Here is a 57,671-nt window from a genome sequence, read left to right as displayed (position 1 = left end):
GCAGCGTCATGCGCGGCGCACGGGCGGCCATATGCGCGGGCGGCATGGCGCCTACACGCTGGCGCTCGGCGTCTATTGTTCAAGCTGGACGATCTATGGCGCGGTGGGCAGCGCGGTGCGTACCGGCTGGGATTATCTGCCGGTCTATCTCGCGCCGATCCTGCTGCTGCTGGCCGCGCCCCGCTTTCTGCGCCGCATCGCCCGCGCCGTGGCCGAGGAGCAGGCGGTTACCCTCTCCGACTTTATCGCCGCGCGCTTCGGCCATGATCCGGTGGTGGCGCGGCTGGTCACGCTGATCGCTCTGGCGGGCACGGTGCCCTATATGGCGCTGCAATTCATTTCGATCGGCACGGCCTTCACCATCGTGACCGGCGAGGCGGTGATGGTGCCGACCATGATGGCGGGGGCGATTCTGCTTGCGGTCTTCGCCATGCTGTTCGGCGCGCGGCGCTTTGAACTGACCGGGCGGTCCGAGGGGCTGATCTATGCCATGGGGCTGGAATCGCTGGCCAAGCTAATCGCCATGCTGCTGATGGCCGGGCTGGCGGTGACGCTGCTCCTCAATGCCACCTCGCTTCAGGTGAGCGCTGGCTGGGCGCAATTGCACCGTCATTTCGCCCTGCACGATCTTTCGGTGGACACCGGGGTGATTGCCTTGCTGGCGGGGCTGACGATCTTCAGCCTGCCGCGCCAGTTCTACATGGGTCTGGCAGAGGCGCGTGAGGTGGAGGATCTGCCGCGCGCCCGCTTCGGCTTTGCGGCCTATCTCACGCTGATGGCGGCCTCGGTCTTTCCCATTGCGCTGGCGGGGCTCAGCGTGCTGCCCGCGGGCGCCATGCCCGACTATTTCGCGCTGACCCTGCCGCAACAGGCCGGGCACACCGGCATCATGGCGGCGGAGCTGCTGGGCGGCATCGGCGCGGCGGCGGCGATGGTCATCACCGATGCCACGGCGCTGGCCACGATGGTTTCGAACGATCTGGTTTTTCCCAGCGTGGCGCGCGCGGCGGGTGGCGCTCAGGGCACACCACTGGCCGCCGGGGCGCTCGGGCGGCGGATGCTGCTGGTGCGGCGTTTGTCGATCTTTGGCGTGGTGATGCTGGCGCTGGCCTGGGCGCTGTTGGTGAGGCCTCAGGATTCGCTGGCCTCGATCGGTCTGGTGGCCTTTGCCGCCATGGCGCAGTTCACCCCGCATCTGGCCATGGCCGCCACCGGGCGGCGGCGCGATCCGCTGGCAGCGCGCGCCAGCCTGAGCGTCGGGCTGGTGCTGTGGCTCTATACGCTGGCCCTGCCGCCGATCCTGCCCGAGGACTGGCGACAGGCGCTGGCCGCCGGGCCTTTCGATCCGCTGCGTCTGCTGGGGCTGGGCCATGCCAGTCCGCTGGTGCATGGCGTGGCCTGGAGCCTGGGGCTCAACCTGCTGACCTATGCGGTGATCGCGGCGCGCAAGGTGCGCAGCGCGCCTTTGCCCGCGCTGATGCGCTGGCATGACAGCATTGCCGATCTGGGCCAGCTCAAGGATCTGGTCGCCAGTTTTGTCGGTCAGGAAAAGGCCCTGCGCGAATTCCCCGAGGCTTTCCATGACGATCCCATCGATCGCCGTTCCGCGCAGCGGGCGCGGCAGTTGATCGGGGCGGTGGTGGGCACCTCGGCGGCGCGCTCGCTGGTGGCCTCGGCGCTGGCGGGGGGGGCGGATGACTCTGGGCGAGGTGACCCATCTGCTCGACGAGCGCGGCCATGCTCTGGGCTTCACGCGGCCTTTGCTGACCGCCACCTTCGAGAACATCGATGCGGGCATCCGTGTGGTCGATGAGGATCTCAATCTCATCGCGTGGAATTCGCGGTACGAGAGCTTCTTCAACTATCCGCCGGGCATGCTGCAGGTCGGCACACCGGTGGAAAAGCTGATCCGCTACAACGTCAATCGCGGCGAGCTGGGGCCGGGCGATCCGGAAGAGCAGGTCAAGCGCCGCATCACCCAGATGAAGAACAGCGGTTTCTATGAGGGCGAGCGCTATCGCCGCGACGGCCGCGTGCTCAAGATCGCGGGTGGGCCGATGCCGGGGGGGCGGCTATGTCACCAGCTTCACCGACATCACCGGCGAGGCCAATGCCCGCGCCGAATTGCGTCAGGCGCTGGCGCAGCTCGAAAGCCGGGTGAGCGCGCGCACCGCCGAGCTGTCGCAGGCCAACCGCCAACTGGCGCGCGCCACGGCGGACAAGACGCGCTTTCTGGCCGCCGCGAGCCACGACCTGTTGCAGCCTTTGCATGCCGCGCGGCTGTTCACCGCTGCCTTGGCCCGCGATGTGGACGATCATGCCAAACTGCTGGTGGGGCGGGTCGATTCCGCGATCACGGCGGCAGAGGATCTGCTGCGCGCCCTGCTCGACATCAGCAAGCTGGATGCGGGCGGGGTGACGCCCAGCCCGGAACCTCTGGCGTTACAGCCTTTTCTGGCGGGTCTGGTCGATGGTTTCCGTCCCATGGCCGAGGGCAAGCGGCTGACCCTGCGCCTTGCCCCGCTGGCCCGCGAAGGGCTCGATGTGGTGAGCGATGGCGGGCTGCTGCGCTCGCTGCTCCAGAATTTCCTCGCCAATGCGCTGCGTTATACCGAGCGGGGCGGGGTGGTGGTCGGCGTGCGGCGGCGGCGGGCCGAGGACGGCACGGGCTGGCTGCGCATCGATGTGGTGGACACCGGCGTCGGCATCCCGGCCGACAAGGTGGATTCGATCTTCGGCGAGTTCACGCGGCTCGGCGATGTGGAGGCCGAGGGGCTGGGGCTGGGGCTTTCGCTCTCGGAACGCATTGCGCGCCTGCTCGATGCGCGGATCGAGGTGTCGTCACGGCCGGGGCGCGGCAGCCGGTTCAGCCTGTGGCTGGCGGCCGGCGATGGGACCGCCGTGGCGCCGCCGCCGGTGCCGGTTGAGGATGACATCGTCGCTCCCGATCTGCGTCAGCGGCGTTTGCGGGTGCTGGTGGTGGACGATGATGCGCGCACGGTGGAGGCCAGTGTGGCCCTGCTGCTCAGCATGGGGCATCGCCCGATCGGCGCGGCCAATGGCGCCGAGGCGCTGCCCCATGCCGCTCAGGTCGATGCGGTGCTGGTCGACTACCGGCTCGACCATGGCGAGGATGGGCTGAGCGTGGTCAAGCGTCTGCGTGCCATTCAGCCCGATCTGCCCGCCATGCTGATCACCGCCGAAAGCGGCGCGTGGATCAGCGATCTGGCCGCCAGCATGGGGGTGGAGATGCATGCCAAGCCCATCGCGCCCGAGATGATCGAGCGCTTTCTCTCGCAGGTGGGGGCGGCGTGGAGCTTGCCGGCACTGGCCCCTGCGGCAGGGGCATCGGCCTCTTCCTCAATGGGCGAGGTCTAGCCCCAGCGAGCGTGCCACCAGCGCCGCCTGGGTGCGGTTGCGCACATCCAGCTTGCGCATGATCGCGGTCATATGCGCCTTCACCGTGCTTTCGGTGATGCCGAGCTGGAAGGCGATCTGCTTGTTGAGCTGGCCATCGAGCACCGCCAGCAGCACCTTGAGCTGGGTGGGGGTGAGGCCCGCCACCTCGCGCCGGATGTTCTCGATATCGCCTGCCGGGGCGGCGTCGCTCGAACGGGTAGCGCTGGGGGGAAGCTGGCCGCCCAGAATGCGGGTGATGGTGCTTTCGATCTGGTCGAGATCGGCATGTTTGGAAAGGAACGCCATGGCCCCGAAGGCGCGCGCCTCATCGGCGGCGGCCTGACCTTCCGCGCTGGAGATCACCAGAATCGGCACCTCGGGCCTTTCCGCGTGGAGCAGAGCTATCCCCGAATAGCCCACCGCGCCGGGCATCTTCAGATCCAGCATGATGAGTTTGAGATCCTGCGCTTCCTGCGCGGCGCGGGCGGCGGCGGCCAGCGTCCCGGCCTCGACGATGCGCGCGCCGGGCACCACGCGGCTGGCCGCAAGCGTCAGCGCCTGGCGGAACAGCGGATGGTCGTCGGCAATCAGGATCGTCATACTCACGGGGATGCTCCGGCTTTCGGGCAGGCGGTTTCGCCAGAGTGCCAAGATGGACTTTCCCTCGGCGCCGGGCAAGCACCGTGTGGTCCTGATGACGTCGCACAGACTTTGGTCGAAGCCTGCGCCAATTTGCCCCGGGTCAAGGAAAGCGGCGGGGACTCGGCGTAGCAGCGCCTTATCGCCAAGGAGTTCGCATCATGACCGACCCCGCCATCCTCGCCCCTGCCATTCTTACCAGCGCTGACGAGACGCCTCGCATTCTCACCACGCGCTGCGGGTTGCGGCTGGAGGTGGTGCCCGCCACCGAGCATGACGGCCCGGCGCTGGCGCAATTCTTCGCGCAGGTCAGCGAGGAGGATCGCCGCTTCCGCTTTCTGGCCGCCTGCGCGCAGGTCAGCCGCGACCAGCTCGACCTGCTGCTGCATCCCGACCATTTCCGCACCGAGAGCTTTCTGGTCTTCGAGCCTGCCTATGGCGATCTGGTCGCCTCGGCACTGCTGGCCTGCGACGGCAAGCTGGACACCGCCGAGATTGCGGTCTCGGTGCGCGAGGATTACCGGGCGCATGGCATTGGCTGGGCGCTGGTCGATCTGCTGGCGCAGGAGGCGCAGCGGCGGGGCGTGCGCCGGGTGATCTCGATCGAGAGCCGTGAAAACCGCGCCGCCATCGAGCTGGAGCGCGAGAAGGGTTTCACCCCCTATCCCTTCGAGGGCGATCCGACGCTGGTGATCCTGGCGAAGACCTATCGCTGAGGAGCGCGCCGGTGCCGCCCTGAAAATGTGCCTTCGCACATTTTTCAAAGAAGCCCCGTCTTCGTCATTTCACCAATTTACGTTTCTTATTGCATGGTCACAACTCGGGCCGGGGCAGCGCTGGGGGTACGGCGCGCCTTGCCGTGGCTCCAGCCTGAGAGGTCTCCATGTTCGATCGCCGTTCGATGCTTGCCAACAGCCTGTTTGCCGGGGCCGCCTCTGCGCTGCCCGCCGCCGCGCTTGCCGAGGTGCCGCTGCCGGGGGCAGACCTCTATGCGCGCAATGAGGAGGCCTATTGGGCCGCGCTGCGCAAGCAGTTCCTGATTCCGGCGGGGGTGGTCAATCTCAACAATGGCACGGTGGGGGCCTCGCCGCGTCCGGTGTTGAAGGCGATCTACGATTCCTACGAACTGACCGAGCAGATGACCCAGCCCGAGCCCGAGGGCTACCCCATCTGGGGTTACGGCCCCTGGACCGAGTTCCGCGAGCCCTTCGCGCAACTGATGGGCGCGCGGGTCGACCAGATGGCGGTTTTGCGCAACGCCACCGAGGCCAACAATGTGGTGGCGGACGGCTTCGACATGAAGCCGGGCGACGAGGTGCTGATCTCCGACGAGGAGCATGGCAGCGGCGAGCAGCCCTGGATGTTGAAGGCCAAGCGTTACGGCATCGTGGTCAAGAAGTTCAACCTGCCCAAGCCCGCGCTGACGCCCGCGGATATCCTCAACCGGATTAATGACGCCATCACGCCCAACACGAAGATCATCTTCGTCAGCCATATCTCCACCAACAGCGGGCTGATCCTGCCCGCCAAGGAGATTGCCGCGCTGGCCCGTTCCAAGGGGATCATCTCGGCCTTCGATGGGGCGCATGCGGCGGGGATGCTCAAGGTCGATCTCAACGATATCGGCTGCGATATCTATACCGGTTCGATGCATAAATGGCTGTTCGCCACCAAGGGCACCGGCTTCCTCTTCGTGCGCGACAAGAGCGTGATGGAGCGGCTGTGGCCCACCACCGTGACGGGCGGCTGGGATGCGCCGGTGCGCGATGTGGACCGCTATTCGCAGATCGGCTCCTCGAACATTCCCGCGATGATGGGGCTGCTGGCCGCGATCAAGCTGGCCAACAGCATCGGCATCGAACGCATCGAGAAGCGCCACCGTTTCCTCGCCGATTATCTGCATGGCGAGATGATGAAGCGCGGATCGAAGGATCTCACCTCGCCCGATCCCACCATGCGCTGCGCCATCGCCACTCTGGATATGGGGCCGGTGCAGATGCATGAGCTGATGGACTGGATGTGGGCCAACCATCGCATCCGCGTGCGCGGCGGAGCGCCCAGCCGCATTCGCCTCTCCACGCCCTATTATCTGGAAAAGGCCGATATCGACCGCTTCCTCGACCGCTTCGATGCCTTCCGCAAGATGAAGGGCATCGCATAAGAGTCCGTTTGGAAAATGCGCGAAAGCGCATTTTCCTGAGCGGCACCGGCCCTCTCCCCCGCCCGGCCACCCATCGGTCGTATCCTGTGGGTGGTCGGGCGGGGGAGAGGGCCGGTGCCGCAAATTCGGCTTCGCCGAATTTCCAGACAGCTTCTAAGCCTTAGGTGGATCTTCCGGTCTGCAGGGCGGCGGCGTAAAGGGCAGTTGGGGGCAAACGGAGACATCCCTTGTTTGCGATCGGCTGCCTGTTCTTTATCGTCCTCCCCCTGATCGGTATGTTTGTTGGCGGCTCGATCAGTGGGCTGACCGGCGCGGCTTGGGGCGCGGTGATCGGCTTTGGTCTGGCCTCGGTGCTGGGCGGGGGCAGCGTCTATGCGCTGGTGAAGGCGGCCCGGCAGAGGGACCGCCGCCCTTAAAATCAGATGATTGAGTGGCTTAACCCGTCTCTCTCCGCTAGGCTGACCCCTGCATCAACCGATCGGCAGGAGGAAGACAGTGCGGCGTTTCGGATCATGGGCTGCCCTGATGCTGGCCCTCGGCGCCCCGGCCGCCCATGCAACGGAGCCGGCACTCAGTCCCGAGGGGCTGGGCCGGCTGATCGAATGCCGGGGCTCCACCGAGGAGCTGGGCGCTTACGGTGAAGTGCTGCTGTCCGACAAAACGTCATGGCTCAAGCGCTTGGATGAGAACGGCCACGCAGGCATGCTGGGCCTGTGGAGCTTTCGCCTTGGCCATCCCGTCACGATCTTTGGCCGAAGCGTCGAAACCGTGTCTTTCCTCAACCAGTGGGTGGTGATCGAACTGCCGCGCGCCGAGGCGCTGGCGGTGATCAGGGAGCAGGGCCTGCTGCGCGCGCCGATCAGAATCACCGAGCAATATTACCACTTCGCCGACCCGGACAAGAGCCCGATGCTGGGGGCCTTCGCCCCGACGGATGACGCCATCGGCCTGTTGTTCGGCGCCAAACCGCCCGCGGACGAGGAGAACAAGACGCTGTTCATCGGCTGCAATTATGCGCCCGTGACGCTGAAGGATTTTCTCGCTTCCGCCGCCATCGCCAACAGCATGCTCGATCACGCCCAATAGAGCGTTTTCAAGCTGGGTGGAATCACCCAGCGCCTTGCGAAAACGCGGCAAAACAAGAATCTAGAGTGGTTGATCAGCGCCAGCCCCTGGCCTGCGCCGCGCGTTCCTGAGCGGCATCGAGCGGATCGCCCACGGCCATGCCCTGGGCGATGCCCATCAGCTCGGCGTCGGAGGATCCGGCCTGACGATAGGCACTGGCGGCCTGCCGGCTGCCGGGCAGCACATGCTGCATCTGCCACAGACCGCCTTCCCGGCAAGCGATCCCCGAGGCCTGCGCCCCGGCAAAGGCACGGCACAGATCGCCGCCCTGCCGATGGAACGTGCCCAGCATTCGCACCGTGGCACCATCCCGCGCCGAAGCCAGTTGCGTATCGAGCGCCTTGCGCAGATCGCCCGAGGCCACCAGAGCCCCGTTGCGGCTGACAAAGGGGCTGCTGTCGTCGCCCTCGCGCCACTGCGCCCCGACAAAGACGCCGATGGCCAGACAGGCCGCCATCGCCGCCCCCGCTGGGGCCCATGCGGGCCAGCGCCTGCGCGGCGGCGCCTTCTCGGCCCGGACCGCAGCCAGGCTGACGATCTGGGCGCCGCCTTTGGTGCCGCCGGTCGCCTGACGGATGCTCTCCACCCATGCGGCGGGCACGGGCTCCTCGGTCACGGGGGCGAAATGGGCCTGCAAGCGTTCACGCAGGGCGCGCTGCGCCGCAATCCGGTCGGCCAGATCGAGATCGGCCAGCGCCGCCAGAGTCACCCGGCCGCGCGCCGCCTCATCCAGCTCGCCGTCGACATAGGCCATGATCTCTTCTTCGGTGACGCTCGTCATGGCCTCTCTCCTGTTTCGCCCAGCGCCTTCATCAGCGCCTCGCGCCCGCGCACCAGCCGCGAGGTCAGCGTGCCCATCGGGCAACCGATGATCTCGGCGGCCTCCTTATAGGCAAAGCCCTCGACCAGCACGAGCATCACCGCCTCGCGCTGGTCGGGCGGCAGATGGCCCATGGCGCGCTCGACATGGCCCAGCTCGGCGCTCGCCTCGATGGCGGCATCGCCCGCCACGCCGACATTCTCGCCCTCTTCCTCGGGGGCGAAGGTCTGGGCGCGGCGGCTGCGCGCCCGTGTCTCGTCGATCCAGATGTTGCGCATGATCCGGTACACCCATGCATCCAGCCGCGTCCCCTCCTGCCAGAGATGGCTGGATTTGAGCGCGCGTTCGATCGTCGCCTGGCACAGATCGTCGCCATCGACGCCGTCGCGGGCCAACCCCCTGGCAAAGCGCCGCATCTGGGGCAGCAGCTTTACGAGGGTTTCGCCGAAATGGGCTGATGTCACGCCTTTTGCCTTGCTTGTGGATGAAACGGATGCAGGGATGCGTTTCATCCACAAGCCTGCATTTTTTTGAGGCAAGGAACAAGCCCATGTTGAACCCGCGACACGCGCCGCGCCTGCTGACCGCCCTGATGCTGCTGGCGCTGACCGGCAGCGCCCAGGCGCAGGTCGGGCTGCCCGGCGGTCTGCGCCCCAATGTGGGGGCAGGCGTCGGCGGCAGTGTGAGCGGCGCGCTGGACCGGCTGGACAACACGCTGGGCGAGGTGACCCGCCCCGCCACCCAGCTTGTGAGCGATGCGCGCCAACTGGCCGATGCGCGGCTGGAGCGGCTGGGCGATTTCCTGCGCAGCCACCGCGCCACGGTCGAGGCCGATGACACCGGCCAGCCCGCCCGCGTGCATGAGGTGCTGCTGCTCTCCCCCGATGCCGCCGCGCTGGCCAGTGCTCAGGCAGCGGGATACGCGCTGGTCGAGCAGGGGGATCTCGACGGGCTGGGCATTGCCTATGCCCGCCTTGCCACGCCGACGGGAACCAGCCTGACCGCGGCGCTGCGGCAGTTGCGCCATCTGCTGCCGGGAAAGGAGATCAGCGCGGATCAGCTCCATTTCCCCGGCGGCAGCACCCATGCGGGCGGGAGCGATCCTCAACCCTCCGCCGCGATGCCGCACGGTGGCACGGTGGGCATCATCGATGGCGGCACGCTGCCGGGGCCGCGCATCGTGGCTCAGACCGGTTTTGCTCAGGGCGGGCCGCGTCCCAATGCCCATGCTCAGGCGATTGCCTCGCTGCTGGCAGGCGCGGGCACGGCGCGGATCTATGTCGCCGATGTCTATGGCGGCGATCCGGCGGGCGGCAATGCGCTGGCCATCGCGCGGGCGCTGGCATGGATGGCGGGCAAGACGGTGCCGGTGGTCTCGATCAGCCTGGTCGGCCCCAGCAATCCGCTGCTGTCCAGAGCGGTCGCCGCCGTGCAGGCCAAGGGCATGATCGTCACCGCCGCCGTGGGCAATGATGGCGCCGCCGCGCCGCCCGCCTTTCCGGCCTCCTACGAGGGCGTGGTGGCGGTGACCGGGGTCGACGGGCAGGGCCGCGTGCTGTTCGAGGCCGGACGGGCCAGCCATCTCGACTATGCCGCGCCCGGCGCCGACATGACCGCCACCGGGCTGAGCGGCAAGGCGGAGAAGCTGCGCGGCACCTCCTTTGCGGCCCCTCTGGTGGCGGCGCGCATCGCGGCGCTGGGGCAGGGGGGCGGGGCGCCCCGCGCGATCCTGCAGCGCGCCGATGCCGAGGCCGTCAAAGCCAGAAACACCGGCCATGGCGTGCTGTGCGGCACCTGCCGCAAGGGGCTGTGACTTAAAGTTTGAGAAAAAATCGCGCATCGATGGATTAAACGCCAAACCCCTCTCGTTCATCTCCCAGAGCCGGACATCGGACCTGCTCCAGACATTTATCAGGAGATGAACCATGAACCGCTTTTCTTCTCTTTCGCTCGCCGCTGCTGTTCTGGCGCTGAGCTGCACCGCCATGCCTGCCCATGCCCAGTTGCTGGGGCGTGGAGGTCTGGGGGGCGGCCTCGGCGGTGGTCTGGGTGGCGTGGGGGGTGGCCTTGGCGGCGGCTTTGGCGGCACGATGAACGGCACGCTCGGCTCGGCCGGCACGCTGGGTTCGGCCACCGATACGGTGCGCTCGCACAAGGGCAACATCACCGACACCGCCACGGGCGCCGCCAACACCTCGGGCAGCCAGTCGGTCAACCGCAAGACCGGCAAGGTCCACGCCGACCGCAGCGGCAGCGCGAGCGGCAGCAACAATCTGGCCGGCAGCGCCACCTCGCCGCTGAGCAATGCCACCGGTTCGCTGAGCGGTTCGGGCTCGGCCTCGGGCAGCGGCAGCGCGGATGCCCAGTTGGTCGGCACCAATGCGGTGCGCGGCGCGGCGCAATCGGCCCGCTCCACCGCGAGCGGCACCGTCGACCAGACCCGCTCGGCCGCCAGCAGCACCGGTCAGGCCCTGACCAGCCGCACGAAGCAGGCCGTGAGCGGCACTTCGGCCACGGCGATGGGCGCGGCGCAGGGCTCTGCGGCGATCGCCGGGACGGCGGCCTCATCCAGCCTGGCGCTGGCGGGCAGCAGCGCGGCGGGGCTGGCCGGGGCGACCGGGGTGAAGCCCGGCATGGTGGTCCGCTCGCTCGACGGAGCCAAGCTGGGCAAGGTCAAGCAGGTGGTCGCCGACCAGAGCGGCAAGGTCTCCAGCCTGATCGTCAGCACCGGCGCTGGCAATGTGACCATGCCCGCCGCGCAGCTTTCGGGTCAGGCCGACGGCAAGGGGCTGGTTGCCACCGGCCAATAACCCTTGCACGCAATCCTTGCCAGACAGCGTGACGGAGGGCCGGTGAGCGAGAGCTTGCCGGCCCTTTTGCTGTGCGGGGGAGGACGTCAGGCCGGATCTGATGTTCAGGCGTGGTTTGCCGCTTGGTTGCGGGCGAAGCGACTCGGCCGACGAACGTCATCCATCCTGCCGCGCGACCGATGGGCCAGGCGGTTGCTGGCCAGAGATGAACCGAAGATCGGTATGGTAAATGGATAAAAGGCGGCGATGATACCGGGCTTTATGCATGTTCCCTGAATGGAACGGAATTTTTCCTGCTTCAGGAGCAATTCCTGCTTGATGGACGGCCCAAGTAAGCGCACCATGAAAAAATAACACAAAATGGAGTAAGGATCGCAGTCATGGCATTCATCGCTACTGAAACAAGCGTACGGGGGGAGCTTGAGGCTCTCGCGAAATCGATCAACTCCGCCTACCCGGAAGCGCACCTCTCCTTCGGGAAGATCGTTAAGTGGTCGGGTGACAGGTCGCACTGGAAAGTTGACTTCCAGATGATGGAAGGGAACTGGAGCAGCGAAGTAAAACATGCGGTTGAGGTGCTGCAATACAGCATTCCTTTGTTGCACTAGCGTTATCTGCATTGTTGCGGGGCGGCATCGGCAAAAGTTGTCCGCCTCCAGCGTTGCGGAGCCTGTGATATGCTGCTGGTGATGATGAAAAGCGGGGCTCGATGGCTCCGCTTTGCGCATCTAGACGGAAGAATTATCTCCATCATGCAGCAGGCCGGATGGATGACATCCGCTCGATGCCTGTCTGGCTGTCCGGAATATTGGCTGGTGTCCGATGCTGCTTCGCATCGTCTCCAAAGCTCTGGAAATGGTGCCGGCTAGAGGGTTCGAACCCCTGGCCCCCTGATTACAAATCAGGTGCTCTACCAGCTGAGCTAAGCCGGCACGCCTCTGTCAGAGCAAGGCCCCCATGCCCTAAGCCACGCCAAAGGTCCAGCCCTCCGTCCGCGCGATATGTGGAGTGAGCGCAGGCGGATGCCAAAATTCCTCGCGGCCAGCGTCCAGCCGCAGCCATGCCGCCGTCATCAGCGCATCGGCCGCATGGTCGGCCACCGGCGCATCGGCGCGCCCGCCTGCCTCCGCCTCACAGCCCAGCGCCGCCAAGGCCGCCGCCAGATCGCCCCGGTTGCGCACCTTCGAACGCCCCGCGCTGCGCCCCGCCGCCATCGCAGCCAGCGTGGTGTAGATCTCCACCACCACGCGGCCTCCCGCTTCGGGCAGGGCATCCATCGGCCACACCGCCACATCGCCGGGCAGGCGGTGAAACAGCCGCATGCCGCTCAGCGAGCCCTTGCCGACCTGCCCCGCGCCCACCAGGTTGAAATTGCTCGTTGGGCGGCACCCGGCCAGCGCCTGCGCATGCTCGGTCACCCGCATGCGCCCGCGCCCGCCGGGCTTGCCCTCCGCGCCGAACAGATCGCCCTCGCGCAGGCCATGGCGGCGGAAATAGCGGCTCGCCTGCGGGTGGTCGACGAAGGTGGAGACGCCCAGATGCGGTTCCTGCGCGCAGATGCTGTCCACCAGCGCCCAGAGTTCGCGCGCGGTGTCTGGACTGTCCGTCCAGCCGGGGAAGAAGGCATCCCGGTCCGCATAGGCCAGCGATTGACCCAGATCGAAGCCGATCAGCGTGTCGGGCGGGGTTTCGTCGAGCAGCCAGTGAAGAACCTCGATCCGCGACCAGATATGGCCGGGGCGGACCAGCTTTGGGGCCGGGTCTGCCGCGCCGATGATCGCGACGGCGATGCCCTTGTGCCGCTCACCGCTGGCGCCGGACCAGTCCACGGCGGCGTAGTGGGTGAAGTTTGGCATAGGGGCTTTTAGAAGTCCGAAGAGAAGTAGGAAAGGAGAAGTGCGAGGGGGTTACCCCCTCGCGCTCCCATAACGTCTTCCGGCGATAGGGCGGGGGCGCCGAATTGGTGCGCTTCGGCTCTCCACCTGCGCCACCTTACCGCGCCGCAGGCTGGAAATCCCTGCCTGCGGCGCGGCAAATTTTGCGCAAGGCCGAACCCGAAGCGCTGAGGCAGACATTAAAGGGAGCGCGAGGGTGTAACACCCTCGCATCTTACCCTTCCTGCCTTTCCCGCCTTTTCTTTTCCCACCACTCCAGCCGCTTCAGGATTTCGCGTTCAAACCCGCGCTCGACAGGGCGATAGAATGTCTGGGGCGTCATCTCTTCGGGCCAGTAATTTGCGCCGGAAAAGCCGTCAGCCTGATCGTGATCATAGGCATAGCCTTTCCCGTAACCGATCTCCTTCATCAGCTTGGTCGGCGCGTTCAGGATGTTCGAGGGCGGCATCAGCGAGCCGGTCGATTTCGCCGTCGCGGCGGCGGCTTTCCACGCGACATAGCCCGCGTTCGACTTGGGCGCGGTGGCGCAATAGAGGCAGGCCTGCGCGATGGCCAGTTCCCCCTCGGGCGAGCCGAGGAAGTCGTAGGAATCCTTGGCGGCGAGGCACTGCACCAGCGCCTGCGGATCGGCGAGACCAATGTCTTCCGAGGCGAAGCGCACCAGGCGGCGCAGCACATAGAGCGGGTCTTCCCCCGCCGTCAGCATGCGGGCCAGATAGTAGAGCGCGGCCTGCGGGTCCGATCCGCGCAGCGATTTGTGCAGGGCGGAGATGAGGTTGTAGTGCCCCTCGCGGTCCTTGTCGTAGACGGCGACGCGGCGGTTGAGGAACTGGCCAAGCTCTGCCGGGCCGAGGGGCTCCATCAGCGAGGCGGTGTAGAGCGTCTCGACCTGACCCAGCAGAAAGCGCCCGTCGCCATCGGCGCTGGCGATCAGCGCCTCACGCGCGGGTTTGGTGAGGGGGAGGGGGACGCCCTCGGCCTCCTCGGCGCGTTCCAGCAGCGTGGTCAGCGCCTCGGGCGAGAGGCGGTGGAGGATCAGCACCTGTGCGCGGCTGAGCAGAGCCGCGTTCAGTTCGAAGGAGGGGTTCTCGGTGGTGGCGCCCACCAGCGTCACCGTGCCCTTTTCCACATAGGGCAGGAAGCCGTCCTGCTGGGCGCGGTTGAAGCGGTGGATCTCGTCCACGAAGAGCAGCGTCGGGCGGCCATGGAGGGACAGCGCGCCCTCGGCCTCGGCGAAGATGCGTTTGAGGTCGGCCACGCCGGAAAACACCGCGCTGACGGCGGCATAGCGCATGCCCACCGCATCGGCGAGCAGGCGGGCAATGCTGGTCTTCCCGGTGCCGGGCGGGCCCCACAGGATCATGCTGGACAGGCGCCCCGCGCCCACCATGCGGCCGATGGCGCCATCCGGGCCGGTCAGATGCTCCTGCCCGATGATCTGCGCCAGGGATGTGGGGCGCAGGCGCTCGGCCAGGGGCATGGCGCCGGGCGGGGCGCTGACCTCGGGACGCGGTGGGGGATCGGCTTGGAAAAGATCGGCCATGGGGGGTATTTAGGGATGATAAGGGGCGTAGGGAAGGTTTTGTAGAACAGAAAGAGAAGATGCGAGGGGGTTACCCCCTCGCGCTCCCATTACGTCTCCCGACGCAAGGGCAGTGGTGCCCGACCCAAAGCGCCTGACCTCTCTGCCCCGCAGGGAATAACTGCCTCCGGCGGCAGGACGTTAGCGCAGGCCTTGCCCGTTGCGCTTCCTCCGTGTCGGAAGACGTAACGGGGGTGCAGGGGGCGTAACGCCCCCTGCTTCTAACTTTCACCCCTTCCGCCGGGCATTCTGCCTGATCAACCGCAGATAGGTATCGGCAACCGATTGATTGATCCGATCCCAACTGAAGTCCCGCGCCCGCGCCTCGCCCGCTGCGCCGTGGGCAGCGCGCAGATCGGCGTCCGTCAGATAGACCTTCAGCGCCTCGGCGAAGGCATGCACCGCGCCGGGGCGGATCAGGCGGCCATTGACGCGGTCGTCAACGAGACTCTCGCTCCCCGTGGCCTCGGCGGCGACCACCGGGCGGGCGCAGGCCATGGCTTCCAGCGTGACGTTGCCGAAGGTCTCGGTGATCGAGGGGTTGAACAGCACGTCCATGCCCGCGACCGCTCGGCCAAGGTCGGTGCCGGCCTGATACCCCGCGAAGACGGCCTTGGGCAGGCGGGCTTCCATCCAGCTCTGGGCGGGCCCCTGGCCGATCACGAGGACGCGGTGGGGGATGCCGCGCTGTTCGAGTTCTTCCACCGTGTCGGCGAAAACGTCGAGGCCCTTTTCCATCACCAGGCGGCCCAGGAAGCCGATGGCGACCTCATCGTCGGCGATGCCCAGCGCGCGGCGCCAGGCCATGTCGCGGCGCTCGGGGTTGAAGATCTCGCGGTCCACGCCGCGCGACCACAGCGAGATGTCGTAATTCATCCGCTGGTCGCGCAGCACCTGCGCGAAGCTCTCCGAGGGCGCGACGAGGCCGTCGCAGCGGCGGTAGAAGCGGCGCAGCACGGCGGTGAGCAGCGGCTCGACCCAGGCGAGGTTGTAGTAACGCGGATAGGTGTCGAAGCGGGTGTGCACGCTGCCCAGCACCGGCAGGCCGCGCGCGCGGGCCCAGCTGACGGCGCGATGCGCGGTCACATCCGGCGAGGACACATGGACGATGTTGGGCTGGAAGGCATCCAGATCGCGCCGCACCGAGCGGGGCAGGCCGCTGGCGATGCGATACTCCGCGCGGCCGGGAATGGCGAAGCTGGGCACGCTGACCAGATCGCCGGTCGGCTTGAAGGCGGGCTCGGCGATGGTGGGGGAATAGATGCGCACCTGCGCGCCCTTGGACAGCAGATAGCCGACCAGCCGGTTCAGCGCCTTGTTCGCGCCGTCGGTGACCATGTTGTAGTTGCCGCTGAAGAGGGCAACGCGCAGATCCTCGATGCGGGCGGGGATGGCGTTCAGGGCAATGGGGGGGGCTGCGTGCGAAGTCATCGCGGGGCCCATAGACCTCCATACGTCATTTGGCGAGAGGGCAGCGCGGGAAGGGGTCCGTCAGCATGCGCCGCACAGGAAAAAGGCGCATGGTCCTCCCTTAAGGGAAAAGAGGACCATACGCCGAGTTTGGGGCGCCCTGCCGGGAGGGGAAGAGAAGGGCAGGGCGACCGAAGAGAGAAATCAGGCCGGCTTACCAGCCGCGGTGGTAGTAACGGTGACCCCAGTGGTCCCAGTAGTAACCGTCATGCCAGGCCCAGGGGCGGTAGTAGCCACCATAGTAATAGGGCGGGGGCGGAGGGGGAGGCGGCGCATAACCGTAACCATATTCAGCCGGGTAGTAGTAACGCGGGCGGCTGCTGTCGACGATCGCTGCACCCAGCGCCGCGCCGACGATGCCGCCGGCGATCACGGCGCCAGCGCCGCCACCGCCACGGTGCCAACCGCCGCGATAACCGCCACCCCAACCGGGGCGGGCTTCAGCGGTGGTGGCCATCAGGCCCGTCGCCGCCGTGGCGACCAGTGCTGCGGCCATCGTGGCCTTGCGCAGAGCTGTGCTGAACTTGACGTTCATCGTGTGTCTCCTTCGGCGGCCGGGCTGGAACCCCTGTTCGGCCCTTGGCGAGTCGCCGTGCTATGAAGCCGATATGGGCCTGCGCAACTGAACGAAAACGGGACGATGCTTGCAGCCGAGGTTCAGCTTCGACGAGCGGTGCATCGGTTGCGATATCCTACATCCGGCGCCGCGAGTCTGTCGCTGGGCCGCGCCTGGCTATCGATGGATGGCGCCGTACCCTGCGGGCATCGGGCAGGCAAAGAGGCCGATGCGGCACGCGCCCATGGCCGGACGGGTGCGAGGGCGCGCCTGCAGTCGCGAATGGCCGGATGAGGGCGCCCCCTCTCAAACTCCGGCTCGACCCTTTTCGCGTTTTACGGCGAGCCTCGGGGAAGGGCGGGCACGGGCTCGCAGATGAGCCGCCGCTTCGTGAGTCCCGAGGGCTGGGGAGGCGTTGCGGAAGTCCTCCGGCTGGTCGCCGTCCGGTCCCGCGCCGCATCGGCCCTGTGGTGTGACAGGCCCAGCTTCGGTCTGTCGGTTTGGGTGGATATAACCATATGGGTTATTTGTCAAGGTGGAGGGAAGGGAAGGAAGGTGCGAGGGGGTTACCCCCTCGCGCTCCCAGAACGTCTTCCGACGAAAGGGTGGTGGCGCCGGATCGTTGCGTTCAAACTCTCCACATGCGCTACCTAAGGCGCCGCAGGCATTCAATTTTCTGCCTGCGGCGCGGCAAGCTGGGCGCAAGGCCGAACCCGAAGCGCTGAGGCAGACATTAAAGGGAGCGCGAGGGTGTAACACCCTCGCATTTTCTCTTTTCTTCTTAAAACCGATACCCGGCTGTCAGTTGCAGGATCGGATAAACCTCATAATGGTCCATAACCCGCTGCAACCCCGCGCGCTGCGCTTCCAGCCGGCTTTCCGAGACGTTCATTCCCGTGGCGGTGAAGGGATAGACCCGCCCGGCGCCCATGAACATCGCGCCGGCCTCGATCCCCACCTTGATCCCGCGCCTGAGCGTGCCTGCGTAGCCGAAAGTCAGCGTGGGGGCGACGGAGGGGAAGTTGGCATAGCCCATCAGCGTGCCGGTGCGCGATGAGGTGTAGGTCACGCCGTCGACCACGACCACGCCGTTGAAGTTGGAGTTGGCGCGCAGCTTGTTGCGGTTCAGGCGCGCGCCGCCCGAGATGAAGAAGCCGCCGCCGAAGGGGCGAAAGTCCAGCATCAGTCCGCCCGAGCCGAGATGGGCCTGGCCTTGGTAGGGCAGGCCGCCGGAATCGAAGCTGTGCGAGATGTCGAGAAAGGTGATGTTGCCGCGCAGGCCGACATAGCGGTTGATGGCGTAGGACAGCTCCGGCCCGACGCCCAGCGTGCCGCCGGTGATGCCCATGTAGATCGGCGAGATATGCGGGGGTCTGGGCGTTTCGGCGGGGCGGGCTGGCTCGGTCGGGGGAGGGGCATCCTGGGCGAAAACGGGGAGGGGGAGAACAGTGGCAGCGGCATTGGTGGCGATCAGAAAGGTTTTCACAGTCACGCTCTTCACCCCCGTATTTTCACCAATATCCTTGATTTAGAAGGGGTTGGTGAAGGCTGGCAGATGAAGTTCCAATCATTCGGCGCCGGTGGGGTTCCCCATGTCGAGGGTATGAAGGCGCGCGTGACGGGGCAGACGCGATGGGCCGCCCCGGAGTGTCCATGAGCTGTGATGAGGGGGTTAGGGCTTGCGGCGGCCCCATTGCCATGTCGGCGGCTCGCCCTTGAACAGGCAGAGCGCCACCAGACCACCCGTCGCAACCGCGATGCCGAGGAAGGACAGGATGGGGCTGGCATTCCTGACGGCGTGGAAACCCAGAACGACCAGCAGATAGACGCCCAAACTGAGCCAGCCTTCCACTGAAACCGGGGTCCAGCCCCAGCCGAACAGTTTGCGCCGGAACCACAGTTTGCCTTGGGTCGACATGGCGGGGCCTTTGGTTCGGTTTTTGGTTTGGGGGTTTTATCATGTTTAGGGAGGGGGAAAAAGGAAGATGCGAGGGGGTTACCCCCTCGCGCTCCCATAACGTCTCCCGGCGCAAGGGCAGTGATTCCCCGTCCTTGCGTTTAAGCTCTCTGTCGTGATGAGTTATGTTGCCTTCGGCGGGTTTACTCCACTGTCACGCCCACCACGCGCCAGCGGCCATCTTCCTGATTGAGCGAGATCTTTTCCAGGGCGTCGGGTTTGTTGGCATAGTTCGTGCGGAATTTCACCACCTGATAGCCGTAGGGCGGGGCGGGCAGATTCTCTTCGCTGACGAAGGTGCGTGAGATCATCTTGCCCAGCGACTGGCGCATCTGTTGCGATGTCTTCGCCCAGACCTGCGGGGTGTTCAGCTTGCGGAAGGACTTGCCGGTGGCCTGATAGCTGGCGTCCCATTTGTCCTGATCGACCAGCGCCAGCCATTGGCGTGCGGTTTCGGCAGTCTCTGAATGGGCGGCTTCGGCGGTGGGTGCGGGCGCCGTGGTATCGAGCTGAGCCATGGGGGTGAGGGCCAGAAAGGCGAGAAGAAGTGTCATGAGCAGAACTCCGGGGATGATCCAGAAGGGGCGATTTGCCCGCCCCGCGCCGCTGATCGGCGCCTGCTGTTCATCCGCCTCGGGGTGCTGCGCGTCCTCCCCGATTTGTGTGTCCCCAAGAGAATTGGGGGCTGTTTCGCCTTCCTTTTCCAGCAGCAGGCGCGCGGCTTCGCGGCTGCTGGAGACGGTCATCTTGCGGCGTGCGTCGCGCAGCCTTTCATTGACGGTATGGACCGAGAGATCGAGGCTGCGGGCGATCGACTTGGCATCATGGCCCCGCACCATCAGGCGCAGGGTCTGCCGTTCCTTTTCGGTGAGGCCCCAGACATCATCTTGCGTCAACATGGCCAAGGCTTTCGGGTGAGGGCGGGGGCACGACAACCCCCAAAAATTTGTACCAGCCCCAAAGCGCCGCAGGCAATCCCCAAACAATCCCATCAAACGAGGCGAACGCTGCGGAACGGGCACAACGCAGACAGTTATGGGAGCGCGAGGGGGTAACCCCCTCGCACCTTCTCTCTTCAATCCCCTTCAAAACAAAAAGGCCGGAGGTTTCCCCCCGGCCTTCCTGCGATCGTTCAACCGCTGCGAACTCTTACGAGTCCTTGCGGCGGCTGGCCTTCTTGCGCTCGTTGGGGTCGAGCTCGGCCTTGCGGATACGGATGTTCTTGGGGGTCACTTCGACCATCTCATCGTCGTCGATGTAGGCGATAGCCTGCTCCAGCGTCATCACCTTGGGGGGCGTGAGGCGGACGGCGTCGTCCTTGCCGCTGGCGCGGAAGTTGGTGAGCGCCTTCGACTTCATCGGGTTGACTTCGAGGTCTTCGGGCTTGGCGTTCTCGCCGATGATCATGCCTTCGTACAGGGCCTCGCCCACGCCGACGAACAGGATGCCGCGCTCTTCGAGCGGGCCCAGCGCGTAGGCATTGGCTTCACCGGCGCCGTTCGAGATCAGCACGCCGTTCTTGCGGCCTTCGATCTTGCCCTTGTGGGGGCCGTACTTGTCGAACAGGCGGTTCATGATGCCCGTGCCGCGCGTGTCGGACAGGAATTCACCGTGGTAGCCGATCAGGCCGCGCGAGGGGGCGATGAAGCTGATGCGGGTCTTGCCGCCGCCCGAGGGGCGCATGTCGGTCATTTCGCCCTTACGCAGCGCCATCTTTTCCACGACGGTGCCCGAGAACTCATCGTCCACGTCGATCAGGACGCTTTCGTAGGGCTCGGTCTTGCCGCCGTTCTCGTCGGTGCCGAACAGCACGCGGGGACGGCTGATGCCCAGCTCGAAGCCTTCGCGACGCATGGTCTCGATCAGCACGCCGAGCTGGAGTTCGCCGCGACCGGCGACCTCGAAGCTGTCCTTGTCGGCCGATTCGGTGATCTTGATGGCCACGTTCGATTCGGCTTCACGCTCCAGGCGGTCGCGGATCATGCGGCTCGTCACCTTGGTGCCCTCGCGGCCCGCCATCGGCGAGTCGTTCACGGCAAAGCGCATCGACAGGGTCGGCGGATCGATCGGCTGGGCCTTGATCGGCGTGTTGACCGAGGTGTCGGCGATGGTGTTGGCCACGGTGGCGATGGTCAGACCAGCCAGCGAGATGATGTCACCGGCCTTGGCCTCGTCCACGGGCACGCGGTCCAGACCACGGAAGGACATGATCTTGGAAGCGCGGCCGGTTTCGATGACCTTGCCGTCGGCGTCCAGCGCATGGATCGCCTGGTTGGTCTTGACGACGCCCGAGGTGACGCGGCCGGTCAGCACGCGGCCCAGGAAGTTGTCGCGGTCCAGCAGGGTCACCAGGAAGGTGAAGGGCGCATCGACTTCCAGCGCCGGCGGCGGCACGTGATCGACGATCTTCTGGAACAGCGGGGTCAGCGTGCCCTCGCGGCGGTTCATGTCATCGCTGGCGTAGCCGTTGCGGCCCGAAGCGTAGAGCACGGGGAAGTCGAGCTGCTCATCCGAAGCGTCGAGCGAGACGAACAGGTCGAAGACCTCGTCCAGCACTTCCTGGATGCGCTCGTCGGGGCGGTCGACCTTGTTGACGACGACGATGGGCTTGAGGCCCAGCGCCAGCGCCTTGCCGGTCACGAACTTGGTCTGCGGCATGGCGCCTTCCGACGAGTCGACCAGCAGCACAACGCCATCGACCATCGAGAGGATGCGCTCCACCTCGCCGCCGAAGTCGGCGTGGCCGGGGGTGTCGACGATGTTGATGCGCGTGCCTTCCCACTCGATCGAGGTGGGCTTGGCCAGAATGGTGATCCCGCGCTCCTTTTCGAGATCGTTGCTGTCCATCGCGCGCTCTTCCACGCGCTGGTTGTCGCGGAAGGTGCCGGACTGGCGGAAGAGCTGGTCGACCAGCGTGGTCTTGCCGTGGTCAACGTGAGCGATGATCGCAATGTTGCGAAGCGGAAGCGGGGCGGACATCAACAGGTCTTTCCGTAAAGAGGGGGCGGGCCCGTTCCGGCACGCCTTTCTGGCATCGGTCATGATGCGGCTTTTGCACCGCACAATTCTGGCGCGCCCCTAGTCCAAAAGCGCGTGGAGGGCAAGGCATGTGCGGGCGGTCGCGGCGGCGATGGCGCGCGCGAGTGTCCCAAAACTGCCACAGCGTGCCCGCATTGCGGGAAAAAGCACGGTGGCCCGAGGGTTTGGGCCGCATTGGCCATTGAGATTAAACCATACGCTAATTAACACGGGCCAGGATGAACAGGACAAAAACAAGCGCCCTGTGGGGCCGGGACGCAAAGATGATGAACAGTAACACGGTTGAGGGCGAGGCTGGAGCAAGGAAGACGGGCGGTATCGCCGCGTCGCTGATGCGCCTGCGCGGCGTTTTGCTGGCGGGCGGGGCGCTGGGGCTGATCGCGCCGGGGCTGGCGCATGCCGCCGCGCTGCAGCCGCCAGCCGAAGCCCAGCCCGCACCGGCCGAGGCCGCGCCGCCGCCCGCGAGCGCCGAGGCTCCCCCTGCAGAGGCCGAGGAAGCGCCCCCCGCGCCGCCGCCCGCCGCCGGGGAGGGCAGCGGCAATGAAATCCTCGTCACCGCCACCAAGCGCGAGCAGACGCTGCAGAATGTGCCCGTGGCCGTCACCGTCACCTCCGCCGAGACATTGAACCGCGCCAAGATCCGCGACATCGCCGATCTGGCCAGCGTGGTGCCCTCGCTGCGGGTGAACGAGCATCAAAGCTCGGCCAACACGGCCTTTTTGATCCGCGGCTTCGGCAATGGCGACAACAATGCGGGGGTCGAGCCCAGCGTCGGCGTCTTCATCGATGGCGTCTACCGCTCGCGCAGCGCGGCGCAGATCGCCGACTTCCCCGATGTCACCCAGGTCGAGGTGTTGCGCGGGCCGCAATCGACGCTGTTCGGCAAGAATGCCAGCGCGGGCGTGGTCTCGATCTCTACGCAGGAGCCGCAGTTCAAGACCCAGGGCTCGGCCGAGCTGTCCTATGGCAATTACAATGCCTTCGTGGCCAAGGCGAACCTGACGGGCAAAGTGGCGGAGAATCTGGCCGCCTCGATCGCGGGCGGCTACAACCGGCGCGACGGTTACGTCTATGACGCGGGGACGAACAGCAAGACCAACAACCGCAACCGCTGGTATGTGAAGGGCCAGTTGCTTTATGCCCCCGCCACCGGCCCGCGCGTGCGGATCATTGGCGATTACGGCAAGATCGACGAATTGTGCTGCGCCACGATGAATCTGCAGCCCAGCGCCACCACGGCGGCGATCCAGGCCATCGGCGGCAAGGTGAACCCGGCCAGCGATCCCTATTCGACGCTCTACAACAATCTGAAATCGACCAACAACATCACCAATTTCGGCATTTCGGGCCAGATCGACGACAATCTCGGCCCGGTGAAGCTGACCAGCATCACCGCCTGGCGCAAGAGCATCAACCACAACAATCAGGACAGCGATTTCACCAGCGCCGACCTGCTCAGCCGCAATGCCGCCGATGTCTATATCCGCACTTTCACGCAGGAATTTCGTGCCAATCTGGCGCTGGGCGATTTCGTGAACCTGCTGGGCGGCGCCTCCTATTTCAACGAGAAGATCGACCAGACCGGGCAGCTTTTCTACGGCAATGATTTCCGCAATTATGCCAATGTGTTGACGCAGCAGCAGTCGGGCGGGGCCTTCAGCCTGCCGGCGGTGGAAAATCTGCTCGGCGCGCTGTCGGGCAATCCGGGGCTGTACAGCGGGCGCTTCTTCCAGTCGGGCACCGGGCTGAACGAGGCCTATGCGCTCAAGGATGAGGCTTTCTCGATCTTTGGCCAGGCCGATGTGAAGTTCGGCAAGATCACCGTCACCGGCGGCATCAGCTACACCCATGATGCCAAGCGTTTTTCCACCAATGTGGTGAGCAATGACGTCTTCTCGGGCCTCAATCTGGCTGCTTTCGTGCCCGGCGCGACGCAGGTGCTGGCCGCGCAGGGCGTGCCCAATGCCGGGGCGGTGGCGCAGCAACTGATGGCGCTGCACGGGCTGCAGGTGATGCCGCCCTTCCTCAACGTGCCCAATGCGGTCGAGCCGGGCCATGTCGCCGATGGCAATGTCAGCTACACCGGGCGGCTGGCCTATCAGCTTAACTCACATATCAACCTCTATGGTTCCTATGTGACGGGCTGGAAGGCGGCTTCGGTCAATCTGTCGCGCGACAGCCGCCCGGCGCTGGCCGATGCTCCGGCGATTGCGGCGGCGGGTCTGGCGCTCAACAATCTGACCTATGGCAGCCGCTATGCCCTGCCGGAGAACTCGCGCTCGCTGGAATTCGGGCTCAAGGCCAATTGGGGCATCGCCACCGCCAACATCGCGGTGTTCCACCAGACGATCAAGAACTTCCAGACCAACCAGTTCGACGGCACCGGCTTCGCGCTGCTCAATGCCGAGAAGGAATCGGTCTTCGGTTTCGAGTTCGAGGGCAGCGTCCATGTCAGCCCCGAGCTGACGATCAGCGAGAGCCTGACCTATCTGCGGCCCAAGTACGACAGCTTCGTCAACTCCAGCTTCGGCGATATTTCGGGCAGCACGCCGGCGGGCATTCCGCCGATCTCCTCGACCGCCGTGCTGGCCTGGGATCACCCCTTCGCCAATGGCCATCACCTGATCTTCCGGGGCGACTGGCATTATGAGGCCCCGACCCAGATCGAGGACGGCCTGCCCGGCTTCATCACCACCAATCCGCTGACCGGGGCGGTGGTGAACTATCAGACCGGCATCGCCGCCGCCCGCGCCTTCAAGCGCGAGGTGAGCGAGATCGACGCCTCGCTGAGCTGGAAACTGCCGCGCGGGCTGGAGCTGAGCGTGTGGGGCCGCAACCTGACCGACCAGCGCTACATCAACATCGTGTTCGACAGCCCTGCGCAGGCCGGTTCGGTCTCGGGCTATCCCAATCAGCCGCGGACTTACGGCGTGTCGGCTCTGTACAAGTTCTGAGCGGCCTTCCAGCACACGCAATCGTTATTCTGTCGAAAAGCAGGGTGTTTTCCTTAAACATCCTGCTTTTTGTTTGCGCATTCTTTGATCCTTGGGCAGCATCCGCGCCACCAAGCTTTCGAAGAGAATGCCCCCCATGGAATGGATGCTGTTACCGTATAAGCGTTATGCCGATTTCAGTGGCCGGTCGAGCCGCAAGGAATTCTGGATGTTCGTGCTGTTTCTGGTGATCGTGACGCTGGCGCTGGTCAGTGCCGCGGTGATCGTCAGTCCGCACGGCGCGAAAAATCATGGTGCCGGGCTGGTGTTTTTTGCCGCGCTGGGCCTGTTCTGGCTGGGCTCGCTGGTTCCCTATATCGCGGTGCATGTGCGGCGCTTCCACGATCAGGACCGGTCCGGCTGGTTCTATCTGCTGGGCGCCATCCCCTATATCGGCGGCGCGGTGATCCTGTTCTTCATGGTCCGCCCCGGCACGCCGGGCCCGAACCGTTTTGGTGACGATCCGCTCGATCGCGGGTTGATCACCGTTTTTAGCTGATCCGAAGGTCTTTTTCTGCTGCCCCCTGCTGCGTTACCCGGAAGCGGCGGTCCTCGCATGACACTCAAATTCGCCAAACAAGGAGAGTTCGCATGGAATGGATGATCTTGCCCTACAAGCGCTACTTCGATTTCGCCGGGCGATCGCAGCGCAAGGAATACTGGATGTTCGTGCTGCTGGGCGTGATCGTTCAGCTCGTGCTGGATGGCGGGCTGGGCGGCAGCTATTCGGTGCTGCTGGGCTTTCGCTCCACGCCCAATTTCGCGGCCACGGCGCTCAGCGGGCTGTTCGGTCTGGTCTCGATCATTCCCTCGCTGGCGGTCGGCATCCGCCGCCTGCATGACACCGACCGTTCGGGCTGGTGGCTGCTGATCGGCCTGATCCCGCTGGTGGGCACGCTGATCCTGCTCTATTTCGTGGTGAGCGACGGCACGCCCGGCCCCAACCGCTTCGGTGAAGACCCCAAGGGTCGCGGTCTGGCGACGGTGTTCAGCTAAGCCAAGGTAAGGGGGCCGCAATGGCCCCCTTTTTGCAAGGATAGGCCATGAACCTGCTGCACTGGGCGCTGCTGCCCTATCGCCGCTATGCGCAGTTCGGCGGGCGCTCGATGCGGATGGAATTCTGGCTGTTCCATCTCTTCACCAGCCTCACCAATCTGGCGCTCGATCTGCTGCTGGGCGGGGATTTTGCCGTGGGGCTGGGCCTGCGGGCCGAGCCGACCATGCTGGGCAATGCGGTGACGGCGATCTTCAGCATCGGCTCGATCGTGCCGACCTTCGCGGTGACGGCCCGGCGGCTGCATGACACCAACCGCTCGCAATGGTGGATGGCGCTGTTTTTCGTGCCGATTCTGGGCTGGCTGGTCCTGCTGATCTTCGAATGTCAGGAGGGTACCCAAGGCCCCAACCGCTTTGGCGAAGACCCGAGGGACGGCGGGTTGAGCGCCGTCTTCAGCTAGGCGCGGGAGAGTACAGGATGCGCGGCATAAGGTTTGAGAGGCTGCTGTTCTGGCTTCATGCCGTGGCCGCCGCCGCGATGACCGGCTTTTCCATGTGGCAGGAAGCGCATCACCGGCCCTGGGGGAGGGCCTTTGGGGTGGCGATCCTTGGTCTGATGGTCTTGGCTCTGTGGCGCGACCGCTTGCGCAAGGACCGCCAGCGCAGCGAGCAGGTGCAGGAGCCTTTCCTCTAAAGCTCCCGCAGCACCCGCGCGGGTCTGGCCCGCAGCAGCGGCAGCGATCCGGCAAAGGCAAAGCCCAGCACCACCGCCAGACCGGCTCCCAGCACCAGCAGCACATGCGGCCAGTCGGGCAGGAAGTCGAAGCTGAACAGCTTTACCACCACCAGCCAGCCCAGAGCGCTGCCCAGCGCCAGCGCGACCAGCGCCAGAAGTCCGGCCAGCAGGCCGTATTCGGCCATCTGCAGCGCCAGCAACTGCCCCCGGCTGGCGCCCAGCACGCGCAGGATGGTGTTGTCATAGAGCCGCGAGGCCCGCGCCGCCGCGATGGCGCCGATCAGCACCGCGATCCCCGCCAGCACAGCGATGCTCGCGGCGGCAAGAATGGCGGTCGAGACCTGACCCAGCAGATCGCGCGCCGCGCTCAGCAGCGGGCCGACCTCCACCACCGATGTGCCGGGCAGCACCTTGGTCAGCCGCGCCAGCAGCGCGCCCTTCACAGCGCCGGATTTGTGCGAAGGGTCCAGCCCGATGGTGGCCGCCAGCTTGTAGGGAGCCCCGGCCAGCGCGCCGGGCGAGAAGACCAGCACATAGTTGAAGCCGAAACTGTCCCAGTCGATGCGGCGGAAGGAGGTGACCGTCGCGCTGCGCTCCACCCCCAGCAGGCCGATGGTGATGCTGTCGCCGATGTGCAGGCCGATGGCTTTGGCCAGCTTCTCATCCACCGAGACCTGCGGCTGGTCCTGATTGGCGGGCGTCCACCAGCGGCCTTCGGTCACCGTGTTGCCCTCGGGCACGTCGGCGCTGAAGGTCAGGCCGCGCTCGCCCTTGAGCGCCCAGGCATCGTCGGGGATCGCTTTCAGATCGGCGACGCGGGTGGGGGCATTCTGCGGTCCATAGCTCAGGATCGCGCCGCGCAGCGCGGGCACGGTGCGGATATGCGCGCCCGGAGCGGTGGCGCTCACGGCCTGCGTGAAGGTGCCGAGTTGGTCGGGCGGCAGGTCGACTGCGAAATAGTCGGGCGCCTTGGCGGGGACGCGGCGGGCGATGTTGGCGTCGAGGCTCGACTGCACCACCGCCAGCAGCACGAAGGCCGAAAGGCCAAAGCCCAGCGCCGTCACCAGACGGCCCGTCTGCGCGCCGGGGCGGTGCAGATTGGCCAGCGCCATGCGGGCAATGGGGTCGCGCGGACGCGGCAGCCGCGCCGCCAGAGCGCGCAAACCCCAACCCAAAGCGCCCAGCAGCGCGAAGCTGCCCACGGCGCCCGCGATAAACAACGCGGTGGTGCGGATGTTGGCCGATCCCGCAAAGGCCAGCGCGACAATCGCCACCAGCCCCAGCGCCACCGGCACCACGGCGGCGCGGTTCCAGCGCCGTCCGGCGCCTGCCACCCTTGCGCGCATCAGCGCCATGGCGGGGAAATCCCGCGCGGCGGCCAGCGGCGGGGCGGCGAAGACCAGCGCCACCAGCAGGCCCCAGCCTCCGGCGCGGCTCAGCGCGAGGGGGGGAGAGGATCAGCCCCTCATCGACCGGCAGCACGCCCGACAGCGCATGGGTAAGCAGCGGCACGACAGCGGTGCCCACCACCAGCCCGGCGAGGCTTCCGGCCAAAGCGGCAGCGGCAATCTGCGCCACATAGATCCGCGCGATATCGGCGGAGGTGGCGCCCAGCACTTTCAGCGTCGCGATCGCCTGACGCCGGGCCTCAAGGTAGCTCGCCGTGCCGCCGCCGATGCCAAGCCCGGCGATCATCAGCGCGGCCAGCCCGACCAGATCGAGGAAATCGCCCATGCGGCCGATGAAATTCTCGGCGCCTGGCGCGGCATTGTCACGGGTGCGGATGTCGATGCCCGAGCTGGGGAGCTGTGCTTTCAGCCTGTCGGCAATGGCCTGAGCATCGCAGCTTTGCGGGCAGGCCATGCGGGTGCGGGTGCGCATCATCGCTCCGGGTGCGTCCAGCCCGGCGCGATGAGGGAAGCCCGCGTCGGTGATGATCGTGGGGCCCAGCGCAAAGCCTTCCGACAGGCGGTCGGGCTCATCCTCGATGATGCCCAGCGCGATCAGGCTCTGCCCGGCGATGGTGAAATGCTGGCCCGGCGCGATGCCGAGGCGCTGCGCCGCGCCATCCGAGAGCCATGCGCCCCCCGGCGGCGGCGCGCCGACCAGCCGCCCGCCGACCAGCTTGAGCCGACCGACCAGCGGCCAGTTCTGGTCCACGGCCTTCAGCTCGATGGGGGCGGTGGTGTCGCCGAAGCTGGCCATGGCCTGCATCCGGCTGCCCTGCGACAGCCTGCCGTAACGCCCCAGCGCCGCGCTTTCCTGAGGTGAGAGCGGGCGCTGCCACAGGGTGAACTGCACGTCTCCGCCCAGAGTCTGGCGGCCCTTGGTGGCAAGGTTATGGTTGATGGTGGCGGTCAGCGTGCCGGTGGCGGCCAGCGCCCCCACGCCCAGAAACAGGCAGGCCAGCAGCAACCGCAAGCCCCGGAAACGCGCCGAAAGATCGCGCCGCGCCAGCCGCCATGCCATCGACCATGACATTGTGGCATCGCTCATAGCGTGCGGTCGTGGCTGGCGTGGAGGTTTTCGCTGGCGTGGTGCGGATCGTTCAGGCTGTCGCTGGCGATATGGCCGTCGGAGAGGCGAATGATGCGCTGGGCGCGGGCGGCCAGCGCCTCGTCATGGGTGATGATGACCAGCGTGGCCCCGCTCTCGGCGCGGCGGGCGAAGAGCAGCTCGATGATCGCCTCGCCGGTGGCATGGTCGAGGTTGCCGGTGGGCTCGTCCGCGAAGATCAGCGTGGGGCGGGGGGCCAGGGCGCGGGCGATGGCCACGCGTTGCTGCTCGCCGCCCGACAGTTGCGTCGGGTAATGGGTGAGGCGATGCGTCAGACCGACGGCGGCCAGTTCCTCGCGGGCGCGGGCCTCGGCGTCGGGCAGGCCGGCCAGTTCCAGCGGGGTCATGACGTTTTCCAGCGCCGTCATGGTGGGCAGCAGGTGGAAGGCTTGCAGCACCACGCCGATGCGGCCCCGGCGCGCGCGGGCGAGGGCATCTTCATCGAGTTGCGAGAAATCCTGCCCGGCCACGATCAACTGCCCGCCGCTGGCGCGTTCCAGCCCGGAGAGCAGCGCCATCAGCGACGATTTGCCCGAGCCCGATGGCCCCAGCAGCGCCACGACCTGCCCCTGCGGGACGCTCAGCGACACGCCGTGGAGGATCGCCGTCGCCTCCGCGCCTTGCCCCAGGGTGAGGGTGAGATGGTTCGCCGTGATGGCGGGCTTGCTTTCCGGGGCGTTCGTCACAAGATGGATATGGCGCGCGGGTGGCCGGGCGACAAGGTGCTGCGGCGCACAATTATGGTCAGGCTTTTGGAAAGGTGCAGGTTTTGCGGCAGGTTCAGGTGATGGGCGCAGCGGCGCTGGCGATGACGGCGCTGCTGGGCGGCTGCGGGCAGAAGGATGCGGGCGCCACGGTCAGTGCGCAGGACAGTGCTGTTTCGGCGCCTGCCGCGGTGCCTCAGGCGAAGGGGCCGCATATCGTCGCGCTGGGCGACAGCCTGTTGGCCGGTTACGGCATCACCCCGCCCGAGGCCTATCCCGCAAGGCTGGAGGCGGCGCTGCGGGCTCAGGGCATCAACGCCACCGTCACCAATGCAGGGGTTTCGGGCGACACCACCGCCGATGGTCTGGCGCGCATCGACTTCACCCTGGGCGGGCAAAAGCCCGATCTGGTGCTGATTTCGCTGGGCGGCAACGATATGCTGCGCGGGCTCTCGCCCCAGCAGGCGCGGGCCAATCTGGATGGTATTCTCACCAAGCTGGATGAGAAGAAGATCCCGGTCGTGCTGCTGGGCATGATGGCCGCGCCCAATATGGGGGCCGCCTATGCCAAAGCCTTCGATCCGATCTATCCCGATCTGGCGAAAAAGCACCATGCCGCTTTGGTGCCGCTGTTCGTGGCGTCGATCAACGGCAAGGAGGGCATGCAGCTTCCCGACCATATCCATCCGACCCCTGCGGGCGTGGAAGCGATGGTGAAAGCGACGATCGGGACGGTGAAGGACGCCCTGCCCAAAGGGTGAGGGGCGGCGCCGAAAATCCGGTTGAGCCCGATGTTCAAACAGACTCTTAAACGTTTTAGACAGGCCGTCGAATGCCGCCGAAACGGTGTTAAATAAGATCAACAATTTACATCGCGGCTACTAGCATTATCAGGGCAATACGATAAGTTACGGCTCTGGACTGTAACGCTCCCATGTTGATGTCCGCATGTTGTGTATCCGGATCGAGTGCGATCCGATCCGGATACACAATTCGTAACACACACATAAAAGACATAATGTTACTGGAGAGGTGACCGTGCCGCATCCCGCTTTATTGGCGGCGGGCTGGGTAGCTCTATGCATTATGGCCAAAATCCGCAGTGATACGATCCGCAGTGAAAGGAAGCCCGCTTATGGCATCCAATCCTTCAGACGGCATGGAACCGGCAAAGCGCAAGGAGGGGGGCGTAAGGATGACGCATGCCGATCTCCATGAGGTGAGCTGGAAGGCGCAATTGCTGGCTCAGGCCGCACGCTCGGCGCTGGGGGCGATGGATATCCCCGGCGCGGCGGTTGCCGAGGCCGAGGCGATGATGGATCTGCTGTGGCGGCTGGGGGTCCGGCCCTGCGAGGAGGAGTGATGGAAGGGGAAAAGGGAAATCTTGAGGGCCTCAGGCCCTCAAACTCCCGTTACGTCTTCCGACGAAAGGGCAGTTGCACCCGATCCTTGCGCCTTACCTCTCCGCCCCCGCAGGGAACTGCTGCCTGCGGCGCCGCGTCGTTGCTCTTTGGCCGAACCCTTGGCGCTACGTAGACATTAATGGGAGCGCGAGGGCCCGGAGCATGTCTCTTGAGACATGCGACCAACAAAGACTCCCCCCTCGCATTGTCTCTTCTTCTTCAACCCTTCACAGCCGCAACGTATACCGCTCGCTCTGCCGATCCAGATAACGGTGATGCAGGGGATCGCGGAACGTATCGGTCCCCCACCGACTGCGCAGCATGGCCAGTTCGCCCTCATGGCTGACACGGCGGCGGGTGAAGGGCTTGTCGTGGTGCAGCAGCACGGCTTCGGGCACATAGATGTTGCGCAGCCCGGCGCCTTGCAGCCGCAGGCACAGGTCGACATCGTGCCAGGCGTTGGCGAAGGCCTCCTCATCCAGCCCGCCGACGCTTTCGAAGGCCTGCCGGTCGACCAGCAGGCAGGCGCCGCTGACGGCGGTGGCCTGACGGGTGACATGGGCCTGCGCGAAATAGCCCGGCTGGCCGTCGGGCTGCAGGTGATGCGCGTGGCCCGCGCCCTCGCCAAGCCCCAGCACCAGCCCGGCGTGGCGGATGGTGCCGTCATAATGGAGCAGCTTGGCGCCCACGGCACCCACGCCCTCGCGCCGGGCGTGGCGCACCATGGAGGTCAGCCAGAGGTCGTCGAGCGCCTCGACATCGGGGCTCATCAGGCAGAGGAAGCGCCCTTGCGCCGCCCGCGCCGCGCGGTTGAGCAGCGCGGCGGTGGAGGGCGCATCGGCCAGACGCAGCACGGTGACGCGCGGATTCTGGGCGATGCGGGTGAGATAGCGCTCCATATCGGGGCCGGGCATGCCGTGGCTGGCGATCACCACATGGCGCTGCGCATAGCGGGTGGAGCCCAGCAGGCTGAGCACGCAGCGGCGCAGCGGCTCGGCCTGCTGCCCGGCGGGGATGAGGATGCTGACGGGCTCGGGCTGGTCGGGCAGCGGCCAGGCGATGCGATGCGTGCCCCATGGGCCCGGCGCGATGGCGGCGCCTTCACCCTCCAGATGGCGGGCCAGCGCGGCGAGGCGCGCGGCGTGGCGGGCGCTGGTGACGGGCAGGCCGCCCATCGGCAGCGGGCTGGGCTGGGGGGCTTCGGGCTGCGGGGCCTCGACGGCGGGGGTTTCGGGCGGCACCGGGAAGGCGGGTGTCGGGAAGGTCGTGGTCGGCTCGACGGGCAGCGGGATGATGGCGTCCTCAGCCGGAGCGGGCGCCGGTTCGTCGGGCGTTTCGGCGGGGGTTTCAGCGGGGTCTAGGGCGCTTTCGGGGCGGATGGTCTCGCGCTCGTCCTCGCGGCTGATCTGGGCGAGGATATGCGGCACATGCACCACGCTGGCGCCCGCCTGCATCATGGCGCGCAGCAGCACGGTGTAGGTCGCGGCCTCGGCCAGAGCGGGGGGCAGCGGCAGGGCCTCGGTCAGGTGATGGGCGCGGATCAGGCAGATCTGGCTGATATAGTCCTGCGAGAGGAACATCGCCGGGTTCCACGCCGGTTTGAACCAAGGGCCGCGCCTTATGCCCAGCAGGCCGGTGTGATCATGGTCGCCATAGAGCACGTCCGCCTCCGGATCGTCCTGCAAGGCCTCGGCAAAGTGGTAGAGCGCGGTGGGGGCCAGCCGCGTGCCGGCGGCCAGCGGCACGATATGGCCGCCGCTGGCCGCCTGCATGCCGATGGAGAGCGCCTGCGCCACATTGGTGGCGCGGCTGGGGGCCAGCACCAGCCGGGGCACATCGATCGCCAGCGGCGGCTGGGCGGCGTGCGACTGGATCAGCACCAGCTCCCACTGGCGATAGACCTGCTGGCTGAGCGCGGTGATGCAGCGTTCGAAGGCACCTGCCGACACCCCCGGCTCCTGATAGAGCAGCACGGTGATGCGTGGATGGCTCTGCCAGCCCGCGATGGTCTGGGCGGCCTGGGCGAGGGTCTTGTCGCGCCGCTCCACCGTGTCGATCCAGACCTGATAGGCATGGGCGGAGGGCGCCGCGCCGACATGGGATGAGGCCTGGTTTTCACCAGCCGCTTGTGCCAATCCGGTGTAAAGCGAGGGGGCCGCGCCCGCCCGCAGGTGGCGATGGGCGCGCGGCGCCTGCCCCCTGACGTACCAGAACAGCGCCTGAGTCGCCTGACGCGGGCGCCAGAGCAGCGTGCGAAAGAATGCGCCGTAAAAGCTCATGCTGCTGTTGATCCGCCACGAACGGGTGAAGACAATCGCTGCATCGCACACATTCGACATGCCGACAATTGTGTAGCCTCGATGGTGCCCGTCTGTTTGCGGGACAGATTTTTTTATGCGTCTCGTGTCGCGCTGCAGCAAGATGAGTGCAGCGCCATTGAAAAAGCGGGGGGCACTTTGTGTGCAGGGGCACATCGGCGCCGTCAATGGCGGATGGTCTGATCCGTTCCGGAGGTGTGACGAAGCGAGGCATAAGGGGTATCACGGAGGCGTTGGCGGCGAAAAACCGCGAATCCGGGCGGGTGCGTCGCAGCAAATCTTTCGTTTGAAGGCGCCTATTTGGAACAAAAACTCCCCGAATTTCATCCCTCTGGACCTTGCGGAGGACGCGAAACTTTGCTGCAAGAGCGAATGAGCCGTGTTAAGTGTGGTTGCGTGGACCAGAATGGATGGTCCGATGCAGGCCGCGCCTGATCGTGAACCTCACCGAGGAGCATTTTGACGATGATTACCCCAGTGGTTCTGTGCGGAGGAAGCGGGACACGCCTGTGGCCGCGCAGCCGGGCTGCCAAGCCCAAGCCTTTCCTGCCGCTGGTGGGCGACCGCACGCTGTTCGAGGCAGCGCTGCACCGCGCCGCCGATCGCGGCATCTTCGCGGCTCCGATCATCGTGACCGGCAAGGCGCATCTGGGCCATGTCGAGAGCCAGCTTGCCCTCGCGCCGGACGCCGGCGTGGTGGTGGAGCCTTCCGCGCGCAACACCGCTGCCGCCATCGCGCTGGCCGCGCTGCGCCTGCCTGAGGACGCCGTGATGCTGGTGTGCCCCAGCGATCACCATATCGGCAATCCCGAAGCCTTCGTCGAAGCCGCGCGCCGGGCCGAGGCGCTGGCGCAGCAGGGCTGGCTGGTGGCCTTTGGCATCGCCGCCACCGCGCCGGAAACCGGCTTTGGCTATGTGAAGCAGGGTGAGGAAATCGTCGGCTCGGGCGGCTACAAGGTCGACCGTTTCGTCGAAAAGCCCGATCTGGAACGCGCCATGCAGTTCCTGAGCGAAGGCACCTACAGTTGGAACGGCGGCATCTTCGCCTTCCGCGCGGGCGACTATCTGCGCGAGCTGGAAGCCCATCGCCCCGACATCGCCGCCGCCGTGCGCGAAGCCGTGGCGCAGGGCCATGAGGATGGCCACCGCTTTCACCCCCATGCCGACCTCTTTGCCGCCGTGCCCAGCGAATCGATCGACTATGCGGTGATGGAAAAGACCCAGCGCTCCGCCGTCGTGCCCGCCGCCATGGCGTGGAGCGACATCGGCAACTGGCACGCCCTGTGGGAAGCGCGTGATCGCGACGCCGCAGGCAACAGCGTCATCGGCAAGGCGGAACTGGTGGGGTGCCGCAACGTTCTGGTTGAGAGCGACGGCGCGCATGTCTCGGTGATCGGGCTGGAGGATGCCATCGTCGTGGTCGACGGCCCCGATGTGATGATCACCTCGGTGGCGGGCGTGCAGAAGGTCGGCAAGCTGCATGGCGCGGCCAATCAGTGAACCGACAGAATTTAATGGAGAACGACCGGTGAGCATCGTGGCACTTCAGGGCGAACTGCCCGTCAAGCTGGTCGACAAGCCCTGGGGGCGGACCGATCTGCCGCCGCCCTTCACCGCGCCCGATGGCCGCCAGATCGGCGAACTGTGGTTCGAGCCGCCTGCCGCCCTGCCCGAACTGCTGGTGAAATACATCTTCACCAGCGACAAGCTCTCGGTGCAGGTCCACCCCAGCGACGAGCAGACGCTGGCCAAAGGTTTGGGCAAGCAGGGCAAGGAAGAATGCTGGTTCGTGCTGGCCGCCGAGCCGCACGGCAAGCTGGGCATCGGTTTCCGTGAGCCGATCAGCCACGAAGCGATGCGCGCCGCCGCGCTGGACGGCAGCATCGAGGACATGCTGGTCTGGCACGAGGTGAAGGCCGGCGATTTCTTCTACATCCCCGCCAACACCGTCCATGCCATCGGTGCGGGCGTGACCGTGGTGGAAGTGCAGCAGAACAGCGACATCACCTATCGCCTCTATGACTATGGCCGCCCGCGCGAGCTGCATCTCGACGATGGCATCGCCGTGTCGCTGGGCGAGGTTTACGACCTGTCGCGCTGGCACAAACACCTTGGCGAGCATGGCACGGTGGAACTGGTCGACGGGCCCTATTTCCGGCTGGACCGGGTTGAGGGCGTGCCCAGCGCGGATCTGGCAGCGCGCTATGGCGACAAGCCGGTGCTGGTCGCGCCGCTGAAGGGCGATGTGCATGTCGGAGGCGAGGTGATCGCGCCGGGTGGTTGCGCGCTGGCCATGGGGCTGGGGCGTGCCAGCTTTGTCGATGACGGGCTGGCGCTGGTGATGCAGCCGGTTTGATTTTCAAGGGATAAAGGGAAGGTGCGAGGGGGGGACCCCCTCGCGCTCCGATTTTTTGTCGGTGTTGCGCCAAGGGTTCGGTCTTGGCGCTGGGTTTGCCGCGCCGCAGGCTTCAAACATACATAAAGCGCCGGGGCTAGTGCCTGCGGCGCTTTCTGGTGCGCAGGTGGAGAGGTCGCGCGCAAGGATCGGGCACCACTGCCCTTGCACCGGGAGACGTAACGGGAGTTTGAGGGCCTAAGGCCCTCAAGATTTCCCTTCTTCCTCCCCTTGAAGACCCCCTTCGGCAATCTGCCAGACCGCAGGTTCCGACAACCCCTCAAACGGCTCCGGCTCGGTTCCGGTCATCCAGACCTGAGCGCCATTCGCCGCCAGCCGCTCGAACAGGGCCCCGCGCCTGACGGGATCGAGATGCGCCGCCACCTCATCCAGCAGCAGCAACCTTGGCAGGCCGGACACCGCCGCACCCGACAATTCGCAATGCGCCAGCGTGATCGCGATCAGCATGGCCTTCTGCTCGCCGGTCGAGCAATCGGCGGCGGGCTGGTTCTTGGCGGCCATGGTCACCAGCATGTCGTCGCGGTGGGGGCCGGTCAGCGTGCGCCCGGCGGCGCGGTCACGCGGGCGCGAGGCGGCCAGCGCGGCGGCCAGATCGTCGCGCTCCAGCGGGCCGCCGGGGGCGTGGGCAAGGATGGGGCGGGCGAAGGGCGCGTCGGGCAGGCGGGCGAGGATGTCGTTCAGGCGCTCGATCAGGCGGGCGCGGGCTTGCGCGACGGCGGCGCCGGCCTCGGCCAGTTGCGCCTCGATGGCGTCGAGCCACTGGCGGTCGGGCGTGGCGGGCAGGGATAGCAGGCGGTTGCGCTCGGTGAGCGCGCGTTCGAGGTGCGAGGAGGCGCGGGCATGCGCCGGTTCCACCGCCAGCACCATGCGGTCGAGGAAGCGGCGGCGGGCCGAGGGGCTGTCGGTGAAGAGGCGGTCCATCGCCGGCGTCAGCCAGAAGATCGAGAGATGCTCGCCCAGCGCGACGGCGGGCGTGTCCGCGCCGTTGACGCGCAGGATGCGGCGGCCCGGCTTGTCGGGGCTGGTGCCGGTGCCGATGCGTAAGGGCTCTCCACCGGGCAGCACAAGATCGGCGGCGACCGCGAAGGAGCCGTCTCCGCCTTGCCCCGCCATGTCGGGCAAAGCGGCGCGGCGCAGGCCCCGGCCCGGCGCGAAAAGGCTGATCGCTTCGAGCACGTTGGTCTTGCCCGCGCCGTTCTCTCCCAGCAGCAGGTTGAACGCCCGCGCGCCGCTGAGCGCGGTGTTGCGGTGGTTGCGGAACCAGGCGAGGCGGATGCGGTCAAGCATGGGCGGGCTGTAACGGGGTTGGCGGGCGGGCGCTATGGTGGAATTTTTGCCAAACTTTGGGGAAATGCGCGGTGAGGTTTGGGGCTCGGTGACGGATTTGCGCGGTTTTCGGCGTTTGGCACGGGTGTTGCGATGGTGGTTGCATCGCCGGGCGGAATGGTTCGCCAGGCTCCAGACATTGTTAAAGGGGTATCATCATGGCTCTTCCGCAGCGCAAATCCTTCGCTCTCAGCCGTTCCAACCGCAAGCTGCTGGGTGTCTGTTCGGGGCTTTCGGAGTATTTCGATCTCGATGTGACGCTGGTGCGGATCGCGTTTGTTTTGGCCACTTTTCTGGGGGTTGGCGCGCCGGTGCTGATCTATCTGGTGGCGGCTTTGATCGCGGATTAAGTTGTTTCAAGAAAAGGGAAATGCGAGGGGGTTACCCCCTCGCGCTCCCATTAATGTCTACATAGCGCCAAGGGTTCGGCCTTGCGTAACGGCGCAGCGCCGCAGGCCTTGTTCCCTGCGGGGCGGAGAGGTTGGGCGCCTGGTTTCGTCCAGTCACCGTCCTTTCGCCGGGAGACGTAATGGGGGTGCAGGGGGCGTAACGCCCCCTGCTTATTCCCTTCAAAACCTTCTTAAACCTTCGCGCTGAACGGCGTGAAATTGGTGTGTGTATCGAACACGTCCACGCCCTCGGCGCGTTTCAGGAAGCCCACGACGAAATAGGTCACCGGCGTCAGGATTACTTCCCAGCTCACTTTCAGCGCCCAGTTCGTCACCAGCACCTTCACCACCAGCGCGGGCGTCCAGCCCGAGGCTCCCAAAAACGCCAGCGGGTAGAACACCAGACTGTCCACCGCCTGGCCCACCACCGTCGAGCCGATGGTGCGCGTCCACAGCTTCTCGCCCTTGGTCCAGACCTTCATGCGGGCGAGGACAAAGCTGTTGGCGAACTCCCCGAACCAGAAGGCGCAAACGCTGGCAAAGACGATGCGCGGCACTTGCCCGAACACGGCGTCATAGGCCGATTGCCCGGTCCAGTCGGGGGCAGGGGGCAGGGTGACGACCACCCATGACATGAACGCCATGAACAGCAGCGCGACAAAGCCCACCCACACGCAGCGGCGCGCGCGGGCGTAGCCATAGACCTCGGTCAGGATGTCGCCGATGAGATAGCCCAGCGGGAAGAACAGGATGCCCGCGCCAAAGGGCCAGTCGCCGATCAGCGGCAGGTCGACCTTGGCCACCTTGCCCGCGCCCAGCACGTTGGAGAGCAGCAGGATGGCGACAAAGGCTGCCATCACGAAGTCGAAATAGCGCATGGGTTTGTGAGTCAGATCGCTCGCCTCGACGGTGTGGAGGTGGGTCTGGTCGGTCATGCGGGGCTCCGGCAAGGGGCAATTGGGGTGATGGTGGTGAAAAACCACAGTAACCACCTTTGCGCGGGGGGCAAGACATGGCTATGGGAGGGGCGAGCCGGATGCTTCATCCGGTCTGGTGTGCGCCCATAGCTCAGTTGGATAGAGCACGAGCCTTCTAAGCTTGGGGCCGCAGGTTCGAATCCTGCTGGGCGCACCACCTCACGTCCAGCATCTTGCCGCAATGCGCGTCGCAAGATGCTTAGGACTTGCCCTGGCGTCAAAAAGCTTATGCCACCCGGTTTGCACCGCCCGGAGGTGTTTGGCCGATCATGAAAAGCACGGCCAGCGTTATGGCCTGTTTTCGCACGGGGCGGCCGAGGGGAATGGAAGGTGGCGCCCTCCCATTCCCGCTCTGCCGCGCGATGCGGCTTACAGCCGGAAGCGCACGCCAGTCGTGACGCTTTCGCGCTTGCCAGCTTTGCCCAACTCGCCCGAGGCATTGAGGAAGATGCTGGCGCCCGGTGCCAGCCGGTATTCCACGCCTGCCGCCATGGTGGCATCCACCCGGTTGCGTCCCACGCCCAAGGCCGTCAGGCCGGATGTATAACCCGCCAGGGCCGCCGTCGCCGTGGTCTGGTCGCCTTGCACGCGATAGCGCATGCCCAGCGTCAGGAAGCGCCGCCAGGGGCCCTTGGCATCGGGCGCGGTTTCAAAACCCAGCCCCGCATCCACAAAACCCTGAGTCCGGTCGGCGGCATCGATGGTCAGCGCAAAGGGGTGGCTGCTGGCCTCGGTGATGGCGTCGTGGCTGGTCATCACCCAGGTGGTGCCGATCTGCGGACGCAGCAGCCAGCCCTGGCCCAGCGGCACGGCATGGCTGAGCGAAGCATCGAAGGACCAGCTGGGCAGCGCATAGCTGGTCGAGATGGTGCCCGCATCGGGGACATAGCGGCGGGTCAGTGCATGGGCATTGTCGTAACTGGCCGAAAGCGTGATCCGTGTCACGCCGCCAAAGCGGGCCGCCACGCCGCCCACCACGCCCCGCGCCCGTGTCGAGGCGCCCAGCATGCCGATCGACTGATCCTGACCCACCCAGCCGACATAGGCCGAGACGGCGTAATCCGTTCCGGCCACGCCAAGCCCGCCCAGCGCGCCATAACCGTTGACCGTGGCATGGCTGACGCCCTGCTCCTCATTGCTGGCGAATTGCCGCATGCTGCCCAGCGCCTGGCCGAAGCTGAAGAGATGCGTCGGGCCGCCGACCTCGCCCTCACCGATCTGGCGGGCATTGCCTGCCAGCGACAGAGCGGTTTCTGTGCCGATCTGCATCGCATCGGCATAGGGTTCGGGAGTCAACCGGGCGAAGGCCGAGGCGATCGGTGCGGCATTGCCATCCTGCAAAGCGCCCAGCGCGGGGAACAGGGCGGTCGGCGCGCTGCCAGCGGCCATGGCGCTGTTGACATAGGCGATGGCGTTGCGAACCTGCGGCGTATAGTTGGTAGGGTTGGCGAATTGCACCAGCAGGCCCAGATCGCCATTGGCCAGCACGCGCGCCGTGCCCGCGATGCCGCTCACCGTATCATAGGTGCCGCTGACCCCGCCCGTGGCGCTGATGAGGTCGAGCGTGGTGCCCACCTTGATCGGCGTGGTGCTGGCGATCTGCAGCGTGCTACCCGACAGGATGGTCATCTTGCCGTTGACGATCAGCTTGTCGGAGACCGTCGGAGTGATCTCGAAGAGCGAGGTCGACCCGCTGTTGAGCGTCACATTGCCGTTCACCGTCATGGTGCCGGGCGAGGCGCCGGGGCTAAGGGTACCGCTGACGATGACATTGCCGTTCACGGTGCCTGCCGAGCCGAAGGTCGCATTGGCGCCGACATTGAAGCTGGCGGCGGTCAGCACCGATCCGGCCAGCCCCACCAGCCGCCCGCCGGTCAGCGTGGCGTTGCCGAAAGTGCCCGTGCCCGACACGGTGGCGAAACCGCCGGTCTGGGCCAGCGTGGCGATGTTGCTGATCGAGGTGAAGGCCACCGGCGCGGCCTGCGTGCCGCCGTTGATCGAGAGCGTGTTGGTGCCCGCGCCGCCATTGACGCTTCCGGCGAACACACCGTTCATGGCGATGTTGTCATTGCCGCTGCCGGTGGTGATGTTGCCGGTGATGGTCCCGGTGTTGACCAGCGTGACATCGGTGCCGGTCAGCGCGATGTCGCCGGTGATGGTGCCGCTGTTGGCCAGGCTCAGGCTCTGGGCGCCGCTGGCCGAGGCGTTGACGGCGGTGGTCAGGTTGACGATCTGGTAGAAAGGAGAGACCGTTGGGTCGTAGACATAGGTGGGCACGGTGGAGCCGGTGATCGTGCCGCTGTTGGTGATGCTCACGCTGGTTCCGGCGGCAGCGGTGATGGCGGCGGTCATCCCGCCGGTGATGGTGCCGCTGTTGGCGATGGTGGAGCTGGCGGTGGTGGTGCCCGTCAGCGACAGCGCCGCCGCGCCCGCACTGTTGAGGATCGTGCCGCTGTTGCTGAAGGTGAAGCCCTTGGTCGTGCTCAGGGTCACCGCCGCATTGCTCAGGCTGGCCGAACCGATGGTGGCCGTGTTCGTGAAGCCCGTCGTCCGCAGGTTCGCGCTGCCGATGTTGGCCTGGTTGATGAAATTGGCCAGATCGGTGTTGAGATAGGGCGTGTAGTTGACGGTGCCCGCGTTCAGGCCGGAAACGAAGCCCGTGGTGGCCAGCCGATTGACGATGGTGCCGTCACCGCCGACGAAGATGTTGCTGGTGGTGCCCGAGGGGCCGTTGATCGTCACCTGCGATGTGGCGCCCGCCGCAACGGTGAACTCCTGCGAGAAGCCGGTGGGCAGCGTGCTCCCCAGCGTCACCGTTGCCGTGCCCGAGCGCTGATGGCCCAGCCAGTTGATGCCGCTTCCGGTGGTGATCGTGCCGGTCACGCCAAGGGGTGTGCCGGTCTCGACCAGATAGTTGCTGCCGTTGCCGAAGGTCAGGTTGCCGTTGAGCGTGCCGCCATTGGCGACATAGATGCCCGACACACTGTTCACGCCATAGGTCGCATAGCCCAGATTGACATTGCCATTGATGGTCCCGGCGTTGGAAACAAGCCCGCCGATCAGTTGCACGGCGTTGCCGGAACCGTTGATGGTGCCCCCGGCCTGATTGATCAGCGCGTCACCCGAGCCGACATAGTTCACGCTGGTGACGGCACTGCCGGTGGTGCTGGTGATCGTGCCGCTGTTGGTGAGGGTGCTGCCGCTGGTCAGCACGGTGTTGCCATTGCTGGTGATGGTGCCGGTGTTGGTCAACACGGTCGCCATCACCGCCGTCGCGCCATTGCCGGTGATCAGCCCGTTGTTGATGACCGTGGAGCCGTTCACCGCGGCATTGGTGCTGACTATGCCGGTGGTGTCGGTGATGCTGACGGTGCCATTGTTGATGAAGGTGGAGCCCACCGGGGTGGTGCCGGAATAGCCCGAGGGCAATTGCACGGTGCCGGTCAAGGCGCTGCTGGAGCTGCGGGTCATCGCCAGCGTGCCATTGTTGGTGATGGTGAGCGCCGTGGCCGGCACGGTGAGGCCGGACTGGATGACGCTGGTGGAGGTCAGCGCCGCCTGATTGGTGGTGGAGACCGATCCGTTCAGCACCACATTGCCCGTGCCCGCCAGATTGACGGTGGAGCCCCAGGTGCCGCTGGTGCCCAGAGTCAGCGTGGCGCCGCTGGCCACCTGATAGCCCAGCGTGCTGAAACCGGCATGGGTGGACAGCGTGTCGCTGGCATTGGCGGTGACGTCATAGCGCAGGATCGAATTGCTGGCCGAGACGGTGCCGTTGATCCCGGCATAGCCGCTGGTGCCACTGCCTGACAGCGTGGTGACCAGCCGGTCGCCGCTGCCCAGCGTCAGATTGCCGTTGAGCACGCCGCCCGCGGAGGCGACATAGGTGTTGCCCGAGAATGAGGCAAAGCTGGAATTGCTGGCGAGGTTGACATTGCCGTTGATCGTGCCGGCATTGTAGACGCTGATGTTGAAGGTCGATCCGCCGCTGGTCGTGATGGCGTCGGTGCCGCCCGAGATGACGCCACCCGCGCGGTTGTCGATCGTGGAATAGCTGTTGAGCACGGCTGCGGTGCCGCCCGCCGAAGCGATCGTGCCGGTGTTGACCAGCGTGCCGCCTGAAAAGCGCAGGCCCACGCCCGCGCCCGATATGGTGCCGCTGTTGGTGCCCGTGCCGCAGGTGCAGGAGTACATCAGCGACAGGCCGGTGCCACCGGTGGAGCGGATCGTGCCGCTGTTGCTGAAGCTGCTGCCGACATAGACGGAGGCGGCCGTGCCGCCGGCGGTGATGCTGCCGCTGTTGGCGAAATTGTTGCCGGCGGACAGCGTCACCGCATTGTTGGTGGCCGCAATGCTGCCGGTGTTGTTGATGGAGCCGGTCACCATGGAGACTGCGGCGGCGCTGCCGGCGAAGGTGCTGCTGATCGCGCCTTCGTTGAGGAAGGTGCCGCCGCCCGAAGAGCTGTTGAGCTGTGTCAGGATCTGGCCCGAGCTGTTGATCGTCGCCTGATTGTCCAGCGTGCCGGCACCATCGAAGTTGATGGTGGAGCCGGGGTTGTAGCCCTGGGCCAGCGTCAGTGTGGTGCCTGCCGCCGGGGCCAGGTCGAGCACGCTGAAATTGGTGGGCAGCGTCAGGGCGGCGGACAAAGTGGCATCGGCAGTGGTCTTGAGCAGCACGGTGTTGACGCCCGCGCCGCCATCGATGGTACCCGTGATGCCGGTGTAGAGACTGCCGTTCCTGAGTGTGGCGACCAGCGTGTCGCTGCCATAGCCCAGCGTCAGATTGCCATTGATCGTGCCGCCGGTCGAATCCACCGTGCTGTTCGCGGTGTAGGTGGCCGAGCCCCAGCTGGCGATGACATTGCCGGTGATCGTCCCCTGATTCACCAGATTGAGCGCGGTCGAGGTGCTGATGACCGTGTTGCCGGCGCTGGTGGCGATGACCCCGCCCGCCTGGTTCGTCACGCTGAGCGATGAGCCGCGCAGGTCTATCACCGCGCCATTGCCGGTGTTGCTGATGGTCCCGGCATTGGTCAGGCTGAGGCTGCTGGCATTGAGGCCCAGCACGCTGCTGTTGCTGGCGGTGATGGTGCCGCCGGCCAGATTGACGATGGACAGCGAACTGCCGTCGATGGCGCCGCCGCTGCCGGTGTTTTTGATCGTCCCGCTGTTGCTGATCTGGGCCGCGTAATTGGCGATGGTGCTGTTGCTGCCGGCTGCTGTGATGATACCGCTGTTGGTGATGCCGCCATAATAGATGGTGGAACCGGCGCCCGGTGCGATGGCGCTCAGCGAGCCGCCGTCGATGGTGCCTGCGTTGTCGATGACGGCATTGGCCTGGATCGCGCCGATCGTTCCGCTCGCCCGGTTGATGATCGAGGAGAAGGCGGCTGATGTGCCTGAACTGTAGAGCGCAATGCCGCTGGTGCCGCTGATCTTGCCTGCATTGTCGAGCTTGACATAGGCGGCGCCATAGGTGTTGCCGGGGGTCTGCGCGACGGCAATGCCATAGGTGCCGCTGACCGAGCCCGATGCGCCCAGGGTGATGGCGGCGGTGGTGCCATAATAGTCATAGCTGGCGGACCCCAGCGATCCTGACTGGACGCTGATCCCGGCCGCGCCGCTGCCCGCCACCGATCCATTGACCGTTATCGAGGCCGAGCGTGGATTGAAGGCCGAGGTGGCGGGGATGGACACGGCGATCGCCGGGGCGCCGGTGTTCGTGACGCTGGCACCGCTTGCCACGGTGAGCGGGGAGACGCTGGGGGTGATGACGATGCCATTGCTGTCGCTGCCCGTGCAAGTGACGGCGGTGCCGGCCTGTGTCGGGTCAGGGGAGCACTGGGCCCAGGCATAGGTGGGAAAGGCAAGTGCAATGAAACTGACATGCACGGAAAAACACGCCGCCCGGTATGAGCGACGAACATGACTTTCATTTTTCACCAAATGCCCCTGGTTTTTGTGTTCGTCCTTGGTCTATTTCGCCAAATAAATAATGTCACGTAAAAATTCTTGCGAAAATTTTGTGAAATCAGGCGATTTTTTCGCCGATATAAAAGCAGGATGCGGGTTGGGTGACCTCGCTGCAGTCACGATGTCGTATGGTCGCGTTTCCGGGCGAAGCATTGCTCTGGCAGGGCGGATTTGGGAGCGGTCGCGAGGGCAGGCTGAAGGGGCGCGATTGCCGTGGCGCTTTGCCAGGAGCCGCGCAAGGTGGTGCGTCGGACCTGCCGGACGCGCCAGTTTCCTTTCATGCTCGAGCCTGCAGCCTGCAGTCATGCAGAACGACGAGTCCCCCGGACGCGTTTCGCGGCCGGGGGACTCGTCGGGCATCGGCGGCGGTGCCAAAGGTGCGACCCGAAGGGCGGCGCGCCGATGCTATGTTTGTGGCTCAGCCCTGATGAGACGGGACGCGGATGTGGGTGCTGAGCACCTGCGCCGAACTGCCGCCGACGAAGACGCGGTAGTCGCCGCTCTCCAGCCGCCAATGGGCGCCGTCGCGCCAGCGCATCTGGTCGAGCGGCACGCTGAAGCGCACCACTTTGGTCTCGCCGGGGGCCAACGCCACGCGGGCAAAGCCCTTGAGTTGCTTCACCGCGCGCTGCGCCTCCACGCCCGGCGCGCCGATGTAGCATTGGGCGACTTCCTCGCCCGCCAGCGTGCCGGTGTTGGTGACGGCGGCGGTGACTTCGATGGTCTGCGCGCCCAGCCTTGCGGTGATCGCGCGATAGTCGAAGCCGGTGTAGGACAGGCCGTGGCCAAAGGCGTATCGCGGGGTGTTCCCGTCGCGCTCCAGCTTGGTGTAGCCGTGCCACAGGTCGTAGGTGATTTCATCGGCGTCGCGGTCGAAGAAGGGATAGTGGTCGGTGTCGCGCGCCACCGAGAAGGGCAGCTTGCCGGAAGGATTGACCAGCCCCAGCAGCACCTGCGCCAGCGCCGTGCCGCCTTCCATCCCGGCGTAGAAGCTCATGAGGATGGCGTTCACGTCTTTGCGCCATGCCTCGACCATCACCGCCGAACCGGCAACGATCGAGACCACCACCGGCTTGCCCGAGGCGACGGCGGCGCGGATCAGCGCCACTTGGTCGTCGGGCAGGCCCAGCGAGACGCGGTCGCCGCCGATGGGCACGGGCGAGAGGCTGGGGCGGCCCGGCACCTTCTTCTGGTCGGCGCCAAGGGCGATGTCGCCCATGATGTATTCGCCTTCCTCCTTGGCGGTGTAGCCCACCATGACCACCACCGCATCGGCCTGAGCGGCAACAGCGGTGGCGTTCGCCAGATCGGTCTCGTCGGCGTGGGTGACGGCCTCCTCGCCCAGCAGGCGCTGCAGGCCCTGCAAGGGGGTGACGACATAGGTGGGGCGCACCCGGCTGGAGCCATTGTCGCCGGTGTTCTCCATCGCGGCGAGGCGGCCCAGCATGGCGATCTTCGCCGTTTTGGCCAAAGGCAGCGTGCCGTCATTTTCCAGCAGCACGGCGCATTTCTGGGCCGCTTCCAGAGCGAGGGCGCGATGGGCTTCGCTGGCGATCAGCTCGGGGCCATAGGCGGGCAGGGGGTCTTGCTGCGCGGCAAAGCGCAATTGGGTGCGCAGGATGCGGCGGCAGGCGCGGTCGATCACCTCGGGTTCGACGGTGCCCTCGTTGACCGCCGCGACCAGCTTTTCGCCGAAGACCAGCGGTTCGGGGTTTTCGATATCCAGACCCGCCGAGGCGCCATAGACCTTGTGCACGCCGCGCACCCAGTCGGAATGGACGAAGCCTTCGAACTTCCATTCGTCGCGCAGAATATCGGTCAGCAGCACGCGGTCCTGCCCGGTGAATTCGCCATTGACCTTGTTGTAGGCGCTCATCACCGAGGCGATCCCCGCGTCGAGGCAATGTTTGAAATGCGGCAGATAGACTTCGTGAAGCGCGCGCTCATCGGCCTTCACATTGACCTTGAAGCGGGCGTTCTCCATCGAATTGAGCGCGAAATGCTTCACCGTGCCGATGACATTGTGAGTCTGGATGCCGGTGCCCATCGCCGTGCCCATCACGCCGAGGTGATAGCTATCCTCGCCATAGGTTTCCTGAGCGCGGCCCCAGGCCGGATGGCGCAGCAGGTTGATGCAGACCGCGCCGGAGAAGTTGCAGCCCTGCGCGCGCGCTTCCACGCCCATCGCCTCGCCGATGCGCAGTTCGAGGTCGGCGTCGAAGGTGGCGCCGCGCGCCATGGTGCAGGGGAAGCAGGTGGAGTTGCCGCGTGTGACGCCGCGCGGGCCATCGGTGAACCACAAAGGCGAGAGGCCCAGCCGCTCATTGCCGCTGCCCGCGCGATAGGGGCGGGCGCCCCACACGCGGTCATCCTCTTGCAAAGCCTCGAAAAAGCCCTTGCCCGACATCATCGCGACTTTGTCTTCCAGCGACATCTGCGCGATCAGCGTTTCGACCTGCGCTGCGATGTCCGTCTGCGGCGTGCCAGAGGCCACGGGGGCGCGGTCGCTGGTGGTGGAGCCGGTCATTCTCAATCCCCTCGAATCGCTCATACAGGGCCTGTGAGCCTCTGATCATTCGCGATTAGCGCTAAACCAAACTTTGCGCCGTGTCGAGAGGGGCGATTTCATGCTGATCTCAGAGGGATTTGCCGTTTTCCTCTGGAAACTGCGGAAAATCACGCAAGCCCATGCGGCGGTGCAGCATATTTTCCGGCCTTGACAGGGGGCGTGAAACGCGCGAAATGCCGCTCAACGGTATAGCGCTAATCCAAATCGGATGCGAAAAGCGAAGCCGAAAAGCACAGATCTAGAGGCCTTGGGAGAGGCTTATGGGATTGGCCTGAAGGCCGCCGTCATCCTCTTCCAACGCCTCCCAGGGAGGTATAGTCGCATGAAGAATCGGGTCTCCAGCCATCTGGCCTGCCTTACCAGCGTGCTGGTGATGGTCGCCGCCGCTCCGGCATTCGCGCAAACGGCTGAAGCGCCTGCCCCGGCGCCCGCCGCCGCCGAGCCCGCCCCCGGCGACATCGTGGTCACCGCCAACAAGCGTTCCGAGCGCCTCGTTTCGGTGCCGGTCGCCGTCACCGCCGTGTCGAACCAGACGCTCAGCCGCCTGCAGATCAACGACACCGCCAGCCTGACGCGCGCCGTGCCCTCGCTCAGCTTCCAGGCGGGCAATGGCCCCGGCAACTCCAGCTTCCGCATTCGCGGCGTCGGCACGCAGCTCTTCAGCTATGGCGTTGAATCCGCCGTGGCCGTGGTGGTCGATGGCGTGGTCGCCCCGCGCCAGGTGCAGGGCTTTGCCGATCTGGCGGATATGGAGCGCATCGAAGTGCTGCGTGGTCCGCAGGGCACGCTGTTCGGCAAGAATGCCACCGCCGGCGTCATCAACATCGTCACCGAGGCGCCGACCAACCATCTGACCGGCCACTTCGATGCCACCATCGCCGAAAAGGGCGAGTATCGCATCAAGGGTTCGGTCTCCGGCCCGATCACCGACAATCTCAAGGCCCGCGTCAGCGGTTATTACAACGATGTCGGCGGCTTCATCTACAATGCCAATACGGGCAAGATGGAGAATGGCTACAAGAGCTGGGGCGTGCGCGGCAAGCTGCAGTGGGACGCCACCAACAATCTGACCTTCAAGCTGCTGGCCGATATTGCCAAGAACAACGCCGATTGCTGCTCGCGCGTGCCGGTGTCGATCACCACGCCTGCGGTGCAGACGCTGCTGGGCGGCATCAATGCCTCGCCGACCAACCGCACTGTGTCGAATGACGATGCCAGCTTCTACAAGACGAACACCAACATCGTCTCGCTGCAGGGCGACCTCAATCTGGGCGCCGCCACGGTGACCTCGATCACTGCCTTCCAGCGCTTCACCGACACCGACAATTTCGAGCCCGACCAGATCGCCTCGATCCCCAACCGCTATGTCGGCGCCTCGGCCTATTCGGCGTGGAACAACAACCTCAACCATGTCGCCTACAGCAACTGGTCGCAGGAACTGCGCATCGGTTCGAACGGCAACAGCGACTTCACCTATGTCGCGGGCGTTTTCTACAACCACATCAATCTGAACCGCCAGCAGTCGCGCACGCGCTACACCTGCTCGGCGGGGGCTTCGATCGGGTCGCCTTGCACGGGCACCTCGGTGTCGCAGTCGGCGGGGATGCAGGGCTCCTATGCGGGTGACAACATCGCCGGTTTCGGCCAGATCGACTGGCGCGCCATCGGCAAGCTGCATGTCATCGCGGGCCTGCGCGAGCAGTATGAAACCCAGAGCGTGACGGGCCAGAACTATGGTGCGCTGACCAGCACCGATGTGACCTTCCCGGGCTCGGTGATCTCCAGCGGCACGACGCATCGCAATGGCTCGGCGCTGACCGGCAAGGCGGGTCTGCGTTACGAGTTCAACCGCAATCTGCAGGCCTATGGCAGCTACACGCGCGGTTATAAGGCCTTCGCGCTGGACATCGACATCGGCACCAACTTCGCCACCCAGACGGGCCTCGCGCCCGAGCATGTCAATGCCTATGAGCTGGGTCTGAAGTGGCAGGCGCCCGGCGGCAAGTTCGACATCAACACCGCCGTTTTCCGCAGCGATTTCACCAACCTTCAGGTGCAGGCGCTGGTGACGGACGTTGTGAACAACTCCTTCAACACCGTGCTGGCCAATGCGGGCAAGTCGCGCTCGCAGGGCTTTGAGGTCGAGGCCAATTTCCGCCCCGACAATCACTTCTCGCTGGCCGCCAACTTCACCTATCTCGACGCCAAGATCGACGTCCCCGGCCAGACCTGCGGCATCCAGCAGCAGACCGGCCTGACGACCTATTCGGCCAACTTCCCCAGCAACACCTGCTACATCAAGCAGACCGGCAGCACGACCTCGGGCGCGATCATCGATGTGGTCGGCGGCCAGTTGCCCGCCACGCCCAAGTATCGTGTGGGCTTCACGCCGCGCTGGGAGCATGAGATCGGCAATCTGACCGGCTCGATCATGATGCCGATCAACTATCAGAGCGCCACCAGCCTGTCGCTCAACCAGGACCCGCTGCTGCAGCAGAAGGCCTATACGCTGGTCGATCTGACGCTGGGTCTGGCAGGTCCCGACAAGCGCTGGAACGTCAGCTTCTTCATCCGCAACCTGTTCAACCAGAATTACTACAGCCAGCTCAACCACGGCACCATTCTGGCCACCACCACCAATGCGACCGACCTGTGGGCCAACGTCAACAAGGACTCGCGTCGCTACGTCGGCGGCACGATCGGTTACCGCTTCTGATGATGCGAGGGGCTTCCCTGCCTCGCATCTCTTCCTCGCGCGCCGGGCTCCCTCGCCCGGCGCGTGTTTGGCTTGTCGCGGCGCTGATGGCGCTGGGCGTGCCTGTGGCGCATGGCGCGCAGGCGGCTCCGGTGGCGGTGAAGGCCGATCCTGCGCCGGTCAAACCGCGCATCATCGTGCTCAGCGATATCGGCAATGAGCCCGATGATTCCGAAAGCCTTGTGCGCTTTCTGCTCTATGCGAATGAATTCGATGTCGAGGGGCTGATCGCCACCACCTCGACATGGCAGCGGGACAAGGTGCGCCCCGACCTGATGCTGGAGCGCATCGCGGGATACGCTCAGGTGCGCGACAATCTGACCCATCACGCCCAAGGCTACCCCACCGCCGAGGCCCTGCGCGGCAAGGTGATCGCGGGCGCGCCGCTCTATGGCATGGCAGGTGTGGGGCAGGGGCATGACACCGCAGCCTCGCGCGCGATCATCGCCGCCGCCGACAAGCCCGATGCGCGCCCGGTCTGGGTGCTGTGCTGGGGCGGCGCGGTCGATCTGGCGCAGGCGCTGTGGTCGGTGCGCGCCACGCGCAGCCCGGAGCAGGTGAAGCAATTCGTCGCCAGACTGCGCGTCTATTCCATCTCCGATCAGGACGATGCGGGCCCGTGGGCGCGGCATGAATTTCCGCAACTGTTCTGGATCGCCAGCATCCATGGCTGGGGCCAGTACAATATGGCGGCATGGTCGGGCATCTCGGGTGACCGCCGCACCGCCGAACGCTGGCCCGACCGCGAGACGGTGCAGGACCCGTGGCTCTCGGCCAACATCAGGCGTGGGCCTTTGGGCAGCCTCTATCCGCTGCCCGCCTTTATCATGGAAGGCGACACGCCGGCCTTCCTCTATCTAATCCCCAACGGCCTGTCCGATCCCGAGCATCCCGAATGGGGTTCATGGGGCGGGCGCTATGTGCCGCAGTCGCCGGGCATGGGGCTGTACGCCGACAGCAAGGACATTTTCGAGCGCGACGGCACGCTGTATTCGGGCAATCAGGCGGGCGTCTATCGCTGGCGCGGGACCTTCCAGAACGACTTTGCCGCGCGCATCGGCTGGACGCTGACGCCCGATCCCAAGCAGGCCAACCATGCGCCTGTGGCGGCGGTGCAGGGGCAGGCGGGGCGCGGCGTGCTGCATCTCACGGCCAAAAGCGGCGAGACGATCACGCTGGACGCCAGCGCCTCGCGCGATCCCGATGGCAACGCGATCCACGCCCATTGGTGGCAATATCGCGAGGTCGGCGGCATCCCGCCCCAGCCTCCCGTCACTTTCGCCAGTGCCGAGGCCCTGACCACGCAGGCCACCATGCCCGCTGTGACCAAGCCTGCCACGCTGCATCTCATTCTGGAGGTGTCCGATAATGGCACCCCCGCGCTCACCAGCTATCGCCGCCTTATCGTGGATGTTCTGCCCTGAACGCTCTACGGTGATGCTACAAAATTTCACGGGAAGCCTTGATGTCCGAACCTGTTTCCGCCTCTGAAAAGCCCTGGCCGTCGCCTGCACGCGCCTGGTGGGTGGCCATCGTGCTGATGCTGGCCAACACGCTGGCCTTTGTCGACCGGCAGGCGCTGGCGCTGCTGGTGCAGCCGATCAAGAAGGATCTGGCCATTTCGGACACGGCGATCAGCCTGCTCTATGGCCTGTCCTTCACGCTGTTCTATGTTGCCGTGGGCCTGCCCATCGCGCGCATCGCCGACCGTTCGAACCGCCGCAACATCGTGGCGGGCGCGATCCTTGTCTGGAGCGTGGCGACCAGCCTCTGCGGCTTCGCGCGCAGCTTCACCAGCCTGTTTGCCGCGCGCATCGGCGTGGGCGCGGGCGAGGGCGGTCTGACCCCGGCAGCCTATTCGCTGCTGGCCGACTATTTCCCCAAGAGCCGCCTGCCGCTGGCGATGGGCATCTATCAGATCGGCATTTACCTTGGCAGCGCCTCGGCATTGGTGATCGGCGGGGTGATCTTCGCGCATCTGCCGCCGGGCGGCACGGTGATGGTGCCGCTGGCGGGCGCGATGAAGGGCTGGCAACTGGTGTTCCTGCTGCTGGGCATCCCCGGCCTGCTGCTCACGCTGGTGACGCTGACCCTGCGCGAACCGGCGCGTCGCGGCGAGGCGGGTGACAAGACCGCCGCGCAGGACAGCGTGCCGCTTTCGCAGTTCTTTGCCCATATCGGTGCCCGCGCGAAGGCCTATATCGGCATCATGCTGGGCTTTGCCCTGATGGTGCTGGTGGGCAATGGCACGGCGGTGTGGATCCCTGCCTTCCTTGAGCGCTCCTATGGCTGGACGACCGCGCAGGTCGGCAGCCTCTATGGCCCGGTGGTGTTTGTGTGCGGCACCTCGGGCGCGCTGACGGGCGGTCTGGTGGCGAGCTGGCTGCGCAAGCGGGGCCTCGCCCATGGCAATCTGCAGGCCTCGATGATCGGCTTTACCGCGCTGGTGCCCGTCACCATCGCCTTCCCGCTGATGCCCACGGCGGGCATGGCGCTGGTGCTGATTGGCCTCATGAACTTTCTGGCCGGTTTCAACTTCGGCGGTGGCCTTGCCACGCTTCAGGAGCTGACCCCCAACCGCATGCGCGCGCTGATGTCGGCTGCCTATATGCTGACGATCAACCTGATCGGCGCGGCGCTGGGCCCCACGGCCATCGCGCTGGTGACCGATTATGGCTTCCATGACCCCAAGGCGCTGCATTACGCGATCTCGATCGTCTGCGCCGTGGCCTCGCCGCTGTCGGTGGTGCTGCTGTGGATGGGGATGAAGGACTATCGCCGGATCATCGGGGGGTGATCCGGCCTGCGGGAGGGCGCCTTCGGGCGCCCTCCCGCAGTATGATTCTTAGGGCGCCTCAGGTGCTCTCCCGCAATACGATGGTGTGAGGCACCCATTGCGACAGCGGTGCCTTGTCGGTGCCCTCATCGTCGCGGTGGCGCTGGATCAGCCAGTCGGTGGCCTGCGCCGCCATCAGGTCGATGTCCTGCCGCACGGTGGTCAGCGGCGGCCAGATCTTCACCGCAATCGGCGCATCGTCGAAACCCGCGACCGCCACATCCTGAGGGATGCGCAGGCCACGGCGATGCGCGCTCAGGATCACGCCCGCGGCCATATCGTCATTGCTTGCGAAGATCGCATCGGGCGGCTCGGGCAGGTCGAGCAGCGATGAGCCCGCGCTCAGCCCGGATTCGAAACTGAAGTCGCCCATCGCGATCAGCGCCGGATCGATGCCCACCCCGCGCGCCGCCAAAGCCGCGCCATAGCCCTCGAAACGCGCCTTGCTGCCCGAGTGGATCGAGGCGCCCATCACAAAGCCGATCCGCTTGTAACCCTTGTCGAGCAGATGCTCGGTCATGGCCTGTGCGGCGGCCTTTTCGTCGACCCCCACCGTGTCCATATCGGCCAGCGGGCGCCCGCAGGCGATGGCCGCCATCGGTACATTCAGCTTGGTGAGTGCGGCGGTGCCCGAGAGCATCTCATTGTAGGGCGGGGCGAAAAGAATGGCATTGGCGCCGCTGCGCACCAGGCCCGAGACCGCCTCCATGGCGGCGCTGGCGGACAGGTCGTCGCATTTGCGGATGATGATCTGCACCCCCGCGCGCGCGGCGGCGTTGAGCGCGCCCACCAGCATCGCCGAGAGAAACGCATTCTGCGCATTGCGATAGACGATGCCGATGCGCGTGCTGCGCGCCGAGGCCAGCGAGCGCGCGGCGGCATTGGGCACATAGCCCAGCTCCTCCACCGCCTTCATCACGGCGGCGCGGGTGGCGTCACGCACCGATTTGGTGCCGTTGAGCACATGCGACACCGTCATCGGCGAAACGCCCGCCGCATCGGCCACCGAAGAGATGGTGACCGCCTGCCGGGACCTGCGTGAGGAGCGCGTAACTGTGGCCATCCCTGATCCTGATTTCTGGGAACCTTCGCTGCGGTTCCGCGTCATATGCTGCGCTAAATGAACGGGGTGGGGGGTGGCAAGAGGCGTTCTGGTATAGCGCTACAATTTTTTGGTTGCGCGGGGGTGCGGCTTGCTCCACATGAAGCTGCGCGCAGCCCCTTAAGAGCCTGCCCGAGTCCAAGAGATTAGAGGATCGACGAGATGGCACTTGCCAACGACCAGAGGTCGCAACTCGAAGCGCTGTACGCCGAAATGGCGCCCGCCAATCTGACGCCCTTGTGGGAACTGCTGGCCGGGCTGGTGAAGCCGCAGCCCAACTCGCCTGCCCATGTTCACCGCTGGAACTACGATCAGGCGCGCGACTATCTGATGCGCGCGGGCGATCTGATCAGCGCCGAGCAGGCCGAGCGCCGCGTGCTGATCCTGGAGAACCCCGGCCTTGAGGGCCAGTCGGCCATCGTGCCCAGCCTCTATGCCGGGTTGCAACTGATCCTGCCCGGCGAGATCGCCCCCTGCCACCGCCACAGCCAATGCGCCCTGCGCTTCGTGATGGAGGGCGACGGGGCCTTCACCGCGCTCGATGGCGAAAAGGCGATCATGCGCCAATACGATCTGGTGCTGACGCCGGGCGGCCAGTGGCATGACCATGGCAACACCACCGACCAGCCGATGATCTGGCTCGATGGTCTGGACATTCCCACCGTCCGCCTGTTCGACGCGCAATTCGCCGAGCATTTCGACGGCAAGGCCTTTCCCGAAAGCGCCCCCGCCGGGGACACGCTGGCCCGCTATGGCCACAACATGCGCCCGATGCGCGGCACGGCGGCGGATCGCCGCCCCGCGCATCAGCCCTTGTTCCACTACCCCTATGCCCAGTGGCGCCCCGCTCTGGACGCCATGGCGAAGTCGGCGCAGGTCGATCCCCATGTCGGCCATGCGCTGGAGTTCACCAATCCGGCCGATGGCGGATCGATCATGCCGACGATCTCGGCGCATGTCCGCCTGATCCCGGCAGGCTTCGAGACCAAGGCCCGCCGCTCCAGCGACGGCACGATCTTCGTCGTCTGCGAAGGCATGGGCACGGTCATCATCGACGGCGAGGAGATCGCCCTTCTGGAACGCGACACCTTCTGCGTGCCCTCGTGGAAGGAGGTGCGCTTCTCTGCCGACACCGACCTCGTGCTCTTTGCCTATTCCGACAAGGCTTCTCAGGAAAAGCTCAACCTCTACCGCGAATGGAACGCTTGATATGACGCTCTTCACGCTGCCCGCGCCGATTCTGGCCAAGACCTCCGACGGGAACGAGTTCCCCGTGCGCCGCCTGTTCTGCATCGGCCGCAACTATGCCGCCCATGCCCGCGAAATGGGCAAGGACCCCACGCGTGAGGCGCCCTTCTTCTTCACCAAATGGGCCGAGACGGTCGTGCCCAGCGGCACCACCATCGCCTATCCGTCGGAAACCTCGAACTTCCACTTCGAGGCCGAGCTGGTTCTGGCCGTGGGCAAGGGTGGCCGCAACATCGCCGAAGAGAACGCCACCGACCATATCTATGGCTATGCTACCGGTCTGGACATGACGCGCCGCGACTTGCAGCTCGAAGCGCGCGACAAGGGCCGCCCCTGGAGCACCGGCAAGAATGTCGAGCAGTCGAGCCCCCTCGGCCTGATCCATCCGCAGAGCGAGACCGGTGTGCTGGAAAGCGGCAGCATCAAGCTGACCGTCAATGGCGAGACCAAGCAGGACGCCGATCTGGCCGATCTGATCTGGGACGTGAAGGAAGTGATCGCCTACGTCTCGCGCTTCTACCGTCTGGAGCCGGGCGACTTGATCTACACCGGCACGCCCGCTGGCGTGGGCGCTGTGGTGTCGGGTGACGTCATCAACGTCTCGATTGCGGGCCTGACCGACTGCACCGTCACCGTTGGCCCGGTGGCAAATGACTGACTCTGGGACTAAGCTTCACGGCTTTTTCCGTTCGGGCGCATCTTACCGGGTGCGCGTGGCGCTGGCGTTGAAGGGTATCGCGTATGACGGTGCCTTTTACCGCCTGCGCAGCGGCGAGCAGCGCGCCGAGGCCTATCTGGCGCTGAACCCGCAAGGGCTGGTGCCCGCGCTGGAGATCGACGGCGTGGTGCTGACCCAGAGTCTGGCCATCTGCGAGTATCTCGACGAGACTCACGATGGCCCGAAGCTGCTGCCCGAGGATGCCGTGATGCGCGCCCGCGTGCGCGCGGCGGCGCAGGTCATCGCCTGCGACACTCACCCGATCCAGAACCTGAAGGTGCTGGGCCGGATCAAGGCGCTGGGCCATGACGAGAACGCCTGGGCTGCTCAGGTGATCGAGGAAGGTTTTGACGCTTACGACACGCTGATCGCGCCCTATGCGGGCAGCTTCAGCTTTGGCGATACGGTGTCGCTGGCCGACCTCTGCCTGATCCCGCAACTGGTCAATGCGCGCCGCTTTGGCGTCGATGTCCAGCGCTGGCCCCGGCTGCTGGCGGTGGAAAAGGCCTGCCTTGCGCATCCCGCCTTTATCGCCGCCAATCCGGCCACCCAGCCCGACGCGGAATAACAACACAAGGATACCGCCCATGAGCTTTGATCGTCGAACACTCATGGGCGGTGCCGGTGCTGGCTTTCTCGCCTCGCTGCTGCCGCAGGTGGCGCGCGCGGCCACGGGATCGCGCCCCAACCTGATCCTCTTCTTCCCCGACGAGCTGCGCGCCGATGCGCTGGCCTGCTATGGCAATCCCGTCACGCGCACCCCCAACTTCGACCGTCTGGCCAAGGCGGGCACGCGCTTTGCCAATGCCCATGTGCAATATCCGGTCTGCGCCGCCTCGCGCTGCTCGATGCTGACGGGCCTGCCCACCAGCGCGACCGGCCATCGCGGCTTCTCCTATCTGATCCAGCCGACCGAGCCCAACCTCTTCGCCCTGCTGCGCCAGTCCGGCTATGACACCTTCTTCTTCGGCAAGAACGATGTGCTGGCCCCCGAAACCTTCGCCACCAGCCTGACGGCATGGGCCGACCCGCCGGCCCCGGGCGCGGCGGCTGGCGACCATGCTCCGGGCGCGCGCGCCGGGGCGACCAGCAGCACAGTCACCATGCTGCTCCCCCCGATGGGAGACCGCCGCGCCACCAGCGATTATGGCATCATCCAGCGCGCCATCGAGATCATCGAGCGCAAGGAGAGCGACAAGCCCTTCTGCCTGTTCCTGCCGATCTTCCAGCCGCATCCGCCCTATCGCGCGCCCGCCGATTTCCAGGCGATGTACAAGCCGGACGACATTCCCGCCCCGATCCCGCCGGGCCTGCCGAACAAGCCTGCCTATCATGAGGCGATCCGCAAGGCCTACGGCCTCGACAAGGCCGGGCCGGAGGTGTTCCGTCAGGTCCGCGCCACCTATTACGGTCAGGTCAGTTACACCGACTGGCTGCTGGGTGAACTGCTCGACGCGCTGGACCGCACCGGGCGCGACAAGGACACCGCCGTCTTCGTCGGCTCCGACCATGGCGATTACGCGGGCGACTATGGGCTGGTCGAAAAATGGCACGGCGGGCTGGAAAGCTGCCTCACCCATGTGCCGCTGATCGGCCGCGTACCCGGAGCGCCGCAGGGCGTGGTCGCGCAGGATATGGTCGAGCTTTACGACATCCTGCCCAGCTTCCTGAACCTTGCGGGCACCGCGCCGCATCACACCCAGTTCGGGCGCAGCCTGTTGCCGCAGATCCACGGCGGCCCCGGAGACCCCAACCGCGCCGCCTTCACCGAGGCGGGCCTTGGCATCTACGAGCCGCAGGCCTTCGACAACCCCACCGGCGGCCTCTATCGCTACAAGTCACAGCTTCCCGCGCAGCATCCGGAACTGGTCGCCCGCGCCGCCAGCGTACGCACGCAGCGCCACACCTATATCCACCGCCCGCAAGGCGTCAGCGAACTCTATGACCGGCTGGCCGACCCCGGCGAGACCCGCAACCTGATCGGCACCCGCGCGCTGGCCAAGGATCAGGCCGCGCTGGAGGACCGCCTGCTCAACTGGTACATCAACACCAGCGGCGTGCCGCAGGACACGCGCAACAGCCGCGATGTGCCCAGCTTCAACCCGCCTCAGGCCCCCGTGGCCTCGCCCGAGGCGGTGCAGGCGGCGCTCGATTCCTGAGCCATCACGGCCTGTCGCAGTTTCGCCTTCGCCATTTGAAACCT

Annotated in this window: 45 protein-coding genes, 2 tRNA genes and 2 pseudogenes (1 of these 49 running past the window's edge); 27 read left to right on the top strand and 22 right to left on the bottom strand. The window is 65.9% G+C overall.

The features are described from left to right. From ABDW49_RS16395 to ABDW49_RS16385, 3 genes and pseudogenes are all read left to right on the top strand, one after another. A protein-coding gene (locus ABDW49_RS16395) for a hypothetical protein (protein WP_343613130.1) crosses the window boundary here: on the top strand, positions 1 to 1,813 show its 3' portion. It extends 71 nt beyond the left edge of the window; 1,813 of the gene's 1,884 nt are visible here — the last part of the coding sequence; its start codon lies off the left edge, out of view; it ends in the stop codon at positions 1,811 to 1,813. Beyond that, a pseudogene (locus ABDW49_RS16390) lies at positions 1,695 to 2,009 on the top strand (PAS-domain containing protein); the annotation flags it as partial. The gene ABDW49_RS16395 and the pseudogene ABDW49_RS16390, both read left to right, overlap by 119 nt. Before the next feature lie 40 nt (positions 2,010 to 2,049). Next, on the top strand, positions 2,050 to 3,378 hold the full coding sequence (locus tag ABDW49_RS16385; RefSeq protein WP_343613129.1) for an ATP-binding protein: 1,329 nt from the start codon (positions 2,050 to 2,052) through the stop codon (positions 3,376 to 3,378). Here ABDW49_RS16385 and ABDW49_RS16380 read toward each other — a convergent pair. Continuing rightward, entirely contained in the window at positions 3,361 to 4,005 is a 645-nt protein-coding gene (locus ABDW49_RS16380; protein ID WP_343613127.1) for a response regulator transcription factor, read from the bottom strand. The genes ABDW49_RS16385 and ABDW49_RS16380 overlap by 18 nt on opposite strands. A 194-nt stretch (positions 4,006 to 4,199) precedes the next feature. Between ABDW49_RS16380 and ABDW49_RS16375 the strand changes: the two genes are divergently transcribed. From ABDW49_RS16375 to ABDW49_RS16360, 4 genes are all read left to right on the top strand, one after another. Further along, the gene (locus ABDW49_RS16375; RefSeq protein ID WP_343613126.1) at positions 4,200 to 4,754 is read left to right on the top strand and encodes a GNAT family N-acetyltransferase; all 555 of its coding nucleotides are present in this window, start codon (positions 4,200 to 4,202) and stop codon (positions 4,752 to 4,754) included. A 167-nt stretch (positions 4,755 to 4,921) separates the two neighbouring features. Then, positions 4,922 to 6,199, top strand: a complete 1,278-nt coding sequence (locus tag ABDW49_RS16370) for an aminotransferase class V-fold PLP-dependent enzyme (RefSeq protein WP_343613124.1) — start codon at positions 4,922 to 4,924, stop codon at positions 6,197 to 6,199. Between the two features lie 227 nt (positions 6,200 to 6,426). Continuing rightward, complete coding sequence (locus ABDW49_RS16365) at positions 6,427 to 6,615, top strand: hypothetical protein (protein WP_343613123.1); 189 nt, start codon at positions 6,427 to 6,429, stop codon at positions 6,613 to 6,615. A gap of 79 nt (positions 6,616 to 6,694) precedes the next feature. Then, positions 6,695 to 7,285 (top strand): hypothetical protein, encoded by a 591-nt coding sequence (locus tag ABDW49_RS16360; RefSeq protein ID WP_343613121.1) that lies wholly within the window; start codon positions 6,695 to 6,697, stop codon positions 7,283 to 7,285. Positions 7,286 to 7,358: 73 nt separating this feature from the next. Here the strand turns inward: ABDW49_RS16360 and ABDW49_RS16355 are convergent, their stop codons facing one another. Together ABDW49_RS16355 and ABDW49_RS16350 are read right to left on the bottom strand one after the other, a co-directional pair. Further along, positions 7,359 to 8,105 carry an anti-sigma factor gene (locus ABDW49_RS16355; protein WP_343613119.1) on the bottom strand — a complete coding sequence of 249 codons (747 nt, stop codon included), beginning with the start codon at positions 8,103 to 8,105 and terminating at the stop codon, positions 7,359 to 7,361. Beyond that, positions 8,102 to 8,560 carry an RNA polymerase sigma factor gene (locus ABDW49_RS16350; protein ID WP_343614330.1) on the bottom strand — a complete coding sequence of 153 codons (459 nt, stop codon included), beginning with the start codon at positions 8,558 to 8,560 and terminating at the stop codon, positions 8,102 to 8,104. Before ABDW49_RS16350 ends, ABDW49_RS16355 begins: the two co-directional genes overlap by 4 nt. A 134-nt stretch (positions 8,561 to 8,694) precedes the next feature. Between ABDW49_RS16350 and ABDW49_RS16345 the strand changes: the two genes are divergently transcribed. Together ABDW49_RS16345 and ABDW49_RS16340 are read left to right on the top strand one after the other, a co-directional pair. Continuing rightward, on the top strand, positions 8,695 to 9,957 hold the full coding sequence (locus ABDW49_RS16345; protein WP_343613118.1) for a S8 family serine peptidase: 1,263 nt from the start codon (positions 8,695 to 8,697) through the stop codon (positions 9,955 to 9,957). 112 nt (positions 9,958 to 10,069) lie between these two features. Continuing rightward, a complete protein-coding gene (locus ABDW49_RS16340) occupies positions 10,070 to 10,954 on the top strand; it encodes a hypothetical protein (protein WP_343613116.1) in 885 nt (294 codons plus the stop codon). Positions 10,955 to 11,058: 104 nt separating this feature from the next. Here the strand turns inward: ABDW49_RS16340 and ABDW49_RS16335 are convergent, their stop codons facing one another. From ABDW49_RS16335 to typA, 10 genes are all read right to left on the bottom strand, one after another. Then, a complete protein-coding gene (locus ABDW49_RS16335) occupies positions 11,059 to 11,538 on the bottom strand; it encodes a hypothetical protein (RefSeq protein ID WP_343613115.1) in 480 nt (159 codons plus the stop codon). Positions 11,539 to 11,810: 272 nt separating this feature from the next. Beyond that, positions 11,811 to 11,886 (bottom strand) — tRNA-Thr (locus tag ABDW49_RS16330). Between the two features lie 30 nt (positions 11,887 to 11,916). Further along, on the bottom strand, positions 11,917 to 12,810 hold the full coding sequence (locus ABDW49_RS16325) for a hypothetical protein (RefSeq protein WP_343613114.1): 894 nt from the start codon (positions 12,808 to 12,810) through the stop codon (positions 11,917 to 11,919). 253 nt (positions 12,811 to 13,063) lie between these two features. After that, entirely contained in the window at positions 13,064 to 14,392 is a 1,329-nt protein-coding gene (locus ABDW49_RS16320; protein ID WP_343613113.1) for a replication-associated recombination protein A, read from the bottom strand. A gap of 267 nt (positions 14,393 to 14,659) precedes the next feature. After that, positions 14,660 to 15,862: a glycosyltransferase family 1 protein gene (locus ABDW49_RS16315; protein WP_343613112.1), complete on the bottom strand. Its 1,203-nt coding sequence runs from the start codon at positions 15,860 to 15,862 to the stop codon at positions 14,660 to 14,662. 193 nt (positions 15,863 to 16,055) lie between these two features. Further along, the gene (locus ABDW49_RS16310) at positions 16,056 to 16,436 is read right to left on the bottom strand and encodes a hypothetical protein (RefSeq protein WP_343613110.1); all 381 of its coding nucleotides are present in this window, start codon (positions 16,434 to 16,436) and stop codon (positions 16,056 to 16,058) included. Between the two features lie 802 nt (positions 16,437 to 17,238). After that, positions 17,239 to 17,943, bottom strand: coding sequence for a hypothetical protein (locus ABDW49_RS16305; RefSeq protein ID WP_343613108.1), 705 nt, complete (start codon positions 17,941 to 17,943; stop codon positions 17,239 to 17,241). A gap of 186 nt (positions 17,944 to 18,129) precedes the next feature. Further along, positions 18,130 to 18,375, bottom strand: coding sequence for a hypothetical protein (locus ABDW49_RS16300; protein WP_343613107.1), 246 nt, complete (start codon positions 18,373 to 18,375; stop codon positions 18,130 to 18,132). A 182-nt stretch (positions 18,376 to 18,557) separates the two neighbouring features. Then, positions 18,558 to 19,313: a DUF4019 domain-containing protein gene (locus ABDW49_RS16295; protein WP_343613106.1), complete on the bottom strand. Its 756-nt coding sequence runs from the start codon at positions 19,311 to 19,313 to the stop codon at positions 18,558 to 18,560. 250 nt (positions 19,314 to 19,563) lie between these two features. Then, positions 19,564 to 21,393, bottom strand: coding sequence for a translational GTPase TypA (typA, locus tag ABDW49_RS16290; protein ID WP_343613105.1), 1,830 nt, complete (start codon positions 21,391 to 21,393; stop codon positions 19,564 to 19,566). 323 nt (positions 21,394 to 21,716) lie between these two features. Between typA and ABDW49_RS16285 the strand changes: the two genes are divergently transcribed. The 5 genes from ABDW49_RS16285 to ABDW49_RS16265 all read left to right on the top strand — a co-directional run bounded on the left by ABDW49_RS16285 (position 21,717) and on the right by ABDW49_RS16265 (position 26,136). Then, complete coding sequence (locus tag ABDW49_RS16285; protein ID WP_343613104.1) at positions 21,717 to 24,407, top strand: TonB-dependent receptor; 2,691 nt, start codon at positions 21,717 to 21,719, stop codon at positions 24,405 to 24,407. 145 nt (positions 24,408 to 24,552) lie between these two features. Then, entirely contained in the window at positions 24,553 to 24,945 is a 393-nt protein-coding gene (locus ABDW49_RS16280) for a DUF805 domain-containing protein (protein WP_343613103.1), read from the top strand. A gap of 92 nt (positions 24,946 to 25,037) precedes the next feature. Further along, entirely contained in the window at positions 25,038 to 25,442 is a 405-nt protein-coding gene (locus tag ABDW49_RS16275) for a DUF805 domain-containing protein (RefSeq protein ID WP_343613102.1), read from the top strand. A gap of 47 nt (positions 25,443 to 25,489) precedes the next feature. After that, positions 25,490 to 25,903 (top strand): DUF805 domain-containing protein, encoded by a 414-nt coding sequence (locus ABDW49_RS16270; RefSeq protein ID WP_343613100.1) that lies wholly within the window; start codon positions 25,490 to 25,492, stop codon positions 25,901 to 25,903. 17 nt (positions 25,904 to 25,920) lie between these two features. Continuing rightward, positions 25,921 to 26,136, top strand: a complete 216-nt coding sequence (locus tag ABDW49_RS16265; protein ID WP_343613098.1) for a hypothetical protein — start codon at positions 25,921 to 25,923, stop codon at positions 26,134 to 26,136. Here the strand turns inward: ABDW49_RS16265 and ABDW49_RS16260 are convergent. The 3 genes and pseudogenes from ABDW49_RS16260 to ABDW49_RS16250 all read right to left on the bottom strand — a co-directional run bounded on the left by ABDW49_RS16260 (position 26,133) and on the right by ABDW49_RS16250 (position 29,429). Further along, positions 26,133 to 27,587, bottom strand: a complete 1,455-nt coding sequence (locus ABDW49_RS16260) for an FtsX-like permease family protein (protein ID WP_343613096.1) — start codon at positions 27,585 to 27,587, stop codon at positions 26,133 to 26,135. The genes ABDW49_RS16265 and ABDW49_RS16260 overlap by 4 nt on opposite strands. 151 nt (positions 27,588 to 27,738) lie before the next feature. Continuing rightward, positions 27,739 to 27,873, bottom strand: a pseudogene (locus tag ABDW49_RS16255) (hypothetical protein); the annotation flags it as partial. Between the two features lie 797 nt (positions 27,874 to 28,670). Continuing rightward, positions 28,671 to 29,429: an ABC transporter ATP-binding protein gene (locus ABDW49_RS16250; RefSeq protein ID WP_343614328.1), complete on the bottom strand. Its 759-nt coding sequence runs from the start codon at positions 29,427 to 29,429 to the stop codon at positions 28,671 to 28,673. Positions 29,430 to 29,494: 65 nt separating this feature from the next. On the opposite strand from ABDW49_RS16250, the gene ABDW49_RS16245 reads away from it, so the two are divergent. Both ABDW49_RS16245 and ABDW49_RS16240 read left to right on the top strand, forming a co-directional pair. Continuing rightward, positions 29,495 to 30,199 (top strand): arylesterase, encoded by a 705-nt coding sequence (locus ABDW49_RS16245; protein ID WP_343613094.1) that lies wholly within the window; start codon positions 29,495 to 29,497, stop codon positions 30,197 to 30,199. Positions 30,200 to 30,633: 434 nt separating this feature from the next. Beyond that, positions 30,634 to 30,801, top strand: coding sequence for a hypothetical protein (locus tag ABDW49_RS16240; RefSeq protein WP_343613093.1), 168 nt, complete (start codon positions 30,634 to 30,636; stop codon positions 30,799 to 30,801). A 267-nt stretch (positions 30,802 to 31,068) separates the two neighbouring features. On the opposite strand, the gene ABDW49_RS16235 is transcribed toward ABDW49_RS16240, so the two are convergent. After that, complete coding sequence (locus ABDW49_RS16235; RefSeq protein WP_343613091.1) at positions 31,069 to 33,180, bottom strand: glycosyltransferase; 2,112 nt, start codon at positions 33,178 to 33,180, stop codon at positions 31,069 to 31,071. 438 nt (positions 33,181 to 33,618) lie between these two features. Here ABDW49_RS16235 and ABDW49_RS16230 point away from each other — a divergent pair, with 438 nt between their 5' ends. Both ABDW49_RS16230 and ABDW49_RS16225 read left to right on the top strand, forming a co-directional pair. Further along, positions 33,619 to 34,659, top strand: a complete 1,041-nt coding sequence (locus tag ABDW49_RS16230; RefSeq protein ID WP_343613089.1) for a sugar phosphate nucleotidyltransferase — start codon at positions 33,619 to 33,621, stop codon at positions 34,657 to 34,659. A 28-nt stretch (positions 34,660 to 34,687) separates the two neighbouring features. Then, positions 34,688 to 35,515 carry a class I mannose-6-phosphate isomerase gene (locus tag ABDW49_RS16225; RefSeq protein ID WP_343613087.1) on the top strand — a complete coding sequence of 276 codons (828 nt, stop codon included), beginning with the start codon at positions 34,688 to 34,690 and terminating at the stop codon, positions 35,513 to 35,515. 246 nt (positions 35,516 to 35,761) lie between these two features. Here ABDW49_RS16225 and recF read toward each other — a convergent pair whose 3' ends face one another. Further along, positions 35,762 to 36,862 (bottom strand): DNA replication/repair protein RecF, encoded by a 1,101-nt coding sequence (recF, locus tag ABDW49_RS16220; RefSeq protein WP_343613085.1) that lies wholly within the window; start codon positions 36,860 to 36,862, stop codon positions 35,762 to 35,764. Between the two features lie 197 nt (positions 36,863 to 37,059). On the opposite strand from recF, the gene ABDW49_RS16215 reads away from it, so the two are divergent. After that, positions 37,060 to 37,251, top strand: coding sequence for a PspC domain-containing protein (locus tag ABDW49_RS16215; protein ID WP_343613083.1), 192 nt, complete (start codon positions 37,060 to 37,062; stop codon positions 37,249 to 37,251). Positions 37,252 to 37,481: 230 nt separating this feature from the next. On the opposite strand, the gene ABDW49_RS16210 is transcribed toward ABDW49_RS16215, so the two are convergent. Beyond that, the gene (locus ABDW49_RS16210; RefSeq protein WP_343613082.1) at positions 37,482 to 38,225 is read right to left on the bottom strand and encodes a queuosine precursor transporter; all 744 of its coding nucleotides are present in this window, start codon (positions 38,223 to 38,225) and stop codon (positions 37,482 to 37,484) included. A 122-nt stretch (positions 38,226 to 38,347) separates the two neighbouring features. On the opposite strand from ABDW49_RS16210, the gene ABDW49_RS16205 reads away from it, so the two are divergent. Next, a tRNA-Arg gene (locus ABDW49_RS16205) sits at positions 38,348 to 38,424 on the top strand. Between the two features lie 212 nt (positions 38,425 to 38,636). Here ABDW49_RS16205 and ABDW49_RS16200 read toward each other — a convergent pair. Both ABDW49_RS16200 and ABDW49_RS16195 read right to left on the bottom strand, forming a co-directional pair. After that, positions 38,637 to 44,159: a hypothetical protein gene (locus tag ABDW49_RS16200; protein WP_343613081.1), complete on the bottom strand. Its 5,523-nt coding sequence runs from the start codon at positions 44,157 to 44,159 to the stop codon at positions 38,637 to 38,639. A gap of 499 nt (positions 44,160 to 44,658) precedes the next feature. Further along, entirely contained in the window at positions 44,659 to 46,767 is a 2,109-nt protein-coding gene (locus ABDW49_RS16195; RefSeq protein WP_343613080.1) for a glycoside hydrolase family 3 C-terminal domain-containing protein, read from the bottom strand. A gap of 364 nt (positions 46,768 to 47,131) precedes the next feature. On the opposite strand from ABDW49_RS16195, the gene ABDW49_RS16190 reads away from it, so the two are divergent. From ABDW49_RS16190 to ABDW49_RS16180, 3 genes are all read left to right on the top strand, one after another. After that, positions 47,132 to 49,525 (top strand): TonB-dependent receptor, encoded by a 2,394-nt coding sequence (locus tag ABDW49_RS16190; RefSeq protein WP_343613079.1) that lies wholly within the window; start codon positions 47,132 to 47,134, stop codon positions 49,523 to 49,525. A gap of 98 nt (positions 49,526 to 49,623) precedes the next feature. Then, positions 49,624 to 50,988: a nucleoside hydrolase-like domain-containing protein gene (locus tag ABDW49_RS16185; RefSeq protein ID WP_343613078.1), complete on the top strand. Its 1,365-nt coding sequence runs from the start codon at positions 49,624 to 49,626 to the stop codon at positions 50,986 to 50,988. A gap of 41 nt (positions 50,989 to 51,029) precedes the next feature. Further along, the gene (locus ABDW49_RS16180; RefSeq protein ID WP_343613077.1) at positions 51,030 to 52,361 is read left to right on the top strand and encodes an MFS transporter; all 1,332 of its coding nucleotides are present in this window, start codon (positions 51,030 to 51,032) and stop codon (positions 52,359 to 52,361) included. 58 nt (positions 52,362 to 52,419) lie between these two features. On the opposite strand, the gene ABDW49_RS16175 is transcribed toward ABDW49_RS16180, so the two are convergent. Continuing rightward, entirely contained in the window at positions 52,420 to 53,463 is a 1,044-nt protein-coding gene (locus ABDW49_RS16175) for a LacI family DNA-binding transcriptional regulator (protein ID WP_343613076.1), read from the bottom strand. Between the two features lie 201 nt (positions 53,464 to 53,664). On the opposite strand from ABDW49_RS16175, the gene gtdA reads away from it, so the two are divergent. The 4 genes from gtdA to ABDW49_RS16155 are packed head-to-tail and all read left to right on the top strand — an operon-like array spanning position 53,665 to position 57,627. Then, complete coding sequence (gene gtdA / locus ABDW49_RS16170; protein ID WP_343613075.1) at positions 53,665 to 54,711, top strand: gentisate 1,2-dioxygenase; 1,047 nt, start codon at positions 53,665 to 53,667, stop codon at positions 54,709 to 54,711. Between the two features lies 1 nt (position 54,712). Next, on the top strand, positions 54,713 to 55,408 hold the full coding sequence (locus ABDW49_RS16165) for a fumarylacetoacetate hydrolase family protein (RefSeq protein WP_343613074.1): 696 nt from the start codon (positions 54,713 to 54,715) through the stop codon (positions 55,406 to 55,408). Continuing rightward, the gene (gene maiA / locus ABDW49_RS16160) at positions 55,401 to 56,036 is read left to right on the top strand and encodes a maleylacetoacetate isomerase (RefSeq protein ID WP_343613073.1); all 636 of its coding nucleotides are present in this window, start codon (positions 55,401 to 55,403) and stop codon (positions 56,034 to 56,036) included. The genes ABDW49_RS16165 and maiA overlap by 8 nt, the downstream gene beginning before the upstream one ends. Positions 56,037 to 56,055: 19 nt before the next feature. Then, complete coding sequence (locus ABDW49_RS16155; protein ID WP_343613072.1) at positions 56,056 to 57,627, top strand: sulfatase-like hydrolase/transferase; 1,572 nt, start codon at positions 56,056 to 56,058, stop codon at positions 57,625 to 57,627. The last annotated feature ends 44 nt before the right edge of the window (positions 57,628 to 57,671 follow it).

It is taken from the genome of Novosphingobium sp. (genome assembly GCF_039595395.1).
In the GTDB taxonomy this organism is placed as follows: Bacteria; Pseudomonadota; Alphaproteobacteria; order Sphingomonadales; family Sphingomonadaceae; genus Novosphingobium.
This window is presented reverse-complemented; position numbering and strand designations above follow the sequence as displayed.

Coding starts and splice junctions, on each gene's coding strand:
- ABDW49_RS16180 (WP_343613077.1), top strand. CDS start 51,030: ATGTCCGAACCTGTTTCCGCCTCTGAAAAGCCCTGGCCGTCGCCTGCA.
- ABDW49_RS16265 (WP_343613098.1), top strand. CDS start 25,921: ATGCGCGGCATAAGGTTTGAGAGGCTGCTGTTCTGGCTTCATGCCGTG.
- ABDW49_RS16270 (WP_343613100.1), top strand. CDS start 25,490: ATGAACCTGCTGCACTGGGCGCTGCTGCCCTATCGCCGCTATGCGCAG.
- ABDW49_RS16215 (WP_343613083.1), top strand. CDS start 37,060: ATGGCTCTTCCGCAGCGCAAATCCTTCGCTCTCAGCCGTTCCAACCGC.
- ABDW49_RS16370 (WP_343613124.1), top strand. CDS start 4,922: ATGTTCGATCGCCGTTCGATGCTTGCCAACAGCCTGTTTGCCGGGGCC.
- maiA (WP_343613073.1), top strand. CDS start 55,401: ATGACTGACTCTGGGACTAAGCTTCACGGCTTTTTCCGTTCGGGCGCA.
- ABDW49_RS16325 (WP_343613114.1), bottom strand. CDS start 12,810: ATGCCAAACTTCACCCACTACGCCGCCGTGGACTGGTCCGGCGCCAGC.
- ABDW49_RS16355 (WP_343613119.1), bottom strand. CDS start 8,105: ATGACGAGCGTCACCGAAGAAGAGATCATGGCCTATGTCGACGGCGAG.
- ABDW49_RS16345 (WP_343613118.1), top strand. CDS start 8,695: ATGTTGAACCCGCGACACGCGCCGCGCCTGCTGACCGCCCTGATGCTG.
- ABDW49_RS16175 (WP_343613076.1), bottom strand. CDS start 53,463: ATGGCCACAGTTACGCGCTCCTCACGCAGGTCCCGGCAGGCGGTCACC.
- ABDW49_RS16195 (WP_343613080.1), bottom strand. CDS start 46,767: ATGACCGGCTCCACCACCAGCGACCGCGCCCCCGTGGCCTCTGGCACG.
- ABDW49_RS16285 (WP_343613104.1), top strand. CDS start 21,717: ATGATGAACAGTAACACGGTTGAGGGCGAGGCTGGAGCAAGGAAGACG.
- recF (WP_343613085.1), bottom strand. CDS start 36,862: ATGCTTGACCGCATCCGCCTCGCCTGGTTCCGCAACCACCGCAACACC.
- typA (WP_343613105.1), bottom strand. CDS start 21,393: ATGTCCGCCCCGCTTCCGCTTCGCAACATTGCGATCATCGCTCACGTT.
- ABDW49_RS16310 (WP_343613110.1), bottom strand. CDS start 16,436: ATGAACGTCAAGTTCAGCACAGCTCTGCGCAAGGCCACGATGGCCGCA.
- ABDW49_RS16210 (WP_343613082.1), bottom strand. CDS start 38,225: ATGACCGACCAGACCCACCTCCACACCGTCGAGGCGAGCGATCTGACT.
- ABDW49_RS16375 (WP_343613126.1), top strand. CDS start 4,200: ATGACCGACCCCGCCATCCTCGCCCCTGCCATTCTTACCAGCGCTGAC.
- ABDW49_RS16155 (WP_343613072.1), top strand. CDS start 56,056: ATGAGCTTTGATCGTCGAACACTCATGGGCGGTGCCGGTGCTGGCTTT.
- ABDW49_RS16240 (WP_343613093.1), top strand. CDS start 30,634: ATGACGCATGCCGATCTCCATGAGGTGAGCTGGAAGGCGCAATTGCTG.
- ABDW49_RS16190 (WP_343613079.1), top strand. CDS start 47,132: ATGAAGAATCGGGTCTCCAGCCATCTGGCCTGCCTTACCAGCGTGCTG.
- ABDW49_RS16300 (WP_343613107.1), bottom strand. CDS start 18,375: ATGTCGACCCAAGGCAAACTGTGGTTCCGGCGCAAACTGTTCGGCTGG.
- ABDW49_RS16235 (WP_343613091.1), bottom strand. CDS start 33,180: ATGTCGAATGTGTGCGATGCAGCGATTGTCTTCACCCGTTCGTGGCGG.
- gtdA (WP_343613075.1), top strand. CDS start 53,665: ATGGCACTTGCCAACGACCAGAGGTCGCAACTCGAAGCGCTGTACGCC.
- ABDW49_RS16340 (WP_343613116.1), top strand. CDS start 10,070: ATGAACCGCTTTTCTTCTCTTTCGCTCGCCGCTGCTGTTCTGGCGCTG.
- ABDW49_RS16350 (WP_343614330.1), bottom strand. CDS start 8,560: ATGCGGCGCTTTGCCAGGGGGTTGGCCCGCGACGGCGTCGATGGCGAC.
- ABDW49_RS16280 (WP_343613103.1), top strand. CDS start 24,553: ATGCTGTTACCGTATAAGCGTTATGCCGATTTCAGTGGCCGGTCGAGC.
- ABDW49_RS16295 (WP_343613106.1), bottom strand. CDS start 19,313: ATGTTGACGCAAGATGATGTCTGGGGCCTCACCGAAAAGGAACGGCAG.
- ABDW49_RS16315 (WP_343613112.1), bottom strand. CDS start 15,862: ATGACTTCGCACGCAGCCCCCCCCATTGCCCTGAACGCCATCCCCGCC.
- ABDW49_RS16165 (WP_343613074.1), top strand. CDS start 54,713: ATGACGCTCTTCACGCTGCCCGCGCCGATTCTGGCCAAGACCTCCGAC.
- ABDW49_RS16275 (WP_343613102.1), top strand. CDS start 25,038: ATGGAATGGATGATCTTGCCCTACAAGCGCTACTTCGATTTCGCCGGG.
- ABDW49_RS16320 (WP_343613113.1), bottom strand. CDS start 14,392: ATGGCCGATCTTTTCCAAGCCGATCCCCCACCGCGTCCCGAGGTCAGC.